Source organism: Rhodococcus sp. BH5 (assembly GCF_027583855.1).
GTDB classification, from domain to species: domain Bacteria; phylum Actinomycetota; class Actinomycetes; order Mycobacteriales; family Mycobacteriaceae; genus Rhodococcus_F; species Rhodococcus_F qingshengii.
The window spans coordinates 57672-115342 of the sequence record NZ_JAJHVW010000011.1 but is presented as its reverse complement, the minus strand read 5'-3'; the positions used below and the strand labels follow the sequence as shown (position 1 = coordinate 115342).

Genomic DNA, 57671 nt, shown 5'->3' with positions numbered 1-57671 from the left:
CGCAGGCCGGCCAGTTCCTCCGCGTCCGCGGTCACCTCACGTCGCACGCGACCTTCGACGCTCAGTTCGTACTCGCGTCGAGCAGAAATTTCACGTTCGAGCTGCAGTTCGTACACGGTCTGCAGATCGGCAACCTTGGCTTTGTCCAGTGCCGACTCACGCCGATACTTGGTCATGGCGATAGCGCCGAGGGTGGCTGCCCACAGAGCGACGACCAGACCCACCCGAAGAAGCTGAACGCTGTTGCTGAAAATCAGAAACAGCGAAGCAATGACAGCAAGTGCCAGAAGAGCAGCAATGATCATCTGGCTCGCGCTGCGCTTGCTTCGGCGCGCAGACTTCGATCGACCAGAATTTGTCATGGTTGCCAGGGTACTTGCCGAGACCGGGGTCGCCACGTACCTCGGTGGGTGATTTGCCGACCAGGCTGTCAGTGCGCAGGCTCGTCAGGTGTATCTTCCGGCGTCTTGCAACAATGTTCGAGCCACAGAGCTGCCGCTACCAGCGCAATTGCGGCGCCCAACCCCACCCACGCGCCCGGCGTGTCGGAGGCTGCAGCCTGCAGAACCGAGCGCTGTGGGATGAGATACACCAGCACTCCGACCCAGACACCGACGGTAGCTGAACCGACCAAAGCGGATGCTTTGGCCAATGCCAGCGCTCGGGCGGCGGTGATCGGATGAAGCTGTCTGAGCCCGTCGCCGACCTGCCGGTTTTTGACGCGTGAACGAATGACAAAAGCGAAGACGGCCTCGGCAACGGCCACGAAGTACAGCGACGCTCCCGCATAAACAGGGATGGGCGGCATCGAACCGTAGAACACGCGAATCAGAATCCAGGTGGCCACGGCCGCCACTGCGGCGAGTACCGCGAGTTCACTGATCCGGGTCGGCTTCAAACCCTTGTCGTTTTCGGTCACCGCGCAAGCACCACATCGGTAGTGCGGACACCTTCGCGCTCAGTGCTATCGAGGCCGTCGAGAATTTGTGCCACCGGCAACTTCTGGCCGTCGACGATCAGCGTCGCGTCAGGCTCGACGTCCAGCCAAGGAACGAGAACGAATGCCCGAAGATGCGCGCGCGGATGCGGAAGTGTGAGCACGGGATCGGAACTGACGACGCCTTCGCAGTCGACTACGTCCACGTCCAGGCTCCGTGGCCCCCACCGCTGTTCGCGCACCCGGTCTGCGGCTTCCTCGAGAGCTTGCGAGCGGCGAAGCCATTCAGCGGCATCGGCTTCGGGATCGTCGACCACCACCACCGCGTTGTAGAAATCCTGCTGCTCGACGCCACCCCACGGCGCGGTCGAGTAGACCGGTGAGACAGCAACGACGGCGCTGCCCAACCCGTCGACAACGGACTGCAGGTGAGCCACGCTGTCGCCGATGTTGGAACCGATCGACAGAACAGCGCGCGTCATGCCGATCGGGTCCGATGTGCGACGACGGCGACGTCCGCAAAAACCAGCGGAATCGGTGCCGACGGTTTGTGGACAACAACCTCGACGCTCTCGACTCGCGAATCTTTCATGACGTCGTCGGCGATCTCAGCGGCGACGGTCTCGATGAGATCGCGCGACGGGCCGGCGACTACCGCTGCGGCGGCTTCCGCCAACTCGCCGTAGTGCAGGGTCTGCGTCAGGTCGTCCGACGCCGCGGCGGGAGCCAAGTCCATCCATACGGTGATGTCGATGAAGAAGTCCTGACCGTCACGCTTCTCGTGGTCGAACACTCCGTGATTGCCGCGAACCTTCAGTCCGCGCAATTCGATTCGGTCCCCCATGTCAGGCCCTTTCTCGTCCACGGTTCCAGGCGTCGACCACGGCAATGGCGTCGAGCGAGGCTTGTGCGTCGTGCACCCGAACTCCCCAGGCGCCTTCGCGCGCTGCAAGGGCGGAGACCACGGCCGTCGCAGTCTCGCGGCCACCGGGTGGACGCGGATTGCCGTCGGGATCGCTGAGCAGAGACCCGAGGAACCGCTTTCGGGAAGCGCCGACCAGTACCGGGAATCCGGTCGCGTTGAACTCGGGTAGTGCACGCAACAGTGCCCAGTTGTGGTCGGCGTTCTTCGCGAACCCGAGGCCGGGGTCGAGGATGATCGACGACGAATCGACCCCTGCCTTCAACGCCAGATCGACCTGCGACAGCAGTTCGTCACGGACGTCGCGGACCACGTCGTCGTAGTGATCGGCGCTGCCACGATGGACGTAGTCGCCGGCCGAGCGCCAATGCATGAGGATCCAGGGCACTCCGGCGTCGGCCACAACGGACGCCATGTCGGGGTCTGCGCGACCGCCCGATACGTCGTTGACGATGCCTGCGCCCGCTTCGATCGCGGCGGCGGCGACGGAAGCACGCATCGTGTCGACGCTGACGCGAATTCCGGCTGCCACGAGTTCTTCGATCACCGGGGCAATTCGGTCCGCCTCGAGTTTCGGATCGACACGGGTGGCTCCGGGACGCGTCGACTCGCCGCCGACGTCGACGATGTCGACGCCGATGCGTTGCAGTTCGAGCCCGCGAGCGATCGCCGCGTCACGATCGAGAAATTGACCGCCGTCGGAAAACGAATCGGCGGTGACGTTCAGAATCCCCATCACGACCATCCGGGCCGGATCGCTGCCTGCAACGGGAGCCGCGGACATCTTGCTCACTTACGCAGGATGAGGTCCAGCGCTTCGGACCGCGAGGCCGCGCTGGATTGCAGGAGCCCACGAACCGCAGACGTGGTCGTGCTGGCTCCGGGCTTGCGGATACCGCGCATCGCCATGCACAGATGCTCGGCTTCGATGACGACGATGGCTCCGCGCGGGTCGAGCTTGCGCATCAAAGCATCCGCGATCTGACTGGTCAGGCGTTCTTGAACCTGCGGACGCTTGGCGTACAGGTCGACGACGCGCGCGAGCTTCGACAAACCGGTGACCTTGCCCGACTTTCCCGGGATGTAGCCAACGTGAGCAACACCGTGGAAGGACACCAGGTGGTGCTCGCACGTCGAGAACATCGGAATGTCTCGCACGAGCACCAACTCCTGGTGACCCTCGTCGAAAGTTGTGTTCAACGCGTCGTCAGGTTCGGAGTACAGACCCGCGAAGATCTCCTTGTACGAGCGCGCAACCCGGGCCGGCGTATCGAGCAGTCCTGGGCGCTCCGGATCTTCACCGACCGCGATCAACAATTCCCGTACGGCAGCCTCTGCCCGCGCCTGATCGAACGGGCGGCCCGTTCCGAGCGACACCAGTTCACTGGCCACATCATTCACCGACAACCGAACTCTCCTCGAGAATTGTTCACAGGTCCCCCGCCGCAGAGCCTAGTGGCGCAAGGTCAGCGAGATCCGTCCGGTCCGTCCCAGCGAACGGTGCTCGGTCCCTCGTCCTCAGCCGAATGGTGCGGCGGAGGAGTTTGCGGCTGTTCCGGTGCGGGGCTCTGCCACTGGTTTTCGCCGGTCGGGTTTCCCCGGTTCGGATCGGCGAAGGGTCCACTGTCCGGGTACTGCACCGGGTAATCGGGCTGCGCGGGGTAACGGCGGCCGGGATGCGGCTGCTCCGGGTACGCCTGCTGCCCCGGGTGCGGTTGACCGTACTGCCCCTGATCGGGCTGGGGCTGACCGTGTTGGGGCTGACCGTACTGGCCCTGCGACTGGTTCGGCGGGGTCGGATTCTGTCCACCGGTGTACCCACCCGACTGCTGTCCGGGGTACGTCGGCGACGGGTTCTCACGCGGAGGCCAACCCGGTGCCGACCATCCGGCGGGCGCTCCGTAGTCGGGCGTACCCGGTTGCGGAGTCTGCTGCGGAGCACTCGGCTGCGGGTACGAAGGCTGTGCGTAGCCGTTCGAGGGTCCCTGGTTGCCGTTGTTGGGGAGACCACCGTTGTTGGGGAGACCACCGTTGGGGACACCGCTGTTGGGTGCACCTGCCTTGACGAGAACAGGTGCGGCAGCGGGCTCCGGCCAGGTTTCGCCGCGCTCGATCGCGAGTTCGCGAGGAGTCTTCACCGGCGGACGATCCGAAGGCGTGCGCCCACCGAAATCGTTGAAAGCCGTGATGCGCGGACGCTTTTCGACGCCGGCAAGGATCTTCTCGAGGTCCTTGCGAGTCAACGTCTCACGCTCGAGCAGTTCGGTAGCGATGAGGTCGAGCGCATCGCGGTACTCGTTGAGGATTGCCCACGCTTCGGTGTGCGCTGCCTCGATGAGGTTGCGCACCTCTTCGTCGATTTCACGGGCGATCTCGTGTGAGTAGTCGGACTGAACGCCCATCGAACGGCCGAGGAACGGATCCCCGCCCTCCTGTCCGTAGCGAACCGCGCCGAGCTTGGCACTCATGCCGTATTCGGTGACCATCGCGCGGGCGATCTTGGTCGCCATGTCGATATCGGACGACGCTCCGGTGGTGGGCTCGTGGAACACCAACTCCTCGGCGGCGCGTCCACCCATTGCCATGACGAGACGAGCGATCATCTCCGAACGCGTCATCAAACCCTTGTCGTCCTCGGGCACGGTCATCGCGTGACCACCCGTGCGACCGCGAGCGAGGATCGTGACCTTGTAGACCGGCTCGATGTCAGGCATTGCCCAAGCAGCCAGCGTGTGACCGCCCTCGTGGTACGCCGTGATCTTCTTCTCGTGCTCGCTGATGATGCGACTCTTACGCCGCGGTCCACCGACAACACGATCCACCGATTCCTCGAGCGAGGCTTCGGTGATGACGGTTCCGTTTTCGCGTGCGGTGAGCAGCGCAGCCTCGTTGATGACGTTGGCGAGATCAGCACCCGACATTCCGACGGTCCGCTTGGCGAGACCTTCGAGGTCGGCGTTGGGATCGATCGGCTTGCCCTGCGAGTGCACGCGCAGGATCGCGCGGCGACCGGCGAGGTCGGGGGCGCCGACCGGAATCTGGCGATCGAAGCGTCCCGGACGCAGCAGTGCGGGGTCGAGGATGTCGGGGCGGTTGGTTGCGGCGATCAAGATGATGCCGGTGCGATCACCGAAGCCGTCCATCTCGACGAGCAACTGGTTGAGTGTCTGCTCGCGCTCGTCGTGTCCGCCGCCCAGTCCTGCGCCGCGCTGACGACCGACGGCGTCGATCTCGTCGACGAAGATGATGCAGGGGCTGTTCTGCTTGGCCTGCTCGAACATGTCGCGAACACGCGACGCACCGACACCGACGAACATCTCGACGAAGTCAGAACCGGAGATGGTGAAGAACGGGACGCCGGCTTCGCCTGCGACAGCGCGTGCGAGCAGCGTCTTACCGGTTCCGGGAGGGCCGTACAGCAGGACACCGCGCGGAATCTTGGCGCCGAGCGCCTGGTAGCGAGCCGGGTTCTGCAGGAAGTCCTTGATCTCGTACAGCTCTTCGACAGCCTCGTCCGCGCCGGCGACGTCGGCGAACGTGGTTTTCGGCATGTCCTTGGTGAGCTGCTTGGCCTTCGACTTACCGAATCCCATGACTCCGCCGCGACCACCGCCGCCCTGCATCCGGTTCATGACGAAGAAGAAGATGCCGAACAGAATGATCATCGGCAGCACGAACAGAAGGATCGACGTCAGCCAGCTCTCCTGAGTGACCGTCGTGTTGAACTTGTCCGCACCGGCGCCTTCGACCTTGTCGAAGATCTGCTCCGACGCACTCGCGGGGTACTTCGCCAGGATCTGCGTCTTACCGTCGGTGGCGTCGTTGCCGTTCTTGAGCCACAGACGAACCTGCTGCTCACGGTCGTCGATCTGCGCCGACTCAACATTCTTGGCGTCGAGTTGGGAGATCGCGACCGAGGTGTCGACGGTCTTGAAGTCGCGGGTGTCGTTGCTGAAGTAGCTGAAGGCATAGATCACCAACAGCACGACGGCTACGAGTAGCACGTTACGGAACACAGTCTTACGGTTCATACAGGTCGGCCGATGTGGCCGGTCCTTTCGAGAGTGCGGGTCTGCCAGGTCGCCTTCCGGCTGCCAACCGGACACCTGCAGGTTACCGCGATCGGCCCCATCGATGCCCGCCAGCAGCCGTGCCGCTTGGTTGGAACGGTCGTCACTGTGTTCAACGTGCGCATTGCCGATCAGGTTCCCGGGCTACGTCGCAGCACAGTTTCCTGTAAGCGAACATGCTCATAGTGGTTATCGTGCGCTTTTCCGACGCTCGTCCGTCGTTATTCGTCAGGCCGTTTCGGAGAGGATTCCCGCAACAGCGTCAGCGGCGCCCGATTGGTCACCGTCGATGATCCGGTGCGCGAGCTGATCGAGTCGCGCAGACAGTCGCGCCGAGGACTCGGGCACGTCCGCCTGCTTGGCGATGGTGTCGTCGAGATCAGCCAATAAGCCGCCACCGGCCAGGTGCCTGACGCAGCGCCATGTCTCGGCGAAGTTTCTCGCGGTCCCGTCGTCGGTCAACATCGCGACCCGAAGCGCAACGTTGGGATTCGACGCCGCCGCCCGAGCCAGGCCGGCCATGATCGCCTCCCCGGCGGCAGTCAGTTCGTCGACGGTTCGGTCCTGTAGCCGCACTCCCGAGTCCGCAGAGCGGCCCGCGTCGGGCGTCGGAGCTTCACGAATCACCGCTCCGTTACCGTGCTGAATTTCGACTCTGCCCCGAATCTCGAGGGCCACGAGCGCTTGAGCCAGCGACGCGCGACTCACGCCGAGTTCGGCAGCCAGGCTGCGTTCGGGAGGAAGCCGATCGCCGGGCGAAAGACCTTGAGCCTCGATGAAATTCGAAATGTGCTCGGCCAACTGCTCATACAGACGCGGACGCTTCAATCGTCCGGGCAGGCCCGAGCGCGAGCCGGGCGATGACGTCGAATTCATGCCTCGGAGTGTACTTGACAAATGGAGCAGTGGCAGAGAGGCTCGGCCAATTCCAAGTGATGCAGACCACAAGCTGGTCGCGAACGGATTGAGAGTTCGATGGCAAATGTCATAGCCCTGTCAGTACTTGTCCTGGTGTTCGTCATATCCACCGTGAGGTCGGTGAACATGGGTGCGCTCGCCCTGGTGGCTGCCTTCGTCGTCGGAACACTGGTCTTCACCGTCGATACCAGCGAGATCCTCGACGGCTTCCCGGCCAGCCTCTTCGTCATCCTGGTCGGCGTCACCTACCTGTTCGCGCTGGCCAGAAACAACGGCACGGTCGACTGGATCATTCACGCGGCAGTCCGCGCGGTCAGAGGACGAGTGGCCCTCGTGCCGTGGGCGATGTTCGCGGTGTGCGCAGCCGTGACCGCCATGGGCGCGGTCAGTCCCGCTGCCGTCGCCATCATCGCGCCGGTGGCAATGGGCTTCGCCACCCGCTACCGGATCCACCCCATGCTGATGGGCTTCATGGTCGTCCAGGGCGCAACGGCGGGCAGCTTCTCCCCTATCGGGATCTTCGGCGTGATCACCAACGACGTCATGCGTCAGAACGGCCTCCCGTCGAGCCCGGCCTTGCTGTTCGTCTCGACCTTCGCGGCCGCGGCCGTTGTTGCTGCCATCGCGTACGTCTCGTTCGGCGGACGCGCGTTGATTGCGCGCGGCGCCTCCGAACGCGTGCTCGTCAACGCAGTCGGCAATGCGTCTGGCGGGAGCGACACCATCACCGGTTCGGGTTCCGGCGACAGCTCGAAGGGTGGCGGCAAGTCCTCGGGTGGGACCGCTCCGCACGAGGGAGCACTCAACCTCGAGCGCCGACTCACCTTGCTCGGACTGGCGTCGCTTGCACTCGGCGCCTTGGTGTTCGACCTCGACGTCGGATTCACCGCACTGACCGTCGCGGTACTTCTCACCCTGATCTTCCCGGCCTCCGCCCGCGGCGCCGTCGACAAGATCAGCTGGGGCACCGTGCTCCTCATCGGCGGAATCGTCACGTACGTCGCTCTTCTGCAGAACCAGAACACCGTCCAGTGGCTCGGGGATTCGGTTGCACACGTGGGGATTCCACTTCTCGCGGCGTTCTTGATCTGTCTGATCGGCGCGATCGTGTCGGCGTTTGCATCCACCACGGGAATCCTCGGCGCACTCATCCCTTTGGCAATTCCATTCCTCATGACCGGTCAGGTCAATGCAACCGGTCTGGTCATCGCGCTGGCAATCTCCTCGTCTCTGGTCGATTGCAGTCCGTTCTCGACCAACGGCGCGCTGGTGGTCGCGAACGCCGCTCCGGAAGAACGCGACGTGGTGTTCGGGCTGACGATGCGGTGGGGCATGACCATCATGGTGGTGACGCCGATTCTCGCCTGGCTGCTGTTCGTTGTTCCCTGGTCCGTCTGAATCTTCGCTCAAAGAAAGGGAACTCGCGATGAACAGCGAATCCACACTTCTGCGCTCCCTCGACCCCCGCATCTTCGACGATCACGGAGCGGCGGTCAGTTTCGGCGAAGGCGCAACCCTCTCTCGCGCCGACTTGTTTGCCGCCGCCACCGCGGTCGCCGATCGAATCCATGGTGCACAGCGAGTGGCAGTACAAGCCGCCGCCGGCCTCGAGACAGTGGTCGCCGTCGCCGGCGCACTGATCGCCGGTGTTGCCGTGGTCCCGATCCCGCCCGACTCCGGCCCGCTCGAACGTCAGCACATCATCGCCGATTCCAAGGCCGAACTGATACTCGGAGAAGGGCCGACGGATTCGAGTATCCCGTTGATTCCCATCGATATTCACGCGCGATCCGCGACGTCCTATCCCGAACCGAGTGCGGCAGCTACTGCACTGATCATGTACACCTCGGGAACCACCGGAGCTCCGAAAGGCGTTGTCCTCTCGCGAGCATCGATCGCAGCGGATCTCGACGCGCTCGCTCATGTGTGGAATTGGACGCCAGAGGACACACTCGTCCACGGACTGCCCCTCTTCCACGTCCACGGGTTGATTCTCGGCGTGTTGGGCGCCTTGCGCGTGGGTTCGCCGCTGATTCATACCGTCAGACCAACTCCGGATTCGTATGCCGCAGCGGGTGGCTCGTTGTACTTCGGTGTTCCGACCGTCTGGTCACGCGTGTGCGGTGATCCCTCGGCGGCAGCAGCATTGCGATCCGCGCGCTTGCTCGTGTCCGGAAGTGCACCACTTCCGGTTCCATTGTTCGAGCGGATGAAATCGCTGACCGGGTTGGCTCCCGTCGAGCGCTACGGAATGAGTGAAACCCTCATCACCGTCAGCACGACGCACGACGGCGAACGTCGCCCGGGTTGGGTCGGGCACGCCGTTCCGGGAGTCAGGACGAGGTTGCGCGGCGAGAACGGCCAATTGTCGGCGCACGACGGAGAGCAGCTTGGGCAACTGGAAGTTGCGGGCGCCGTTCTCTTCGACGAGTACCTCGGGAACCCCTCGAAGACAGCGGAATCCATGACCGAAGACGGCTGGTTCCGCACCGGCGACATCGCGGTGATCGACGACAGCGGATTCCACCGCATCGTAGGTCGCGAGTCGGTCGACATGATCAAGTCCGGTGGATACCGCATCGGTGCCGGCGAGGTGGAACAGGCACTTCTGGCATACCCCGGCGTTCGCGAGGCCGCCGTCGTCGGTATGCCGGACGACGATCTCGGCCAGCGCATAGTCGCCTTCATCGTCGGCGACGTAGCCGACTGCGCTGTGGTTTCGGACTTCGTCGCCGAATCACTGTCGATCCACAAGCGCCCACGCCAGGTTTGTCTGGTGGACAGCTTGCCGCGCAACGCTATGGGCAAGGTCCAGAAGAAGCTGCTGACGCCCTGAAGGTGTGCTTGTTTCACTCGAAGCGTGCTCGCTCACTGCCTGGTGACCACGACGACGGCATCAGCCATCCGATCGTGGAAGCCGCGGACGTCCGGTGCGCTACTGATCGAAACGATGATCGCGATCGAAATAGCGACTGTTACCAGAGAACCGAGAATGCTCGCGACACTGCCCAACGACATCGAATTCAGCATGCCGACGAGCTCGTCACCACTACCGAGCATGGCCAACGCCGAAACAGCCGATCCGAGGTACATGGGGATCACGAATGCATTCCGTTTGAAGGACTGCGCCAGGGCCGGACGCGCACCTCCTACCGAGCGAACGCCTATTCCGAGAGCGAGTTTGCCCAGGGTTACCCCGAATGCCGACTCTCCCCATACGAAGTACACGATCGAACCGATCCCGATCATGAGGCCGATCAGACCCGAACTTGTCCGGTAGGAATCGAAGTCGAATCCGTTTCCGAGCGTCGCGGTGGAGATCATTCCGCCGACGACCGACACAACTGCGAGAATGGCAAAATCGATGAACCGGGCGGCAACTCGTATCCCGGCTCCGGCCGGCCGAAACCCACCAGGCCGGAGTGGAACGCCGGTCGGCCCATACCCCGGGTCCGGTTGCGGCACGGCAAATTGCGGCACGGCCGATCGCGGTGCGAACGGTTGCACAATTTCGCCGCTGGAGCTGGACTCCGGTCCGCTCGAAATGAACGTCTCGGTCGCAGGTTCGGGTTCGGGTCCGAGTAGACCGAATTGCCCGGCAGCCCTTCGGTCCAACGCTGCATCCACAGCAGGATCACCCAGCGCTTCGAGCCACGTCACAAGATCGTCGTACGTCGACGGATTCGCAGCGATCGCCGGCCGCAACTCCGGCGAACTCGACGCGATCTCGAACAGCACCGCCGCTGGAGTCCGCGGATCCGCAGCCTCGAGAGCACGTCTCGAAGACTGAACGGGCACCGGCGCAGGCACGGGCACACGGCCAGGTTCAGGTTCAGGTAGACCGAATTGCCCAGCAGCCCTTCGGTCCAACGATGCATCCACAGCAGGATCACCCAGCGCTTCGAGCCACGTCACAAGATCGTCGTACGTCGACGGATTCGCAGCAATCGCCGGCCGCAACTCCGGCGAACTCGACGCAATCTCGAACAGCACCGCCGCCGGAGTCCGCGGATCCGCAGCCTCGAGAGCACGCCCCGAAGGCCGAACGGGCTGTCCGAGATTCGGTATCGCAGCTGTAACCGTGGTGGCCGACGCGAACAGTTGCACCCCCGCATACAAATTCCGAACAGCCGGTGAGACTGTGAGAGCGAGAGCAACCAGAACCACCAGCATCGCCATGGCGAGATCGAATATCCATGCACTGTAATATATTTCGCCATACATGGCCGACTGCACCACGAGACGAGCGATCATCAGGACGAGCAAGCCGAGACAGACTCCGAGACCGACCTCGCGTGACGGGCGAGGGTCGAGCGAAGAATACCGAAGCGACAGTGATCTGACTCCGACAACGGCAAGAATCCCGAAGAGTATCGCGAGAACAGCGAGCACTAACGCATCTCCCCACGGCACGATGCCAAATTGCGTTGCTGCCATTGCGATCTGAGAGAATCCAACACCGAAGCTCCACACCGCGATCAACAGCATGCCGTTTCGTGCCGCTGCGAGCCAGACGTATCCGGGGTGCGTCCCGTCGCCGACGGACGCAACACCGAATGGAATGAATGTAATTGCGGCTGCGGCAATCAAGAACGTGATGCCGTAGTAGGGACTAGCCGTGACCGTGTGGAACAGCTCGACACTTGTGCCCTCGCTGATCGAGTGGAGTAATCCGGCTGCGAGGAGAGCGATGCCGAGCGCGGCGATGGTGAGGCGCCAGGACGCAAACCGTCTGGCGAGACCGACTGCCGCAACACCCACCACGACGATCGGAACGGCCGACGACACGAAGAGAACGATCAGGCTCTCGAATGTCTGCGGCCCGTCGTAATATCGGTAGCGACTGACGGAGACCAGGATGTAGATCAGCGCGAGTAGCGCCGAGGCCACTGACGACCCCCAAGCCACAAACACAAGCGGCTTCACCAACGCCAACCATCGCGGCGCGGTTCGAGGGTCGATGCGAATTTCGGCCCCGCGCGGTTGAGCTGCGAGCAGGGCGCCGGCAAGCCCGAACCACGCTCCAGCGCCAACCCCGTTGCCGGTGAAAATACTCGCACTCTCACTGAATCGGAACATTCCACGAATGACGTCGTAGACGACAAGACCCACAACAGTGGCAATGAGGGGTCCGTTGGCCACCAGACGCAGCACACGTATCTGCCCGACATTCCAATTCGGCCCGAGCATTCCGAGTCGCGCCACGTACGGCAGTAACAGCGACGCCAGCGACAGCAGTGTCGGCAGAACCAGAAGCAGCACAAGAGCACTCGAACCGACGCGGGCTATTCCGACGGTCGCACTCCACGGTAAGAAGAGCGACACGAACAGCAGTGCCGCGGCTGTCCCGTCGCGGGTGTAGTCACCGATCCGAATATCCACGAACGCAGATCGCGTCGGTGAATAGCTCTGTGGCGGTGGATACATGCCGTGCGACTGGGGCGAACTGCTTATTGATGGTTCACCGGGTTGACGCGAGTTGTCTTCGGTCATTCGCCAAGCTCCTCAGATGTGGGAAGTGCGCCGAACGGGTCAGGCACTATCGCCGATATTTGGTGGTCCCCGACGAATCGCGATCGTTGCTGACGATCTTGGCGAAGCATTGATCGTTGGCAATCCGCTTCGAATCGCACCACCCGTTGGCCGCATCCGCATCCGCAAACGTCAAGCCTGCGACGGTTATCCACCAACCCCGGAGATCGAAGGTCCGCCATTCGTCACTCCAGAGCAGACGCACCTCCGGATACATGAGACGAAGTTCGAGATGCTGTCGCAGGATCTGGGCAGCAGTCCAATGCACCTGAGCGCCATTGATATCCGCCGCATCGAGTCCGACCCGCTTGGAGGAGATCTGAGCCACCCACCTGTTCGCGAGGTCACCGATCACAAAGGGGCGATCGGCGTCGGCCTGAGCCCGGAGGGCGTCGAGACTCGCAGATTCGACGTCGCCCGTTGTCGGCTGCGCGCTACGTGTGGGTCGGATCGGCGTATTGGTGTCACTTCGCGATGCCGGCCCGGATGTCAGGCTGGTATCACTCGTCCCGTCGTCCTCGCATTCGACGAGTTGAGCACCTGACGCTCTCGAATTGGTCAGACTCGAAGACTCACCGAGAGTGTTCGGCAGCCTCCAGAAGCTACCGAGGTCGTACAGGAACTCGCGCTGGATCGAGTTCGTCGTGTTCGTCCCATCGGTTCGGGGAAGATAGATCGGCGCATCGGAGAAGTCGAACACCGCCGATGCAACGCTCTGGCCGGTGTCGGTGATCGATACACGAAGCGCGTCGGTGGAGACGATGTCTCCGCCGGGACATGATGCTTTCATTTCCATTAGAACGACGAGACCCTCTGCCTGCGTGCGGTATTCAACCGGCGTCAGGGTCGGTGTCCGGCCGCATTTCGTGACGTACTCGTTGCCTCCGTCGAATTCAGGGACAGCGGGCAGCCTGCCCGGTGCTCCTGACGGTCCGCCGGTCGGTGGGTAGTAGAGGAATCTGTCATTGGAGATCGAGGCGAGTCCGTCGTGGGCCTTCGACCAAGACCAGTGGTTGGTGTGGGAATCGAGGGACCAACTGACAGAGCCGTCGTCGAGTTCGACGGCGAGTACCCTGCCGTCGTTAGGATGGACGAGAATTCGCTCACCGTCCGAGACCGAGTAAGAGAAGTAGTCGCCGATCTTGGTCGACCACAACTGTTCCCCGGTGTCGATTCGGTAGGCCGAGAGCGTGTCCGAGTCGTTGCCCAACACGATGTCGCCGACGATCCGGCGTAGCGAGAAGTGGTCTCCGCCGATGACCGACCACAGCTCGGTGCCGTCGTTCATGTCGTAGGCACCGTGCGAGCCGATATACGGACGAGATTTCGATGCCGAGACAAGCCACGGTGATGCCGGTGCGTCTTCGTCAACTCTAAATCTCTCGGCACCGTCACGGTCGGACACGATGCTGGAGTATCCGTCCGACGCAAATGGCATCGCACAGAGGACGCCGGCAAAACCTTGTCCTGGAAGTGCCTCGTAGCCACCCAGATTCGGATTCGAAAGCAGTGCGCCATCGACCGCGTTGAGCGCCGTAGATCCGATGCTCGAGTAATAGACGATGCCGTCGACGATCTCGAACGAATGCGAATCGCCGGATCCGACGCAGTCGGTTTCCGGTGGAGTTGTCGTTGTCCACGCCGCATCGAGGTCGGTGGGGGTTCCGCGCGAAATCACCAGCCCGGACTGGCTACCGCCGACAGTGAAGACCGCTCCGTCGGAAACCTCGACCAAGGTGGCCGTATCGGTGTCGACACTCGAACGAATCGCCCCCGAGTCGAGCGAGAAGGAAACGACTCGAGCTGTTCCACCCGGGTTCCTGACGACACAAGGTAGGGCTGCATCGATCGCGGTGGTCGCACACGACACCGTGCCGGCGACCGGCGTTTGCCATCGAATGGATCCGCTCTCGGCGTCGACTGCAACAAGTTGGGACTGCTGGCCCTGCTGTGGACCGACCGTAGTGATCAGAGTCTGTCCCACGTCGATGAATCTCGCCGTTCCATAGCTCGCACCGAGCGAATCCGGCCACAGAAATCTTCCGCCCGGCAGAACCTCGTCAACGTCCAACGACCACCCTGGCGTCGGCTGCGTCGGGTAAGTGTTGACCAGCTGGCCTGCCACCGGTCCATCGGTGTCTCCCGACCGGAGAATCGTGACAACGGTGACGGCGCCTGCGGCGAGGGCCGCGACGGCGGTAAGGGCTGCAACGGCAACAATCCATCCTCGGCCACGAGATCGAGAGGGCGGAGGATGTCCGGCAACCAGAGCCTGCGGTGGTGAAGGCGGGGGTGGTGGGGGAGGTGGGGGCGGGGGCGGCAACGTCATCGGTTGTGTCTCCCTCTGTCGATCATTCGTCCGCTAGGCAAAGCACTACGACAGGACTCTCTTTGCGAACCCAATCGGCGGTGCACGAAGATGTGGACGTGCCGCGGCTGACTACCCGGTGAGTGGCGCTGCTCGAGCTGCATGAGACCGGACTGACGTATGTCTCGCTGGTCCCGTCGCCCTTGTCTGCCCCGAGCCTTCGTACGACGCAGTCACCTACCGAGGCATTGGCGATGACCGACGCCGTGTCGCTTCCGCTGTACGTCGGCGCCACCGTCCGGGATGTGGTGGTCGCATACGTCGGATAAGTCGTACTCGACGATTCAGATGTGTAGTAGAGAGAAGACGCGCTGTCGTAGTCGTCGAACGCGCGGGTGACTGCATTGGCAATGAGAAACATCCACACGATCGACAGCACCAGAAGCGCGGTGAAGATGTAGCCGATGACCAGACCGGCGATTGCAAGTCCTCGCCCCTGCTCACCGGTTCGTTTGATCTGCGCCAGCGAAATGTGGCCGAGCACAATGCCGACCGGCGCCAGCACGAGCGCCCCGACCAGGGCGGCAATTGCGAGGCCGTTCGTGGTCGGAGGTTGGTACAGAACGCCCTGCGGTTGGGCACTCCAGTACTGCTGCTCCCCATCAGGCGGGGGCGGTGGTGGCGGTGGCGGTGGCGGCGGAAGGGTCACCGAATAAGCCGTCGGTAGCGCATTCCGTGAATCTAGCGACGCCTCGGAGACCTGTCTGTAGTCCGTTTGGCGGATTGATGCAGAGGTGCCGAAATGTGAAGAGTTCTAACCGGCGAGCAGGCTCAGCCGCCGTAGACCTCGGGGTCCAGGGTGCCGATGTACGGCAGATCGCGGTACCGCTCGGCGTAGTCGAGGCCGTAACCTACGACGAACTCGTTGGGGATGTCGAAGCCCACGTCGCGGACGTCGACGTCGATCTTGACCGCATCCGGCTTGCGGAGCAGGGTGACGACCTCGAGCGAAGCGGGATTACGTGTCTTGAGGTTGCGCATCAGCCACGACAGCGTGAGACCGGAGTCGATGATGTCTTCGACGATCAGCACGTGGCGACCGGCAATGTCCTTGTCGAGGTCCTTGAGGATGCGGACGACACCCGAAGACGAGGTCGAGGATCCGTAGGAGCTCACGGCCATGAATTCCATCTGCGACGGGATCGGCAGGGCGCGGGCGAAGTCGGTCATGAAGAAGACCGCTCCCTTGAGGACGCCGATCAGCAGGAGATCCCCTTCGGGGGCGCCTGCCGGGTAACGCTTGGCGATGTCCTCAGCCAGTTCCGCCGTTCGTGCACGGATCTGTTCTTCGGAGATCAGTACCGATGCGATGTCGCCCTCGTACACGCGTCAAACCCTTCGTCGGTCTTCGAATCCGAGGATCAGCCTGCCACGTCGCCGGGCCGCCACCAACCTCGCCTCCGGTGTTCCGCCGCCGATCGCGACGCCGCCTTGCCCCCGCCAGTCGGTCACCAGGGCGTCGACTGCGCGTAACTGTTTGTCCGTCAATGCTTTTGCGCCGCCCTGCAGCAGCCAGGCCCGCAGAGCGCGTCGGCGGATTGCGGTGGGCGCTTCGGCAAGTGTGTCCACTTCCACTTCTCCGTCGACGACAACCCGTAGGAGTAGGGCTTCGGCGTACTCGTCGAGCGCCTCGCCGTCCTCACGCAACTGCGTCGCGGTTCGGGCCAACGCTTCGGGAACTCCCCCGCCGAGAATTTCTTCGAGCAGCGGCAACGCCTCGTGCCGCAGACGTACGCGAGTGAACTCGGGATTGTTGTTGTGCGGGTCCTCCCACGGCGTGATGCCCAGGTCGACGCAGGCCGCCCTGGTCACCGATCGCCGGATGCCGAGTAGCGGCCGTCCCCAGGGAGCGTCGAATGCAGCCATACCTTGAATCGATCGCCCACCGGACCCGCGGGAGAGTCCGAGAAGCACGGTCTCGGCCTGATCGTCGAGTGTGTGTCCGAGCAGAACCGGGAGGTCAGTTCTGGCGCCGCGCAGGGCGTTGTACCGAGCCTCACGCGCGGCGGCTTCGAGACTCCCACCATCGGCTACGTCGACGGTCAGGACCGTCGCGGTCCGGCAACCCAGCGCCAGCGCCTGGTCTGCGGCCGAGCGTGCGACGGCATCGGAACCGACTTGCAGGCGATGGTCCACGATCAATGCGTCGACCGATTCGGTTTCCGCCACGGCTGCTGCTGTCAGGGCCAACGAATCGGCTCCCCCGGACAGGGCGACGACCACACGGCGTCGTGGCTCGAATGCGACCGTCCATGCCCGCACGGCCTGTCGCAGCGCCAGTAGGGCAGGCGTCTCAGGCAGCAGCATCTAGCCGAGAACGCGCTTTACCCACGCGTCGGGATTGTCGATCTCGTCCAGCAACGGCAAGGTCTCGGGCCCGGTCCAGATGGTGTTGAACTGCTCCATGCCGACCTTGAGAACCACCGCGTCGACGAAGGCCTTGCCGCGTACGTACTGCGCCATCTTGGCGTCCATGCCGAGAAGCATCTTGATGATCCGCTGCACGGGGTTGGACTTGCGCTGCCGACGCTTGTCGAAGGCCGCGCGGATCGTTGCCACCGACGGCACCACAGCGGGACCGACGGCGTCCATCACGTGGTCTGCATGCCCTTCCAGGAGAGTGCCGAGTACGAGCATCCGATCCAGCGCGTCACGCTGGGGTTCCGCCTGCGAGGCGCGCAGCAGTCCGATGATGCCGCCCGCCGTCGCACCGTCACTGGAGTCGGGTTCCTTCCGCGAGCGCAGCTCTGCAGCAAGGCGCCCGACAACGTCGGTCATCGACTCGTCCACCGTCGCACCAAGCGTTTCGACGGATTCCTTCATGTACTCCGCGAGCCACGGCGAGGACGAGAACTGGACCCGGTGAGTGACCTCGTGCAGGCAGACCCACAACCGGAAGTCACTCGGGTTCAGCCGAAGGGACCGTTCGACGGAGACGATGTTCGGTGTGACCAGAAGCAGGGTGCCGTGCTCGCCGGTGAACGGGTCGTACTGCCCGAGGATCGCCGAAGACAGGTACGCCAGCATGGCGCCGGCCTGCAAGCCCGCCGGCTTTCCGACGATGAGATTGCCACTGCCGTCGGGATCCGCGCCGGTGAGATGTGCCATCGACCGCGAGGCTGCCGTGATCCACCCGGCCCGGTCAAGCACGTCAGCGGCCGGGACCGGTAGACCGTCGGCCAGCCCGGTCACTTCACGAACCGGCAGTTCTGCGCGCTCGGACGCTTCGGCGAGTTCTGCGGTTGCCGTCTCGGCCGTGTAGCGAGACATCGCGGGGCCGCCGCGCGCCAGTTTTATCCCGGCTTTGGCGGCAAGACTCCAGTCGACGGCACCACCGAGCGGAGCCGAGGCTTCATCATCTTGTGGAGTCTTTTCGGCCACTATTGGCACCCGCAATTCCTCAATGCTCCGGCAATCGCGTCCAGGGCAGGACGGCTCACTTCTGGCGGCCGGTCATTGGACATCAGTGCGAAGGTGAGCACTCGCCCGTTCTGATCGACCACGAACCCTGACAACGCGCTGGCCGTTGAGAGAGTTCCCGTCTTGGCCCGCACCCAACCCGCACCGGTTCGGTTTCCGGACGCGTAGCGGTCGGACAAACTTCCTGTTCCGCCGGCCACCGGAAGGTAGTCCAGCAGGGGGCGCAGTTTCGGATCACCGTCACCGGCCGCAGCCGTCATGACGCGATCGAGTACCTGAGCGGGAATGAGATCGTCGACGGACAGTCCGCTGGAATCGTGCAGCGAAACTCCGGTGTAGTCGAACCCGGCCGCCTGCAGGGTCTTGCCGGTCGCGTCGACTGCGCCGGTGAACGAGGCTTCTATTCCGGAGGCAATCGCGACCTCACGCCCGATGGTCTCTGCGAGCACGTTGTCGGAATGTTCCATCATCTGCAGCAGCCGGTCGCTCAGCGGCGCCGACTGCACGGTGGCGATCGGCTTGGCACCGGCAGGCGCCGCGCCGAGACTCACGTTGGCGGGATCGACACCGAGCGCCTGAGCGAGCACCTTGCCCGCGTCCAACGCGGGAGTTTCCGAACGCGGCGACTCGTCTTGAGTGCCGTCGTACCGACCACCTTCGATCATCACCGATTCGATCGGGGTGATGTAGCCGGCCGCGATGTCCGCGGGGAACCATCCGGTGGCCATGTTGTCGCCCTTGAACAAGCTCGAGTCCACCACGACGCTGGTCACCGGCGTACCGGCAGCCTTGATCTGGTCGACGAGATCCGCGATGTGAGCAGCATTGGCGTAATACCCGCTCTGCCCCTTCGGCGTCGCCGTCAGCGTCGGGTCACCACCGCCGACCAGAACGACCTGCCCGGGGCTCGCTCCGGGAACCACCGTCGTGGACAGCCGGTGGTCGAGCGGCAACTTCAGCAGTGCCGCCGATGCGGTCAGCACCTTCGTCGTGGACGCAGGCGTCATCGGCGTCGACGGGTCTGCGCTCCACAGAATGTTTCCGGTGAGCGCATCAGCGACAACTCCGGTGAACTTCCCCAGATCCGGGTTGGCCACAGCCGGGCCGATCGCCGCGGCGATTCCCGCCGCGCTCGGGATCGGTGCGTCCGTCGGGACGGGCACCACCTGAGGTGACGGCGTCACGAGCGCAGGCTGCGGCGACGTAGTCACGGTCGCGCTGCCCGCGGTGTCGTTCGACGTACCGAGTTTCACGACGACAACTCCGGCGACGGCCAGTACAACCACTGCACCGACCGCCAGAAGGATGCGGAAGTTACGCCGTCGACTCTCTTCCAACGAGCCGATCTTCTTCTTTCCTTGGCCCGCCAACGCCCCTCCGTCTGTGCTCTGCCTACTGGGTGGTCAGGCAACCTTATCCTTGACCCGATATCCTTCCGACGAATCATTACCGACACGACAGCGAGGAATCGGCGTGGAGTTCGACGTCACCATCGAGATCCCCAAGGGTCAGCGCAACAAGTACGAGGTCGACCACGTAACCGGTCGCGTCAAACTCGATCGCTACCTCTACACAGCTTTCGGCTACCCGGCCGACTACGGCTTCATCGAAAACACCCTGGGTGAGGACGGCGATCCGCTCGACGCCATGGTCCTGCTCCCCGAGTCGGTCTTCCCCGGCGTCATCGTCGAGGCTCGCGCAGTCGCGATGTTCAAGATGGTCGACGAGGCCGGCGGAGACGACAAGGTCCTCTGCGTTCCGGCCGGTGACCCCCGCTGGGATCACATCCAGGATCTGGGTGACATCTCACAGTTCGAACTCGATGCGATCAAGCACTTCTTCGTCCACTACAAGGACCTCGAGCCGAACAAGCACGTCGAGGCTGCCAACTGGGTCGGCCGCGCCGAGGCAGAGGCCGAGATCGAGGCTTCGATCAAGCGTCTCGCTGCCAACGGCGGTCACTGAGCTCGAGTTCTCAGGCCTTACGAAAATCCCCGCACATCGGAAGATGTGCGGGGATTTTTGTGCTGTTTTTACTCGCCCTTGCAGATTCTACTCACCCTGGAAGACCGGCGGGCGCTTCTGGAAGACGGCGGTGATGGCCTCGGTCAGATCCTGCGAAGGCAGGAACGCCGCGTTCCAGGCTGCGACGTAGCGAAGGCTGTCGTTCACGCTCGCGCTGCGGGTGTGATCGAGCACGTCCTTGATCCCGTGGACGACGAGCGGCGGGTTGAGCGCAATCTCCTTGGCGGTCGCGCGCGCCGCTGCCAGTACCGCGTCGGCATCTTCGAAAACGTCGTTGACGAGGCCGATCTTCTCGGCGCGCGCTGCGTCGATGTCCTTGCCGGTCAGAGCCAACTCACGCAGGTGTCCGTCGCCGATGATCGCGGGCAGACGCGCGAGGCTGCCCATGTCTGCGACGATCGCGACCTTGACCTCGCGGATGCTGAACTTGGCATCGGCACTTGCGTAGCGGATGTCCGCCGCCGTGATCAGGTCGACGCCGCCGCCGATGCACCAGCCCTGCACAGCTGCGACGACGGGCTTGCGGCAATCTGCGACGGCATTGATGCCCGACTGCATGCGCTTGATCATGTCGTGGAACTTGGTGCGCGGGCCTGCCTGAGCCTTGTCCGCGAGGACGGCACCGAATTCACCGCTCATCGCCGGCAGGTCCAGTCCGAACGAGAAGTGCTTGCCGGAACCGGCGATGACGATTGCACGCACCTCGGGGTCGGCGTCGAGGTCGGCGAAGATTTCGGGGAGTTCACTCCAGAAATCCGGCCCCATCGCGTTGCCCTTGCTCGGCCCGATCAGCGTCACCTGGGCGATGTTGTCTTCGCGCTCGACGGTGAACGCATTCCAGCTCTTCTGTTCAGTCATTACTCAAGAGTAACTAAAGGTCCGGCTCAGCCGAAGACCGCTGCCTTCATCCGAAAATTCCTGCCTCGTCAAGTACCAGTACGACGAGGGTGACGGCCATCAGGGCGAACATGATGAGCATCGCCATCCTCGCCGCCCGCTCACTGGTCGGTGGGAAAACGCGCTGCGCCGGATGCTCGGCCACGTACTCGGACAAGGACATGGTCCTGGCACGTGAGCGTGTCGGATTCTGTACCGCTGCTGTTGTAGCCATGTCGGTGATCCTTTCAACTACGCAATCTCAGTCAGGTACCCCAAAGGTGAAGTACCCGACTGAGTTCGACTTCTCCAATGTAGACCCGCAGATCGAAGAAGTCAGCGTGAGTTTGGTGCGAATTACCTGAGAGTTAGTCCACACAGGGGATGCCGCCATTCGCGTCGGCCCGGATGGGTGATCCCTGCGCTCCCGTATCGGGAACGGTGCCGGCGGATACCGACGAGTCCGACTGCGCCGGAGCGGCCGAGAACACGGTCTGCGCATTGTCCTCACCGATCAGTACAGACACTGATTCGGCCGCTGCCTGCTCGTTAGGCACTGCGGCCACGCCCAACTGCTCGGCCAGCGCCTCTGCGACGGCTTTGGCGCCGACTCCATAGCTGACCACCGACTTTGCCGTCGCAACTGCGGTGCTCACCTCTCCGACTTCGACTCCCGACGCTTTCGTCGCCGCTGCCAACGCGGCGCCCAACCCGTCCGTCGCGGTTCCGTTGCGGATGTCCACAACTTCGTTCCCGGTCGAGACAGCAGTGTCCATCGCAGGTGCAGATGCCGAGTCACCTCCCGCGAAGATCCGCGACACTTCACTACGCAGACGCGCCGGATCGACCATGTTGACGTCCTGGCCGTCGACGGTCTCGTATCCCTCGATGGGCAGGGTGTAGAAGTCGATGTTCCCACCTGCGAGAGCGCTTGCCTGAGAAGCGAATCGGACGGGATCCATGGCAGAATCGATCACCACATCCTTCTTCACCACGTCGGCCAGTGCCGTCATCTTCGGAATGTTTCCGATGACGCCGGAGCCCTTCAAGTTGGCGATCACCGCGCTGATGAAAGCCTGCTGCCGGTGGGTGCGATCCAAGTCCCCGTTGTCCAGGCCGTGGCGTTGACGGACAAACGAAAGTGCCTGTGACGCATCGAGAGTCTGAACTCCGGCCGGGAAGTTGGCGCCCGAGAAGTCATCCTGCACCGGATTGTTAAGGCACACCTGAACGGGGCCGATAGCCGAGACGACGTCGTAGAAGCCCATCAGGTTCACTTCGGCAAAGTGATCGATCGGAACCTTGAGCAGATTCTGCACGGTGGTCAGTGTCGACCGTCTTCCGACTTCACGCGCTTGTTGTTCTCGTGCAGCAGGATCCGTCACCCCGTCCGCTACGAGTTTGGCGTCCGCATCAGCCTTCGCCATTCCGTACGCTTCCTTGATCTTGGCCATTCCGTAGCCGGGTACCGCGACGTAATCGTCGCGTGGAATTGCCACCGCACTGGCCTTGCCACCATCGCCCGGAACATGGAGCAGGATAAGCGTGTTCGTGTTGTACCCACCCACATCACTGTCCCCCGCATGCAGCTTGTCGGTGACGAACTCAGCCGGCAGGTCGCTGCCGTCCATCGCTTTGCGACTGTCGAGCCCGATCAACAAGATGTTGGTATCCCCGTCGAGAGAACTTCCGGCGTCCTCACCGAGGGCGGAGAGCGCATCCGACCGGTACAGCCCCGACGTCAGATCCGACTGCACGTACCACCCGATTCCGACGCCCACCAGAATCGTCGTCGACAGGGACGCCGCCGCCAGCTTGCGCCCTACCGAGAGCGTCGACCGCTGCGGTTGACGCCTACGCCTGTGCCTGGTTGCCGAGTGTCGAGGTCGCGGTTCCACGGCCGACACGCTATCCACCGTTCCTGAGTAGAACCTGTCGATACCGGACACGGCTGGTCATTGGCTGAAAAAACGCTGAGAATGAAGTCCGAATAGGGCAAATCTGCTCTAGGCTCCGCCCTGTGGACCGCCGACGCTTCCTCAGTGCCCTCGCAGCAGCAACTCTGACCGGAACCGCCGCGGTGACCATGGGAACCGCTTGTTCGTCACGTTCGGTCGGGACGGCAATCGCTGCAGCCGACGAACCAACCGACCCCGTCCCTGTCCCGGATCTCCCGCCTGCCTTGTTGCCGCCTCCACCGCCGTCTGCCCGGGTGCCGCTGCCCGCCGGCGGATCGTTGACCGCGTTACCCGGCGGTGGGGATCTGTTTGCCCTGACGGTTGACGACGGAGCCAGCTCCGAAGTCGTGCGCCTCTACACACAGTTCGCAAAAGACACCGGCATCCGTTTGACGTACTTCGTCAACGGGCAATACAACTCGTGGACCGAAAACGCCGGACTTCTCAGACCGCTGGTCGAGAGCGGACAAATTCAGCTCGGCAATCACACCTACTCGCACCCGGATCTGACGTCCGTGTCGAAGCAGCAGATCGCAGACGAGCTGACGAAGAACGGCACGTTCCTGCGCAACACCTACGGCGTGGACGCGGCGCCGTACTTTCGGCCGCCGTACGGAAGGCACAACGCGACAGTCGATTCCGTGGCCGCGAGCGTCGACTACACCGTGCCCACCCTCTGGTACGGATCACTGTCGGATTCTTCGTTGATCACCGAGGAGTACATCCTCCAAATGGCGAACCAGTACTTCAATCCGGGGGCCATCGTGATCGGGCACCTCAACTATCTGCCCGTGACCCACGTGTATCCGCAACTGGTGGACATCATCCGGAGCCGAAACCTGCGGACTGTCACGCTCAACGATGTTTATCTGAAGCCGTGACGCCGTGGTGACCGCAGCCGACAACGAGGTCCCGGCCGAAAACACGGCTCCGTCCGTGAAACAACGCACCGAGGCCTGGCTGCTCGCGGACATCACCGAGGAACCCGCCGGACATCTGGGGCCCCACCGGATGGCGCCGAAGAAGGAGAAGCGCCACCCGTGGTGGAAGGTGATGTGCCTGACGGGTGTCGATTACTTCTCCACTCTCGGTTACCAACCCGGTATCGCGGCACTGGCGGCCGGCACGTTGGCTCCCATCGCGACAGTCGTATTGATCCTGCTGACACTCTTCGGCGCTCTACCGGTCTACCGGCGAGTGGCTCGCGAGAGTCCGCACGGCGAGGGTTCGATCGCCATGCTCGAGAAGCTGCTGCCCAAGTGGCGCGGCAAGATCTTCGTTCTCGTGCTTCTCGGCTTCGCGGCCACCGATTTCCTCATCACTATGACGCTCTCGGCTGCCGATGCCACGGCGCACCTCGTCGAGAACCCTTTTGCTCCAACCTTTCTCTCCGGACACACCGTCGCCGTCACCCTGGTTCTGCTCGCGCTCCTCGCTGCGGTCTTCCTCCGCGGATTCACCGAAGCGATCGGTATCGCGGTCGGATTGGTCGCCGTCTATCTCGCCTTGAACGTGGTGGTCATCTCCGTAGGTCTGTGGCACATCGCGACCGCGCCGTCGTTGGTCACCGACTGGACGCGCGCCATGACCACCGAGCACGGAAACCCGGCGATGATGATCCTGATCGCGCTGATCGTCTTCCCGAAGTTGGCGCTCGGCTTGTCCGGCTTCGAAACCGGGGTCGCGGTCATGCCGCAGATCAAGGGCGAGCCGCACGACACCGAACAGAATCCGCGCGGCCGCATCAAAGGCGCACGGCGCCTGCTCACCACGGCGGCGCTGATCATGAGCGGATTCCTGCTGACGTCGAGCCTGGTCACCACCATCCTGATCCCAGAAAACGAGTTCCAGCCCGGAGGCGCTGCCAACGGTCGCGCGCTTGCCTTCCTCGCGCACGACTATCTGGGTGAGATCTTCGGAACCGTCTACGATCTCAGCACGATCCTGATCCTTTGGTTTGCCGGTGCGTCGGCAATGGCAGGGTTGCTCAATCTTGTTCCGAGGTATCTCCCCCGCTACGGCATGGCGCCGTCGTGGGCCCGCGCCGTGCGTCCGCTGGTCCTCGTGTTCAGCGTCATCGCCATCACTGTCACGATCTACTTCGACGCCGGTGTCGACGCTCAGAGTTCCGCGTACGCAACCGGTGTCCTCGTGCTCATCTCGTCGGCGACCGTCGCCGTTGCACTGTCCGCTCGTAAGCACGGTCAGCGAAAACTGTTCGTGGGGTTCAGTTTTGTCGCAGTTTTGTTCGTCTACACAACGATCGCGAACATCTTCGAACGTCCAGACGGTGTGAAAGTGGCGTCGTTCTTCATCGCCGCGATCATGGTGGTGTCCTTCCTTTCCCGGATCTCGCGAGCCTTCGAACTACGGGCAACCTCCGTCGAATTCGACGAGACCGCGCTGCAATTCATCGCCGAGGCAGCCGAGAAGGGTTACCTCGCGATGGTGGCGCACGACGTCGACCGTCTCGACGAGGACGAGTATCGGCAGAAGGAATCGCAGCAGCGCGCCGAAAGCAACATCCCGGAGGCGGAGTCGATCATCTTCATCGAGGTAAACGTCACGGACTCCTCCGAATTCAGCACCGACCTCCTCGTCCACGGCCGACAGCGCGGTGAGCACCGGATTCTGTGGGTCGACAGCCCGGCCGTCCCCAACACCATTGCGGCGGTTCTCCTGCGGACGAGGGATATCACCGGCGTGATTCCCGACGTCTACTTCGAGTGGACCGAGGGAAACCCGATCATGTACCTGCTCCGCTTCCTGTTCATCGGTGAGGGCGAAACCGCTCCCGTGACCCGTGAGGTCCTCCGCCGCGCCGAACCCGACCAGTCCCGCCGGCCACACGTCCACGTCGGTTGACGCCCACTCCCACTAACCGCTCACAAGCCCGCTCGCGATTGCTGTCGAACATCGCTGCATCCAGGGCTGTGGTGGCCGAGGTGGCGGGCGACCAATGCGGGCGCGATGGTGAGGGGCGTCGTTCGTCATGGCGACCTTCCATTCGTGTCTGGGGGCCAATCTCGGTCCCCTTCATGGATTTCGCCTTCTGACAACGGAAATTGCACCGGCAAGAGGGACTGGCGTGCAACTGGTGAGCGAAAAGTCTGTCCGCACGCGCGAGTGCAGATTGAAAGGCCTTTCGACCCGCAGGTGGACGGGACGATGCGACGGAGATCGAGAATGACCGCGACATACAATCGCGATCAGAGCGAAGCTCCAGGCCGAGATTCCGGCGCCGCTGTGATGGAGGGGTCAGGATGTTCGGTTGGAAAAAGAAGCGCAACGATTCAAAGATGACGCTCGACGATGTGATGTCGAAGCTCAGGCCTGACCTGAGTCGGGAATCACTCGGCGTCGGACCCGACTTTCCGGGCGTCGCCCCGAACCCGCTCATGAGCAGTGATGCACGCAAGCGCAATGCGGAACTGCGGACGGGGGTGCTTGCGCTCGGCATTCTCGTCGACTGGCGGGAGGTCAACAGCAATCCACGCGTGGTCCTGATGTTCGACGTGGAGACCTCCGACGGCATCTTGTTCCGCGGTATCGCAGACGAAGACCTCACGATCACCGAGCTGACACGACTCGCCCCAGGACAGACGTTGCCCGTGCGCTACCGGCCGGCCGTCATGGACCACTACGTCGCCCTTGCCCGGGACGCGGACGCCGCCCACGTTCAGCAGCTCTCCGACGAGATCGCGACCCGCAAGCGGACCTGACCCGAAGCCTTGGCCGGATCCTAGGTCGCCGGCACTCCGATGATGGCGTCGGCGGTCACACGCATGTCGATCACGACGAGACTGGTTGGTAGACGCATTCTCTCGGTTGAAAATAATATGTAGACCGGTCTATTGTTGGCTCATGGCATCCAAAGGAGACCTGACAAGGGCACGGCTCGCAGAATCCATGCTCGAGCTCATCCAGACCAGCGGCTACAGCGGCACGGGCCTGAACGCCGTGATCGAACACGCCGCAGCGCCGAAAGGGTCGATCTACTTCCACTTCCCCGACGGGAAGGAAGGCCTGGGCGTCGCAGCGATTGAGCTCGCCACGAAGGCATTCGGGACGCTGATTGCAGAGGCCGCGATTTCCCGGGTCGATGCGGCCGAGGCAGCACGCGCCGCGATCGAGGCCCTGACGACCATCGTCAGCGAGAGCAACTTCCGGCGGGGTTGCCCGGTCTCTGTCGTCACCCTGGAGATGGGCGCGGAGAACGAGCGTCTGCGGCAGGCGTGCGCCGCTGCCTTTGAGTCGTGGATCGCCCTGACAACCGCGTTTCTCGAGGCCAGCGGCGTTGTCCCCGACGAGGCCCGATCCCTGGCGACCGTTGTTGTGTCGACGATCGAGGGGGCGGTCATCGTCTCTCGCGCTACGCAAAACACGCAACCCCTGATTTCGGCCGCTGACATCGTTGCGGAGCTCATCAACCAGCGCTGCCAGACCGTTGGCGGAACGCGATGACTCCACGCGACGTCTCCCGTCACGCCCTGGTCTTCGGGGCCTCAGGTCTGGTCGGTCGGCACCTCGTCCTGACCCTCGCCGAGGCTGGTACGAACGTCACGGCGGCAGTTCGGACCGCCGAGTCCGGGGCCCGTGTCGAGCGATGGGTCAGAGAGCATGGCCTGACGCGGAGCATCAGCACGACCATCGTCGACTTCGACGCTCCTGAAATCGTCGCGGGTGGCCCATCGGCGTTCCCTTTCATCACAGAGATCCACAACTGCGCCGGGTCCTACCGATTCGGAATGACCGCCCAGGAGGCACGCAGCGCGAACGTCGGCATCGTCGAGAAGCTGATCGACTTCGCCAAGGACCTCCCCAACCTGCAGCGCGTGATCCACGTGTCGGGCTACCGCGTCGGCGGACAAGACCCCACAACGGTTCCATGGCCCGACGATCACCGCACCGCGGTTTACAAGGACCTTGGCGCCTACGAAGCGTCAAAAGTGGAATCCGACGCAACCTTCCAGGCCCGAGCCCTCAAGCACGGAGTTCCCTGGACCATTGTCAATCCGTCCAGCGTGATCGGCGACAGCGCCACCGGGGAATCCGACCAGCACATCGGGCTGGCCAGCACAGTCGAGCAGATTTGGAACGGCACCGCAGCAGCGTTGCCTGGAAACGAATCGACGTTTCTCCCGATCGTCACGGTCGACTATCTGGCGGCCTTCATGACGGCAGCTGCGGTCGATCCCGCTGCTGAGGGCATGGCCTACTGGGTTCTCCACGACGACACCCCACCGCTAGCGGACCTGCTCACACACGTCGGTCGGCATCTCGGTGCGAAGGTCCCGCGGGTCAGGATTCCGATCGGCGTCATCAAGCGGCTCCCGCAGCAGATCACCAAGGCCGATCCCGAGACCCTCACCTTCATGTCCGCCGACCGCTATCCGACAGAGTCCGCCGTCGAGTTCGCCGACAGACACGGGATCCTGATGCCCGACGTGCTGGTGTCCCTCGAACGGTGGGCCGACTACCTGGCAGCGCATCGGTTTGGTGCCGTCATGTCCGCCGACCGTCGATTCGTCGACGTCGGCGGCCTGAGGACATTTGAGCTCGGCGTACGAGGATCGAGTCGGGTGATTCTTCCCGGCATGCCCGTGAACGCGGACACGTGGGCAGAGGTAGCTGCCGGCATCGAGGGGCGGGTCGTCGACTTGCCCGGCCTCGGCCTCAGTAGCGGGGCCGGCGTTCAGGACTGGGATGAGTGGCTGCCGGCGGTAGTAGCTGGTGAACCTGCTGACCTCGTCGGCCACTCCATCGGTGCGGCTGCTGCAGTAGTTGCGGCTGACCGGTTCCCGGCGCAGGTGAAGTCCCTCACGTTGATCGCACCGTTCTTCCTCCAGGCCCCGATGGGTTCCTCGGCCAGACTGAAGCCGCTCGTACGCGCCTACTTGCGACACGCAGACCCGGCACGGCTCTCACGCAAACTGACCGGATCAGAAGCGAGCGCGGATTCTCTCGTTTCCAGTCTCAGTGACCTCGAGCGAAGCAGTTCCAAGAGCGTGGCCGAGCATCTCGCCCGTGCGGGATCGAAGCGGTGGCGTGCTGAACTCCAAGAAGCGCTTAGGCGATTCAGTGGCCCGGTCCGCATCATCACAGGAAGCAAAGACCCAATCGACCCGGCCGCGGTTGCGCAGCTCGAGTCACTTCCGAACATCAAACTGATCTCGCTGCCGGGTGCCGGGCACCATCCGCAACTAACCCATACCGATGCTCTCGTCGATCTGCTCGAGGGATCGCTCGCGTGACATAGACGCCTGCGGTTTCAGCAGCTGACAGAGATACGGGCATCCAATCTGTAGCTGGCCAGTCTGTCGGTGACCATCACACTCAGCACAACTCCAGTCCTTTGAGCAGTCGACGTAAGAGCTTCATGGCTGCCGAAGTGTTCACCAGGGCGTCAGTAAAACTGCGTTCCGCTTGAGCTCGCATGGAGTCACCTAGGAGAGCGCTATCCGCCATTCCCACGGCAATGGAAGCCACCGAATCCCACCCCAGCGATCATCTGAAGCCTCCTCGAATGCGTTGTTGCTCCGGATCAGTGACAACCGGGGAGGTCGACGGGCCGTGCAGTATTCGAATCGCGCAGTGTTCCTTCACTTCAATTGCAACGGAGGGGAGGGTTGAGTGGCTCGAGGCCGCATCACCGGAACCCGATACGAGTAGCGAGGCAACATGATCGGCGGGGCCGGCGCTGCAGCTTCGAGGGTGCCCGCCGCGAGCCTGGTGAGCAACACCCCATCGCCGGCGGCATCAACCTCGTCGGCATCAGGCGGGTCCTCGAACTCGAGGACAGCACCGCAGCACTACGCCGCGACAACGCGCAAACAACACTGAAATCCGCACAGCCAGAAGGACACACCGCACAGTAAGGACCACCGCCATGGAAAACGACCGCGTACCCGCAGCCGTCGACGCGACGCCCGACGCCGACTACATCGAACAATCAATACCCGTCGTCCAGGACGAAAACCTCTGAGTGAGTCACGGCACCTCATGGAGAGTTCGCCGTTCACACACCAACGGCGCAGATAAACTGTGGAAGATCGTGACGTCTACGAGCTACTTCCGAGGCCGCGAGCGCTTGCGTCGCCCCACAAAAAGAATCGCCGAGCTACTTGCGTTCGAATGGCGTAGCCGCGAGGACGGTTACGTGAAATTCCGGTTCCCTGCCACCGCCATTCGGACTCACATGTTCAACGTCCCCACATCACTACTCCCCTTCCGTCGAGCCGGCCACGCCCGAACTGCCTTCCGCCCGGAGAAAACCGCCAACGCTCCCGTCACCAATGACAGCGAACTGCTCAAAGCCACGATCAGCGTCGGACTCGATCCGACCAAGTGACCACTCGAACCCCGCCACAACCTGACCGTCTGCCCCACAGCGTATTCGTGCGCGCTGGAGCACTCGACGAACGATTCGATGTGGTCCACCTCGTCCTGCGCCCATCCCACCGTATAGGTGCGCGGATGCACACAACGGCCCAGCGTGGCACCGTCCTCCACGTCCAGCACCCTCGCTTCGACAGCAGGACCCATACCACCGGAGATCGACTGCACAGCAATGCTGAACGTCACCACCGCGCAGATGAGTGCTGCCAGAGCAAGTATCGACAATGCGGCGACGATCCACATCCCCCTCCGCTCGCCCACCGTATCCACCCTCGACCTCATAGATTCTTGATATGACATCTACGGCCCGATACAAAATCGAGCCAACCGCGAACTCGCGCGGAGCCTCCACGACTGCCAGCGAACGAGACACACTCCCGGCCCATTGCAGGGGCCGACGCCGAGAGCCTCAAACGAGAGCCGACCCTGTCAAGCCGCTGGTCGCCTTTCGGAGACGGCGGGATCGCCAACCGATCTCCGTGAAGTTGCATCAGACGCAACGTTGATTGGCCTCTTTTCGGGACAGATTGCTCGCCATCTCCTGTGGTCATCGGCACCCGGTTGAGTCGGCTTCGTCAGCGAACCTTGTCGGGTGGAGACCGTGTCGGTCAGCTCGTTACGCCGCGTTAAGAACCTGAAAACTCGGGGAGCAAACCTTCCTTTCCCAGGTGAAGCGGCGGATTATCGAAGTGGCCGCGCATCTGGTTACCGCGCGGCATGTCGAGCGCGCCTGAAGGCACAACGGGCCGGGAGGTCACATGCTGCTACATCAATCGATCGGGTTGGAGCGCTTCAACGAACTACCGCGGCAGAAGGCAGTTCACGCATTGTTCGAGTGCTGCTGCTCGCTGACGTGGGCCGGGTGGGTCAGCGACGGACGTCCGTTCGCCGATCACGCGGAGATCCTCTCGCGCGCCGAGGACGCGATTCTCAACCTCTCGGACGTCGACGTCGAACGCGCCCTGCAATGCCATCCACCGGTCGGCGTCCGTAGGAACAGCGTGCCGTCCCACCTCGAGCAATGCTCGATCTGGGTTCCGGACGACGCCGTCATGGCAACCATCTATCGCGCCGGCGAGGAGTACGAGCGGAACTTCGGCTTCCGGTATCTGTGGTGTTCGCACGGCCACGACGCCGACGACCTGCTCGAGAACATCGGCCAGCGCATGTCCAACGAACGGTCCGTCGAGCGCAAGGTCTGCGTCGACGAGCTCGCCAAGATCACGCGGACGAGGATCGAGCGCATGCTGGGACCCGAGGACGGTTATCCCGAGTACTGAAAAGAAGAGCGGGTGCAGCGCTTTCGCGCCGCACCCGCTTTCATGCTCTGAATCGATCAGAGATCGAACTCGGCCGGAGAGATTCCGACTGCAAAACACATGTCGCGTACGACGCCGCGCTCGTGCTCGTCGAAGTTGCCGTCCGCGCCGCCGATGATGATGCCGATCTGGATGACTGCGCGGGCCTGATCCTGCTTCGACTTGAGCTTGGCGATGGTCGCGGTTGCCTCGACCTTGCCGAACTCGTAGTCCGAGGACAGCTTGCTGCAGTACCAGTCGAACTGCTCACGAAGCTCGTCCGGCGGGAAGACCGCGAGCGACTCGTTGCTCATGATCAGCGCGGCGGTCTTCTGACGCTCCGACGGATCGATCGAACCGTCTGCGGCGGCGATCAACGCGCACATTGCCATGCTCGCGTTCTTGAATTCCTTGTTCTGGAACTGGCTGGTCTTTGTCTTGAGCTGGCCGTTCATCTCCTGAGCCTTAGCCTTCAACTGATCCCAGAATGCCATGAGTCTCCTCGAGTATTGCCGCCACACACCGCGCGTGGTCGTACCACCACTCTGCCTGTGCGCTCGGCAATCCGCCATCGGCCGCTAGGTGCGGTCGAACACTGCCAGAATTCGCGACTCGGAGATCGGGTCGAGCACGTCCGGGGTGAAGTGCCATTGCGTGCGGGTCCACGGATCGTGAACCTCCGTCTGCCCTGCTGCCGAAAGATGTTGGCACCCCTCGGACAGCGCGGCGACGGATTCTTCCGCGAAGTTCGACTCATCCTCTCCGACAATCAGTATCGACAAACCGATTGCCGGTCCGCGTTCGGCGAGGAACATGATGGTCTGTGCGTCTTCGGCGGAATATCCGTGCGGGAAATCGCTGAGGATCAACAGGCGCAGGGAACTCGGGCCATCTGCGACACCACTCATTCGCGCGAGTTCGCCCATGTCGACGGCCTCGGCCAGTGCCCGCAAGCGCGCCGAGATCTCGGTGTGAGCGGTGATGACCGGCCCCGCGAGCATCGGTGCCAGTCGGTCGGTCAGTGGCGTGAGCGAGCCGGTCAGGTCGACGACGTCGAGTAGCGGCATCGGGCCGGCGGCCATGACGCGCACGGTGACGGCACTGATCAGACCGAGCGCTGCTTTGCTCGACGTACTGTCCACCCAGATCGGCCGGCGCAGTGGCAACGGGACGCAGTAGGGAACGGTGAGTGTGCCGCGGTCCGGAGCCGACAGCTCGCCAAGACGCATTCCGTCGCTGACGGCCGTGATCTGGGCCGGATCGGTTGTACCCGCCCAGGACACCGACTTCCACGACGCCATCGACCGTGGGAGCACGCCGTCGATCACGCCGAGTTCGTGCGCAAGCTGAGCGCTGTCGCGGGCGTGATTGTCCCGCGCGAGTGAGACGAGGTCGTCGTGACGCTTCTGTGCGGCATCGCGCGCCGCCACTCCCGCTGCCGAGTTCCGCAACGACGGATCTGCGACGGCAGCGGTCAGATCCTCGTCCAAACGGGCAAGCGCGTACTCGCTGCTGGAGACGAAGGAAGCGGCAGAACGCGAGGCGTCCTCGAAGATCATCCACGCACGCTCGAGGCCGCGGCCCACCTCCAACGGCTCCACGGCGGAGTCCCACTCGGGCGCAGCTGTCGGGCCTGGTTGTGCCGGCTCGTCGTCCACCTCGACGCCGTGCACCGAGATCAGTTCCGCCAGACCACCCGCATAGCCCTGCCCTACGGCCCGAATCTTCCAGGCACTGGACTTTCGGTACAGCTCCCAGCAGATGACCGCTGTCTCGGTACCTGCGGTGGGGATCGCGAATTCGGCCAGGACCGAACCGGATTGATCGCTCAGGGTGGCGGAGAGCCCGGCCGTGCGAAAGGCGCCCGCGGCCGTCGCTGCCGGATCCACGCTGACGATGCACAACACGGCCGCGGCATCGGGGTGAAGTCGATCGAGTTCCACCCGGATGCCGCTCTGGTCGAGTTGCACTCCAGCGGTGGATGGTTGGTTGTAGAACACGAAGTCCGCGGACGTCAATGCCCGCAGGTTCGCGTCCGCTACCAGCGCCGACACGTCGAACGGCGTCTGGCTCTCGGCTCGAAACGTCACCACGGGCGCCTGCAGCGGCGCGTTCTGTCCGGGAACAAAAGTCATACCCACAGCAGCGAACTATGCCATGACCGGGCTCTCTCGGTCAGCCTTGCACGTCCGCCACCACTAGATCGGCCACCGCGGTCATCCCAGCGTCCGTGAAGTGCAAGCGCTGCGCCGTCGACTCCGAGAACAGGCCTTCGAACCAACGCTGATCTGCACTCGCACATGCGTCGTGCCCGCCGGCGATGCTCGCCGCCGCAATGTCGACAGTGCGCACACCGTGGGCGTGGGCCACCTCGTCGAACTTCGTGTTGTAGCGAGCGAAGTAGTCCATGAACCAGGATGCGTCGGCGTCTGAGAACGGAATGTTCGGCCAGCATCCGCGAGAGGAGATCATGCCGCCCTCACCGATCAGGTAGATGCGAGCGTTAGGCGCGCGCTGCGTGACCGCAGTCAGGATGCGATCCAATTCTCCGGCAGCCCGGTCGATTCCGGATTGGGCGACGGAATTCGCGAGCGGGTCGTACCGGCATCCACGATCGGTTCCTGGCCCCGGAGCGACGCACAGGGGGCCGAGGAAGATGCTGTTGGAGTCGTTGCCGCCGATCGAGATGGTGATCAGGTCGGTGTCCGGGTGAACGGCATCGAGTTGGACAGGCCAGTAGTTCGGAATCAGCTGTGGAGTGTCGATGATGTTCTCGGCGCGTGCCGCGCTGCAAGAGACGTCGGTGAACTCCGCGACCTCGAGTGCCCGAGAGATCTTGCCCGCGAAGTTCTCGTACGAACGCGAACAGGCGTCGGGGTACATCGGTTCCAGCCTTGGACCGGAGGCACGGGAGTCACCGAGGGCGACGTACTTGATCCCGGTGCCGGATACTCCTGACCGAGTTTCCGACTGGGGCACCGAAGCCTGCGCGATTCCGGTGCTCACGAGCGCCAGCACAACGCCTGCGACGGCCGCCGCCCGACCGAGAAGTTTCCCTCGAATGATCATCTACTGTGCCAAGTCCTCTCGCGCACGGCCGCTCGACTGACGGCTCGACATGCCGCATGAGGTTAACGCACAGAGGGGGAAACGATGTCCGGTTCGACGGACGGCGATCGAAATCACCTACCGCCGAACCGGATTCATCTCGAGTATGCAGTCTCGACTCAAGCAGTGAGGAAACGGCCCAGCTGCGGCGCAGCTTCTCCTGCGTGCTTGGCCTGGATACCTTCACCGATGGCCTGCAGCTTCCATTCACCGTTCACGCGGTACACCTTTGCCATCACCATTCCGGTGAAAGCCATGCCGCCCTGGAGCGTGTATCGAGCGAGCTCGGAGTTGGTGGTGCTGTCCACGAGACGGCAGAAAGCGTTGGAGACCTGCTCGAACGTGTGTCCGCGGTACGAGGTCACGGTGAAGATCACGGTGGTCACGTGAGCCGGGACCCGCTGAAGATCGACGAGCATGACCTCGTCGTCGCCGTCTCCGTCGCCGGTCAGGTTGTCACCCATGTGACGGACCGAGCCGTCCTTGGACGTCAACTGACCGTAGTAGCAGACGTCGACGAGGTTGCCGTCGGCGTACAGGAGTGCCGAAGCGTCGAGGTCGACATCGGCGGTACGGCTTCCGAACAGGCCGCTCTTCTTGATCGGATCCCAACCCAGACCCATCTGGATCATGGTGAGCGCGACGCCGCCCTCCTTGCGGAGTGTGACCTTCTGTCCCTTGGTCAGGCTGACGGGGCGTCCCTTGACCAGGCTCACCTCGGGCTGCTGGGCCGGCGGCTGGTTCTGCACGGGAGGCGCCGGGGGCGCCTGGTTGTACGTCGGCTGCTGGTTGTACGCAGGCTGTTGGTTGTAGGCAGGCTGCTGCGCCGGCGGGTAGGCCGGCGGCGTCGGTCCCTGGTTGTAGGCCGGCGGCTGGTTGTACGCGGGCGGGGCCGGCGGAACCGGCGGCGCGTTGTACGAAGGCTGCTGCTGCGGCGGCTGGTTGTACGCCGGCGGTGTAGGAGCGACGGACGAGGGCGGGGTGATCGGCGCCGGAGCCGCGACCGGAGTGGGAGGCGGCGGTGGTGCATCGTCGACGGACACACCATGATCGGTGACCAGCGCGGCAAATCCACCCGCGTACCCCTGGCCGACGGCGCGCACCTTCCATGCACCCTGGCGTCGGTACACCTCGAGCGCGATGACGATGGACTCGGTGGTGAGGCCGTCGATCACGTACTCGTACAACACGTTCCCGGCCGCATCGGAGACCCGAGCGGTCGGTGCAGCAGTGCGCCCGAAGTTCGACGAAGCGTCGTCGAGCGTGATGACGGCGCGAACCTGCTCGATATCGGCGGGTACGCCGGCGAGTGAGACTCGGAGTGAGGCAATGCCACCCGGGTTGGGTACCAATTGCACGCCGGGTCCGGTCGGCTGGTTGAAGAAGACGAAGTCGGCGTCGGAACGAACTTTTCCGTTGCTCGTCACGAGGAGTGCAGACAGGTCAGCGGCCGCAGCCAGCTGAACCGAGACAACTACATCCGAGACGTCCAGCGGGCCGTTCTGCCCTTTGGCAAGCGATACAGACAACTAAATCCCCTTCATAGAGAGCGTGTATTACCCGAGCGCGGAAGAGAACCACCGCAAGATCTCCGCGCTCGCTGCGATACCGGACCTTTCTGTCACAGTAACGGTCGGCCGTTGCCAATTCAGTTCTTCCAGCTCACCGTGCCTGGGCCTGATCGCGAAATCGGAGTATTCGAGCATGTCCGCATCCAATGCGCCGTCACCAGCCGAGATCACGACGGCGGACTGATCCAGATCACCCGACTCGACCAGTCTGCGGCGCACCTCTGCCAGCGCGCGTGACTTCGAGACAGCGTCGGGCATCGTGTAGATCTTGCGGCCTTGACGAGAGACGTTCCAGCCCCGCGCCACACACCAGTGATTCCATTCGGTCTCGAATTCACTCGGCATCACGGCCAGATCGACGACCAGGTACGGAAACAGATCGTCGGCAACACGAATGGAGCTGACCCAACTCGAGTCGATGCGCGATTCCAGTTCCGCCTGAACCTGCGGCAACTCGGCGCCGGCCTTGCGGGTCGAACGGTCGATCTCGTTTCGCCACTCGCGATCGGCTTCGCCGTCCACCAGGATGTTTCCGCCGTTGCTCGTGATCGCGTACTTCCACGGTCCGCCGGGGAGATCGATCCGCTGAAACTGTGCGATGGTCCGGGTCGTTGTCGGAATCACCGGAACCCGCGAGCTGAGCGCAGTCAGCAGTTCGATCGATTCGACGCTCATGTGCGAGAGCGGACCGCCGTTGTAGTACTCGACGCACAGCGGGCTCGGTGCCGAATCCAGGTCGGAGCCACTGGGATCGCCGCCGATCGCGGCCTGCGAATAGATCATCGTGCGGTCCAGATCCGTGGCGATCAGGACCTGGGACGCAGCGGTGTCCACACGGCTCACGTGATGTCCTTGATCAGGCCGACACACGAGTAGGCGAGATCCGGGACGACCTCGACCGGGACCCCACGGGCCTGTGCCAACAACCGGATGTGTGCGTGCTCCGGGGCTTCGAGTTCGCGCACCAGAACCTTCCAGGGAAGCCGGCGCAGCAGCACCCTGGTTGTTTCTCCGACACCGGGTTTGACGAAGTTGACCGTCGAGATCCCGTACTCGGCCTGCACCTTCTCCACCGACTCCCAACCGGCCCAGGTCGGCGTCCGATCGGAATCGAGCACTGCAGCAAGAGAATCCGCTGCGTCGCCGCGAACCGAATCGAACTCGGCCGAGACCACGTCGAGCAACCTGTTGGAAACGTCGACGTCGGCGAGGTCGGCGTAGAACTTGGCGCCGTGGAAATCGCCGGGCCCGATGAGGGTGTCGTTGAGGACAGTTCGTGAGACCAAGCCGGACACCGTCGAATTGAGGCACGCCGACGCGATCAGGAAGTCGTCACGGGTCCCGTACGTTCGCACGCAGTGTCCGGGGTCGGCGAGAACAGCCAGATCGGAGTCGAACTTCGCTCCGCCTGCCTCGTGGTACTCCGTCAACGCTGCGTCGAGTTCGCGGGCGATGGCGCCCTTGCCCGTCCAGCCGTCGACGAAGACGACGTTCTCCGAGTCGTGATGGTGCGCAAGATAATCGAGTGCGACGGAATCGATTCCTTTGCCACGGACGATGGACACCGCATAGTGCGGCAACGTCAACCCGCGGGTCTGCTGGGCCCAGCGCCGCATCAGAATCCCGATCGGTGTTCCGGCCCGGGCGAGTGAGACCAGCGTGATGTCACTCCCCCGCTCGGCCAAGACCAGGTCCATCACGGTCCCGACAGCGCGCGCCAACCGTGGAGCGCTCTCGGCGAGCACCGTCTCGAAAAGATCCCGGTATGCCTGATCGGGTTGGTACTCGATGGGGAGAGACTCGGCATAGTGCGCCTCACCCGACTGAATACGCTTCTCGCGCACGGATACATCCGCTTCGAGATCCACGTGCGAGAGATCCTTGAGCAGCCACTTCACTTCGCCCGGCGCGTACGAACCGAATTCGGGCCCGACCAATGGTTCGTTCATGACGAGCTCCCTGCTCTGGAATCTCGCAGCGCCGACGGATCGGCCCCGCGAACGGTGGCGACCAGGACGTCGGTGCCGGAGTTCCGCAACACCTCGACCACTCCGTCCATCGCCGTCAACCGATCGGTGTCGGCGGGCTCGTCGATGACCAGCAACGCAAGGGCGTCGACCGCCGCATCAGGCCACTGCGCGTTGTAGACGTATCGAGGGTCGTTCTCACCCAGTTCGGGCGCCGGAAAGGTGAACCCGCGACGCAGCGGGTATCCCGGCACGTCGACGACGTACGCGGGTGAGCGAGTTGTGGTCTGGTAACGAACTGCTCGCCCAGAGCTTTCCAAGCCCGCAGCGATGCGCAGTGGCAGGTACATCAACTCCTCGTGACCGATCACGATCACAGCACGCGACGCGTCGATCGACGATTTGAGAATGGACACCGCTGCCTCGACGGCTGACTCGAATGCCGCGGTGTCGCCATCGAGAAAGCCGTGCCTGCCACCGTCGGGGACATGTGCCGGCCACGGCAGATCGATCCGTGCCAGCGTGCCACGGCGGTCACCGATCGGATTGAGATCCGGAGCATCCAGCGCCGTGACGCGCTCGGTCAGGCCGTCGGGCAGGACCGTCGAACCCGAAGCGAGAGAGACGTAGTCGATTCGTACATTCAACTCTGCCGCCGCGGCTTCGCCGGCGACTCGGTGTTCCTCGGTTCTCATGTCCACCAGCGAGGCCACGACGTAGCGGCTTCGCGGGCATTGCCCGTGCAGCGCCCGGATGGCATCGATCGCGGTGGCGCCGGTGGAGATCTCGTCGTCGACGAGGACCAGAGGCAGGTCGTTCTCGAACAGTTCGGCGGACGTCGGCTGCATCAGATGGCTCGTGGCGTGCGAGTGCCCCTCCTCGAATCCGGCGAGCGTCGTAGCCCCTGGTACGTCTCGGCGCGTGGAGTGCAGGTAGCAGTGAGCGTGCAGGCGAGCTGCGACGCAGTGGCCCAAACCTGTTGCGGTTTCGGCAAACCCGAGAACGACGACGTCGACACCCTCACCGAGGGTTGTCCGCACCAGATCGCCGAGGTCGTCGGCAGCGCCGATGACCACGGACGGCTCGGTGGGCACGTGCTTTCCCAGCACGGTGGACACCAGCAGATGAGCGCGACGCGGATTCCGCCGAAGTCCCGGGATCACCAGATCGGGCACCGAATGCCCGAGTGACGAATCACCGTGAACGAGGTCCAAGCCGAATTCTGCTGTAGCCCAGGGAACGTCCTTGGACTGGACAAGCTCTGTCATCGATCGACCAACGCCGTCAGCAACTCGACGAACGTGATTCCCTTGTTGGTCACACCGAACACGTGAGCTCGGAGCGCAGTCTGATGGGCCCAATTGCGGTGCGGCTTCATCTCGTTCATCTTGTTCCGGTAGCCGGACGCCTGAACTCCCCCGGCGTCGGCACCGAGAATGTCGAGGGCATCGTGATATTCCTCGTGCGTGACAGCGGACAGTGCATTGACCGCTGCGACGTGCGACGGGTGGATGACCGTCTTGCCCTGGATTCCGTTGGCTCGGTCCAGCGCGATCTCACGGAGCAGACCGTCGAGGTCGCGGCTGACGAGATGCTGACGGAACCGGACGGCGTCGTGTTCCTCGAACGGGGTGGCGCGCAGCATCGGCCGGAACATGCGTTCGTGATCGGCGAAGTACTCCCACACGGGCCCGGTGATGACAAAACCCGAACCGTCCGCGCGCCCGAGATAGTTGACGATGTCGGCGATGACGTCGACCACCACGCGCACGTCGTAGATGGTCAGATCGCGGTCACGACGGATGCCGAAGGTGCTGCACATGTCGGTGGCGCCGATGCGGACGGCAAGGATGCGATCGCGGTGCTGCCCGAGAATCCCACTGATGGTGCGCAATTCGAGATCACGCGTATCGCGGTGCACCAGCGCGGGTGATTCGAGTACCGGCATCGCGTAGAGATGCTTACCCAGCAGTTCGGATGCGTCCGCGACGGCGTCGAGAAACACGGGGCCGGACTCGCTGCCGAACTTCGGGATGACGAACCCGGTGAGCGCGGCGCGCCCCTCGGTCAACGACGCGGCGACCTTGTGGATGTCCGCGACTTCACGGACCCGTACGAACAGCAGCATGCCGACGGCGTCGGTGGACGCGATCTTGTCGAGAGCGTCAACCGCGTTCGCTCGCGCCGACTCCACCTCGTGATCCGCGACGGCGTCCTCGAGATCAAGCACCATCGAGCTGACGCCCTCGGACGCACGCTTGACCACGATGTCGGCCAACCCGGCTCGGGTGGCAGGAACGTAGAGAGTTGCACCCAGAGCAATCGCGAGCAGATCCCTCTCGTCGGAATCCGCGAACGATCGAGGCGCATGCAGGAACAGTTGCTCCCGCACGTCATCCTCGAGATGTTGAAAGTGCTGCATTTCTCTTCTCTCTGTAACCGCAATCAAGTCCATGAAACGACCCCCTGTGACAACGCGTCGAGCAACTCCGATCCCCCGATCGGCCCGACCATTCAGTTTTTGCCGGCTCGCGCCCGCATCTTCTCGACAACTTCGGTGATGAACGTCGATACCGAGTCCAGCTGTAATACATACGACCAGTAGTCCGGATGAGTTCCCGACAGTGACGCACTCGCTCGCTCGATCCTTGCTAGTTGAGCATCGAGTACGGAGCCCCACTCCGCCACCAACCCTTGGTTAACAGCGAACATCTGGGCGTCTTTCAGCCGGAAACGAACCTCACGTTCCTTTTGGCTCGGATCTGCCCGGACTGCACGCAGAGTGGCGAGACGGTCCGTCACGGCGTCGGCACACGCTTCGGCGTCGGCGAGGTGCACGCGGGCTTCGGCCATCAAAGCCAGTGCATGTTCGGGGTTTCCCGCAGCCAGCGACTGCTTCGCTTCCTTGAGATCGATGTCGGCCTGATCGATATGCGCTCGGCTGCGACTGCTGTTGTCGACGAGGTCAGCAGAACTCGCGGCGTTGAACTCGCGCAGCAATGCGGAGTACGCCGGATCCAGGCGGTCCACTCGAGTGCGCACTGCCGACAACCTGGTCGAGACCGAGGAAATCGTCATCTCGGCACGGTGCTGGGTCGACGGGGCTTCTGCCAATGCTTCCTCGAGCGCCGATACCGCTTCGCGGACACTCTCGGCCCGCGTGCGGACTGCGTCGGCGCGACCGGATGAGCGCGCATTGTCGAGCGCTGCAACCGCGTCGTCGAGGTGTTCGGAGGCCGTCACCACCGACGGGTACTCGCGATAGCGCTGATCGGTGGCAGCCAGTTTTTCCCGGACGGCGTTCGCCAGGGTTCGGGCCTGCTGGCCGAGGACGGGAATGGCGGACATCGTGACCGTCGCCTGCTCGAGGTGCGCACGATGCCCGTTGTAGAAGGCGTCGACGCCCTTCGCCGCCTCGACGAGTTCGGCTACCGACTTTTCGAACGCCGCCCGAGCACCGTTCGGGTTCTGGTGAAGTACCTGATCGTTGCCATAGCGCTCGGATGTGTCGAGGTAGTCCGACGCAGCCTGGAAGCACCGATCCCGAACGGGTTCCCACGCAGCGCGCAGCCCTCGCTCGGGGTACAGCTCGGCGGAAGCGTCGACTGCTGCCGACGCGATGGTCTGCCGCTTGTCCATGTCGAGGAACGCCGAAACCATGGCCGTCTGCGCCTCCCGCGCACGACTGACCGACTCCCCCACTCTTGCCCCCCGATTGAAGCGCTCCGACCATCTTCCCACCACGATTGAATCCTACGGGTCCAGCACTTCGCTTCTCGGTTCGTAATTCTGCTGTTACGGCGAACACACCGGAACTGCGGTTAGGGTGGTGGAGGTAAACACACTCCCAAGACGACTTCGCGTCGTAGTGGGCCTTGTCTCTCCTCTTGAAAGGACCCCTGAATGGGCGTCAGCTTGACCAAAGGCGGCAATGTCTCTCTCACGAAGGAGGCCCCGAACCTGACTGCAGTGGTCGTCGGCCTGGGCTGGGACGCGCGTTCCACCACCGGAGCTGCTTTCGACCTCGACGCCAGCGCAATCGGCGCAGGCTCGAACAAGAAGGTCCTCTCCGACCAGCACTTCATCTTCTTCAACAACCTCCGTTCGCCCGACGGCTCGATCGAGCACAAGGGTGACAACACGGACGGCGAAGGCGAAGGCGACGACGAGCAGATCGACGTGAACCTCGCAGCGGTTCCCGCCGAGGTCGAGAGCGTTGTCTTCCCCGTCTCGATCTACGACGCAGAAGCTCGCTCGCAGTCCTTCGGCCAGGTCCGCAACGCGTACATCCGCGTCGTCGACAAGTCGAACGGCAACGAGCTCGCTCGTTACGACCTCTCCGAGGACGCTTCCACCGAGACCGCCATGGTCTTCGGTGAGCTGTACCGCAACGGTGCAGAGTGGAAGTTCCGCGCAATCGGCCAGGGCTACGCGTCCGGCCTCGCGGGCATCGCGCGCGATTACGGCGTCAACGTCTGATCTTCGCTCTCGACGAGCTGACTCGGGGAAGGTTCCGCAGTAGTCTGTGGAACCCTCCCCGTTTTCACGTTCGGATGCGGTGAGAGACCGCTTGCAGTAACCACTCTGCATTGACCAACTAGAAAGGGCCACGCTCCGTGGTACTGCGAATATTCGGTTTATCCATCGCAATTTCGATCCTCGCGATGATCGTTGCGTTCATCTACGGCGGACCCGAGGCACTGTTCCTCGTCATCATCCTGTCGATTCTGGAAATCTCGCTTTCCTTCGACAACGCCGTCATCAACGCCACTGTTCTGCAAAGAATGAGTGAATTCTGGCAGAAGATCTTCCTCACCATCGGCGTCATCATCGCCGTCTTCGGTATGCGTCTGGTGTTCCCACTCGTGATCGTCTGGGCTGCATCCGGTCTCGGTCCCGTAGCTGCACTCGACCTCGCGCTCAACCCGCCGCCGGACGGTGCAGCGTACTTCCCCGGCACGAACGAGCCGAGCTACGAAACCATCCTCACGGACGCTCACCCGCAGATCGCTGCCTTCGGTGGCATGTTCCTGCTGATGCTCTTCCTCGGTTTCATCTTCGAAGAGCGTGAGATCACCTGGCTGTCTTGGCTCGAGAAGCCCCTCGCTCGCATCGGCAAGCTCGATCAGCTCTCCGTCGTCGTGGCCGGCATCGTCCTGGTACTGAGTGGTTCGTTCCTCGCCGCTGACGACAAGGTCTCCACCGTCATGATCTCGGGCGTTCTGGGCATGATCACCTACATCGCGGTCAACGGCTTGGGTGAACTGTTCAATCTGCCGGAAGAAGGCGAAGAGGAAGAAACCGCCAAGTCCGGCGGCCCCACGCAGCTCGCGAAGGCGACCGGTAAGGCCGGCTTCTTCCTGTTCCTCTACCTCGAGGTCCTCGACGCGTCCTTCTCCTTCGACGGCGTCATCGGCGCATTCGCCATCACGGCAGACCCGATCATCATCGCCCTCGGCCTCGGCTTCGTCGGCGCGATGTTCGTCCGTTCCATCACGGTCTTCCTGGTCCGCAAGGGCACGCTCTCCGATTACGTCTACCTCGAGCACGGTGCGCACTGGGCCATCGGCGCTCTGGCCGTCATCTTGATGGTGTCCATCGGCGTTCACATCAACGAGATCATCACCGGCCTGGTCGGTGTCTTCTTGATCGGCGCTGCTTTCATCAGCAGCCTCATTCGCAACAAGCGAATCGCGAACGAAGATCCGAAGTTGGACGAGAACACTCCGGCAACTGTCTGACGTTCTTTTCACGAAACGCCCGCGACCAATTGGTTGCGGGCGTTTTGTTTGTTATGCCGGAATTGAAACTCTCTGCATTCACAGCCGCGCGCCAATTGCTCAGCCGCGCGCCAAATTCAGCCTGCGGGTGAACAATTGCCCTGCGGGTGCGAAGAACCTATTTGTAAGGGAAACCATGAACGAGATAGTCATAGAGCGCGCAACGGACGAGGACGCCGCGGAAATCCTTGTTCTACAACGCTGTTGCTGGGTCTCGGAAGCAATCTCCAACAACAGCATGGACATACCCCCGCTCCACGAGGACCTACCCACGGTCCGAGCCTGGGTTCAGCAGTCGACGGTCTGGGCCGCACGACGCGGCGGCCGGCTCGTCGGGGCCGTGCGAGGAACCGCGGACGGAACCGCATGGCAGATCGGTCGCCTCATGGTGGCACCGGACTTGGCGGGCAACGGCCTCGGCCGACGCCTCTTGCAGCACGTGGAACAGAACGCTCCGGAGCACATCACACGTTTCGAGCTGTTCACCGGAAGCAGGAGCCTGCGGAACATTCGCCTGTACACCCGAGCGGGCTACTCCCAATTGCCGCCGGACCCCAGCCACATCCCCGGAGTCGTCTACCTGTCCAAGCCGAACGCCATCAACTCCGACTGAACGGCGATACTGACTTCTGTGGTGAACATTCGCGTCGCAGCGCAGACAGACTTGCCGTTCTTACGTGAGCACGACTCACACATCGCAGCCGAGGAACTCGCGTCAGTGATCCAACGCGGCCGGATACTCGTCGCCGAGGACAACGGTAATCCAATCGGCTGGCTGCGCTGGGGCTTGTTCTGGGACGAGATTCCGTTCATGAACATGCTGACCGTCCTGTCTTCGAACCGCGGCCAAAGCATCGGGCGCGCTTTGGTCACAGATTGGGAAAAACGCATGAGCCGCGCGGGACACTCGCAGGTCCTCACCTCCACACTCGCCGACGAATCAGCCCAGAACTTCTATCGCGCAATGGGATACACCGACGCGGGAGTTCTGTTACTCCCAGGCGAGTCCTCCGAAATCTTCCTACGTCGAGACCTCGATACGACGACCGATCTGACCGATCCCCACATTACCCACGAGTAATATATGGTGGTCGTCACACCACGATCTCAGGGTGGGGCGTGGCACACCAATGTGGAGGACGAGTATGTCGTCAAGGGTCTTATCTCGCGCAGTTGTCGGAGTACTCGCGCTTGCACTGACAGGCGTCGGCGCACCGGTAGCGCTCGCGCAGCCAGTCCTTGCCAAGTCCCCCGATGACGGTTTCTACAGCTACGAGGGCGCGGCACCCCTCTCGTCGTACGCCCCGGGTGCGGTACTCGAGACTCGCACCGTGCCGTACACCGTGCTCAACATCCCGACCCCGATACAGGCAGTCCAGGTTCTCTACCGATCAACCGACGCCCTGGGACAGCCGTCCGCCAACGTCACCTCGATCCTGCGCCCGGCCAACGCCCAACCGAACAAAGTTGTTTCGTACCAGTCCTTTTACGATTCGCTGAACCCCGACGACAGCCCGTCGCGGGCCATCGCGGGTAACACCCCGATCGGCGACTGGACTCCCAGCGGACGCAACTTCAACATCGGCGGTACCTTCACGTCCATCGAGGCAGCCTTGTTCGGGCCGCTCTTCGCATTGGGCTACACGATCGTCGTCCCGGACACCGAGGGCCCGGATGCAAACTTCGCTGCCGGACCCGAATACGGGATGATGACGCTCGACGCTCTGCGTGCCGCCCGCGATGTCCCGGAAACCGGAATCACCGACGACGCAGAGATCGCGCTGATGGGTTACTCCGGCGGAGCGATCGCCACCAACTGGGCTTCGATACTCGCTCCCGCATATGCACCGGAGATCAACGACAACTTGATCGGTGCCGCGCAGGGAGGCGTGCTGGTCAATCCGGCCAACAACCTTCGCTACGCGAGCGGAAGCATCGGGTGGGGCGGCGTTGTCGGCATGGCAGTCGTCGGCGTTGCGCGTTCGTACGACATCGATTTCGGGAAGTATCTCAGCGACCGTGGACGCGACGTCATGGCTCGACTCGAAGACGCGTCCATCGGCAATGTGCTGGCACAGTATCCCGGACTGACCTGGCAGGATCTGGTCAAACCCGAGTACGCCGATCCCAATACGGTTCCCGAGTACGTCGATGTCGTGAACAAGATCAACATGGGCACCGCGGCGACACCGACCATTCCGATGTTCATCGCGCAGGCGGCCAACGGCACCATCGAGGGCACCCAACCCGGCGGCCCCGGTGTCGGAGCGGGAGACGGCGTGATGATCACGGGCGACGTCCGCACCCTCGCACGCAAGTACTGCGACGCCGGCCTGGCGATTCAGTACGACCAGTACGACACCATCAGCCACTTCCTCGGCGCCATGCTCTGGCTCCCCGGTGCGCTCGCCTGGGTCGACGACCGCTTGAACGGCAAGCCTGCACCGTCCAACTGCGCGAACATTGCACCGGGGAACTCACTTGCGCCGCAAGAACATGCGCGCTGACTGACAGCGAGCCTGAATCTACTTCGACGGTTCCACCTCCCACCGAACGTGAGTCACCAACGGTTCAAGGCTAAGTCGGCTGACGGCGGATTCCAGGAGTCCGTCGTCTCGCTCCGCGGCAGCCAGTTCGGCCACCACCCGCACGCGGTCGCTGTCCGGGATGTCGAAGGACTGCACTGACCGGAGCTGAAACTCGGGCCTCGAAATGGACTGCACGGTAAGACCTCTGATGTGAGCTTCGGCGTCGCCGTGACAGGTCACCTCGAAGGTGTAGTCCGCGGGTGGTTCTTCGCGTCCGGTTCGGGCAGGCTGGTGATCCATCATCCGGCCCAACGGCCTCAACAGCGTGTTCGCCAACATGATTGCGCCGGCACCGAACACCGCGACCCAGTACATTCCGCCGCCGGCCAGTGCGCCGACGGCGGCAGTGGCCCACAGAGTGGCGGCAGTGTTCAGGCCGGTGACCGACGCACCCTGCTTCATGATCACTCCAGCACCGAGGAAACCGATCCCCGAGACGATCTGCGCTGCGACGCGCGTCGGATCGGCGTCCGGGCCCTGAAACCCGTACGCGCCCATGATGACGAAGAGCGTCGCACCCAAGCTCACCAACGCGTTGGTTCGCAGACCCGCCATCCTTGCGCGCCATTGCCTTTCGATCCCGACGGCAGCGCCGAGGACGAGCCCGAGCGCTATCCGCACAAGGATGACGTGGATTTCCACGGTGAACTCCTAGAGCCAGGTCGCGAATCGACGGATGAACATTCCCTTGGCCACCTGCGTGACGACGCAGTATGCCGCGAGAGTGAGGACCAGCCACGGGAAGTAGTTCCACGGCAGTGAAACCAACCCGAGGGAATGACCCCAGGACGTGAACGGGAACACCAGCGCGAAGACGCAGGCGGCGCCTGTGCTGAGCAGTACCGGCAGCGATGCACGCGACTGGATGAACGGGATCTTGCGGGTGCGGATCATGTGAACGATCAGCGTCTGCGAGATCAATGACTCGATGAACCAACCCGATTGGAACAGCGCTGCATGCTCGGGAGAGTTGGCGGCGAACACGAACCACATCAGCGCGAACGTCGAGATATCGAAGATCGAACTGATCGGGCCGATGAACACCATGAACCGGCGAAGGCTCTTGGTCTCCCACTTGCGGGGCTTCGCGAGGAAGTCGTCGTCGACACGGTCCCACGGGATCGTGAGCATCGAGAGATCGTAGATCAGGTTCTGCAACAACAGAACTACGGGAATCATGGGGATGAACGGCAGCAGGGCACTGGCGACGAGCACCGAGAAGACGTTCCCGAAGTTCGACGACGCAGTCATCTTGATGTACTTCTGGATGTTTCCGAAGGTACGACGCCCTTCGATGACTCCTTGTTCGAGTACACCGAGGTCCTTCTCCAGCAAGATGATGTCCGCGGATTCGCGGGCGATGTCCGCCGCTGTGTCAACGGAGATGCCGACGTCCGCAGCCCGCAGTGCGGGTGCGTCGTTGACACCGTCACCGAGGAAACCAACCGTGTGGCCGACCCGGCGCAGCGATTCGACAATGCGTGCCTTCTGCATCGGATCCGTCTTCGCGAATACGGTTGTCCGCTGCACCAACTCGTCGAGGGCGTCGTCGCTCAACGCTTCGATCTCGGCGCCGGATACAACAGCTCCCACGTCGATACCGACTTTGCCGCAGACGGTTTCGGCGACCAGTTCGTTGTCACCCGTCACTACCTTGACCGCGACTCCGTGGCTCGCGAGGGCTTCGATCGCCCCGGCCGCAGATTCCTTCGGCGGGTCGAGGAAGGCCAGCAGTCCAACCAGGGTCATGCCCTCTTCGTCGGCCGTCGAGTACTCGCGGCGCTGCTCTTCGACGACTGTCTTGGTTGCCACCGCAAGCACTCGCTTACCTTGACCGTTCAGCTCCGCGACCAGACGGTCGACTCGGGCCAGCCATCCCGGTGTCAATTGGTGGGTCACCCCGTCCAGTTCCACCGATTCACAGACCGAAAGGAGCTCTTCCACTGCACCTTTGGTTACGATCAGATCGGCGTCTCCGTGGTCGACCACCACGGAGAGTCGACGGCGCTTGAAGTCGAAGGGAATCTCGTCCACCAACCCGTGGCGACGCGAGATCTCCTCGACCACTTCGGGACCGGCGGCCTCGATCACCGCGTCGTCGAGAAGACTGCGCAATCCGGTCTGATTCACGGAATTGACCGCCGCTAGCCGCAATACGTCCTCGGACTTACGTCCGGCAGTATCGAGATGCTCACCGAGAACGATGCGGTCCTCGGTGAGAGTTCCGGTCTTGTCCGTGCACAGAACGTCCATGGCACCGAAGTTCTGAATCGCGTTGATCTGCTTGACGATCACCTTCTTGCGCGACATGTGGAGCGCACCCTTGGCCAGGTTCGCCGTCACGATGAGCGGCAACATTTCCGGAGTCAACCCCACCGCGGTGGCGACGCCGAAGAGTAGTGCTTGGCTCCAGTCCTTGGTCAGTCCGTTGATGATGAACACCGCGGGAACCATGATCAGCATGAACTTGATCAGCAGGTAGCTGACACTGCGCACCCCGACGTCGAAGCTGGTTTCGGGTCGCTTGGACGCCAATTGTGCTGTCATGGCACCGAAGTAGGTCCGCTTGCCGGTGTGTACCGCAACGGCGGTGCCGCTGCCCGACACGACGGAAGTACCCATGAACCCGATGTTCTCGGCTTCGAGCAGGCGATCGACGTCGATCCCCGACGACGGGTCCGCCGACTTCTCGGCCGGCATCGATTCACCGCTGAGCATGGACTGATTGACCTGTAGATCCTTGGCCCGGATGATGCGGACATCGGCCGGGATCATGTCGCCGGCGGCAAGCTGGACTACATCACCTGGCAGTAACTGCTCGATCGGAATCTCAGCCGTGACCACGGTGTTGTTGATCTTGCGGGTGGCCGCGACGGTCGTCGTAACCATCGCCTTGAGCGCCTCGGCGGCGCGGCTCGAACGGTATTCCTGCCAGAACCTCAGTGAGACACTGACAAAGATCATCAACCCGAGAGTGATGATGCCCTCGTAGGAAGGACCGTCCTCGGGGTCCGCCCAGACCACGTCGGCCCCGACCATGATCAGGGCGAGGAATACCAGGATCAGGATGAACGGGTTCTTGAAGGCCCCCGCGAACTGCACGATTGCCGGCGCCGGGCGGTCGTGGCGGACATCGTTGCGCCCGTATTGCCGACGAAGATCGTCGATCTGATCGTCGCGAAGGCCGTTGGCCGTCGTGGTCAGATCGGCGAGGACGGTGCGCGTGTCCGAGGCCGAGTAGTCGACCAATTCCTGTGCGCTTTCCTTTGCCAGGACTGTTGAATGTGTTTGTTGTGCACTGTTTCTCGTGGGCCGTGGCCGCAATGCGAGAACGGAAAATGACATGACGAATCTCCTCGGCTGCCCGAACACGCCGGACCATGCCAGTGCATGAGGGCAGCAGAATGCGCTGAGCGACAATGGAAGTCGTCAGCGGACGCGGCAAAGCCGCGCAGATGAAGCCGAGGATGCAAAGAGTCAGTGACTGAAGAGCAAAAGACCGGGGTGAGCATCGTCGGCAAGAACAGAAGGATGGGTCGAATATCGACTCGGCGGGTCGTCCACGATGGTCACCTCCTGAAAGTTCGGGGCGTCCGATGACGCCACACAAAGTACATGCGCACAGCACACGCCAGGAGAACCGAATATCGACGTACTCTCGCCTTCGCCGGAAGAAACCGGCATCAAGCTGCGAAAACACCTCCACGTCCGAGTTTTGGCACTGCACGACGTGTCCCGATCAAGACCGGGAAGCCACTTTGGATCACCCCTTAAGCCGGGGAGATCTGTCCTAACCTTGGGCGTCTCTCGACGTCGTGAGATCAGTGGCCTGTGTTCGTGCAGAAGCCTCACCTAACGAGGTACTGCACCCAGAGGGTAGTTCTCAAATCTGTTGCCTGTCAACCGAGCAACTCAGACGGCGGGCAATCCTGCCCGTGCGACGGCGCCGGCGAAGAGTGCCGTCACGGCGGCACCCATCACGCTCTGATCAACTTCTTCCGGATCCACCGAGTGCTCGAGAACGAGCCCGGATATCAAGGCCATCAACGAGATTGCAGTGGTCCGCACATCGAAGGAATCGTCCACTCCCCATTCGCGGGCACGTTCACCGATCAACTCCACGAGTTGACTGCGCAAGTGGCGACGCTCACGTAAGTACGCCTGAGCGATCTGCGGATCACGTCCGGCGAGCACTCCGAATTCGAGGACGAGCAGTGACCACCCCGGGTCGTCGACCATCCACGTTGCAATGGCCTCGCCACCTTTGCCCGCCGCGTCGGCCGGGTTCATCCCGGCGATCTCGGCAAGCACACGGCCGGCCAGTTCGAGAGACCGTTGCGCGAACAGTTCGGCGAACAGATCCTGTTTCGACTCGAAGTTGGAGTAGACAGCCCCCTTGGTGAAGCCCGCTCGGCGAGCAACTTCAGTGAGACGTGCAGCACTGAATCCGCGCTCCGCAAACTCTTCCGCCGCAGCGTCGAGCAGTCTTTGCCGCACCACGTCACGTCCGGGGCGGGTTACCGGCGTCCAGTCCGGTTGACGAGATTCAGTCACGATACCTAGAGTATTCAATACCTCGGGTATTGACAAGCTCTTTACTTTCGACAAGATCAGGATTCTTTCGTGACCACTACGCATCCGGCACACGCCGCACCAGACAACAGCTCCACCCACGACGAACACCATCACGACAATCTGCTGGTGAAATACGGCGCACCCAAGGTGATGGCCGCGCTGTTCGTCGGCGTGCTCCTGCTGCAGATGGGCTTCATCCTCAGCTACGTCGCCGCCTTCCATCAGCCGACTCCGCGAGACATCGAAATCGCGGTCATCGCCGATCAGGGCACACCGGACGGCATGGATCAGCAGATCGCCGACAAACTCAATGCCATCGACGGCAGCCCGCTCGACGCTCAGGTGGTCGACAACACGGCGACCGCTCGCCGCATGATCAACGACCGCGAGATCCAGGGCGCGTTTGTCATCAATCCGGCCGGACCGGACACCCTGATCACCGCGAGCGCGGGCGGCAGCTCCATCGCGACATCACTCGAAGCGGTGTTCACGAAGGTCGAGGCGACACAGGACCGACAGTTCGTCGTCCGCGACGAGATCCCCGTCGGAGCCCACGACAACCGCGGCCTCTCGGGCTTCTACCTCTCGGTCGGCTGGGTCGTCGGCGGCTATCTCCTCGCGGCAGCCATCGGACTGTTCATCGGTGCGCCGAAGACTCTCCGCCAGGCAAGCGCACACACGGGCGTGATCGCGATCTACTCGATCATCTCGGGAGCTCTCGGCGCCCTCATTACCTCACACGTACTCGGAACTTTCGCGGGCCACTGGTTCCCGCTGTGGATCCTGGGAACAGCCGTGGTGTTCGGCACCGCCATGTTCACACTCGGATTGCGCGCTGCCATCGGCGTTCTGGCAGTCCCGCTGGCTATCGCCGTCTTCGTGATTCTCGGCAATCCCAGTGCGGGAGGCGCATTCGGCTCCAACGTGATTCCCTCGTTCTATGCCGCCATCGGCCGATGGATCACACCTGGCGCCGGCACCGAAGGCGTGCGGAGCATCGTCTACTTCAACAACGTCGGCGTCGGCCAGCCTGCTCTGACGCTTTTCCTGTACGCACTGATCGGTGCGGTCATGCTGTTCGGCTTTACGATCCGTCGCAACCGAAAGTCCACCGACACGACGCCGACTCCAGCTGTGGCGAACGCCGACTAGTCCTAGTCTGAACTCATGACGAGCCTCCTCCACCCCAACGCCTCGCACGTCGCCGAAACACTGATCTCGCGGGGTCACCACGGCGTCATCGTCACGCAGCCCGACGCCACGCACACCGCGGCCGAGGCAGCGGCGGCCGTCGGGGTGGAGGTAGGCGCGATCACCAAGTCACTGGTGTTCCTTCTCGACGACGATCCGGTCCTGCTGCTGGTCTCCGGCGCGCATCAGGTGAATCTGAAGGCCACCGGCGAACGCCTCGAAGGCAAGCTCACGCGGGCGCCGCTGGAGATGGCGAAGTCCGCGACGGGCCAGCCGATCGGTGGGGTCGCTCCGCTCGGGCATCCCACCAACCTGCCGACGTACGTCGATACCGCCCTCGAGCAGTACCCCGAGTTGTGGGCAGCCGCCGGGCACCCCAACACGGTCTTTCGCACGACGTACTCCGAACTCCTCCGAATCACCGCCGGCCTCGCCGTCGACATGGACTGAAGCACTTCAGCCAACCCGGTCCGAAACCACTCAGACGTGCGTCCACCTATAGTTGGACGCACCATGTGCACTGCAACCAGGACCCCGGCCGGCAACCACTGGCGTCGACGGCACGTAGATCTGTGCCGCACCGACGCCTGTCTGTGTATGCCGAGCGCAGTCACCTCGACCACACCGCACACCTCGAGTTCCAGCCGGAGAGTTCCCGTTGTCTGACAAGCCGAATGCCGTTTCCAGCCACACCACCCCCGACGTCCCCGAAGTAGCAGCGACGCCCGAGTTGTCCACCGGCATCTGCGCCGGTGACTACCGCGCTGCGCTTCGTCGCCACCCCGCCGGTGTCACCGTCGTGACCCTCGATTCGGGTACCGGCCCGGTGGGTTTCACCGCCACCTCGTTCTCGTCCGTCTCCCTCGAGCCGCCGCTCGTCTCGTTCAACATCGCGGAGACGTCGTCGAGCATCAATGCACTCAAGGCAGCCGAGTCCTTGGTGATCCACCTTCTCGGCGAACATCAGCAGCATCTGGCCCAGCGCTTTGCGCGTAGTGCCGATCAGCGTTTTGCAGACGAGTCACTGTGGGCAGTGCTCGACACCGGGGAACCGGTGCTGCACGGCACCCCCAGCTGGATGCGCGTCAAGGTCGACCAGTTGATCCCTGTCGGCGACCACACGCTGGTCATCGGACTCGTCACGCGGGTTCACGCCGAAGAAGACGACGAATCCGCTGCCGCACCGCTGCTCTACCACGAGGGCAAGTACTACCGCCCCACTCCGTTAGGTCAATAGACAACTGTGCGCCTTTATTAACCGCCCGCGGTTAATAAAGGCGCACAGCAAGTTAGAGCGCTACGTACTTTGTATCGAGATACTCGTCGATACCCTCGGTTCCGCCTTCACGGCCGAAGCCCGATTCCTTCACCCCACCGAACGGCGCGGCAGCATCGGAGATCGCGCCGCGGTTGACGCCCACCATGCCGGTGTCCAGCTTGGCCGAGACGCGCATCGCACGGTCGATGTCGCGAGTGTAGAAGTACGCCACGAGACCGTACTCGGTGTTGTTCGCAGCCGCGATCGCTTCGTCTTCGGTGTCGAAACCGACCACTGCCGCAACGGGTCCGAAGATCTCTTCCTTCAGCAGGCGCGCGTCGGCGGGCACCTGGTCGAGGACCGTCGGGGTGAAGAAGAACCCGGGGCCTTCGGGTGCCGATCCACCGGTGCGAACGCGAGCACCCTTGGACACGGCGTCGTCGACGAGTCCGGTGACGGTTGCGAGCTGCTTGGTGTTGATCAGCGGTCCGATGTTGGTGCCCTCGGCGTCACCGGCGCCCACCTTCAAGGCCGCAACCTTGGCGGTGAACTTGTCGGTGAACTCCTCGCGCACCGAGTTGGCGACGTAGATGCGGTTGGCCGCGGTGCAGGCCTCGCCGCCGTTACGCATCTTCGCGAGCATTGCGCCGTCGACAGCTGCGTCGATGTCGGCGTCGTCGAAGACGATGAACGGCGCATTACCACCGAGTTCCATCGACGTGCGGAGCAGCTTGTCAGCAGCATTGCGCACCAACAACTTTCCGACGCCAGTGGAGCCGGTGAAGGTGACCTTGCGCAGACGCGCATCTTCCATCAGCGGCCCACTGATGGAGGCCGCGTCGGACGTCGGGAGGATCGAGAGCACACCGTCGGGCAGACCGGCATCGGCGAACACCTGACCGAGGAGCTGCATGGTCAGCGGCGTGTCCTCGGCGGGCTTGACGATGATGGTGCAACCGGCAGCCAGCGCCGGTCCGATCTTGCGTGTGCCCATGGCGAGCGGGAAGTTCCACGGGGTGATCGCGAGGACCGGTCCGACGGCTTCCTTGGTGACCAGGATGCGACCGTTACCGGCCGGAGCCTGCGTGAAACGTCCGCCGATGCGTACTGCTTCCTCGCTGAACCAGCGCAGGAATTCGCCGCCGTAGTTGACCTCACCGCGGCTCTCTGCCAACGACTTACCCATTTCCAGGGTCATCATCAGCGCGAAGTCCTCGGCGCGGGCGTGCAGCAATTCGAAGGCGGTGCGCAGAATCTCGCCGCGTACACGTGCCGGCGTGGCCGCCCAGTCTTCCTGCGCCGCAGCGGCGAGGTCGAGCGCACGGATACCGTCGGCAGCGGTGGCGTCGGCTACCTGGGCGAGTTCCTCACCCGTTGCCGGGTTGTAGACCGCAAAGGTCTTCCCGGCCGGGACGAGCTTGCCGCCGAGCCAGAGACCCTTGGGTACCGAGTCGAGAAGATCCGAGACGTTGGACATGTCAGTTCCCCTGTGCTGCAGTGCGAATAGCGGTCTCGAGGACGGTCAACGCGTCGTCGAGCAGCTCTTCGGAGATGACCAGCGGCGGGAGCAGACGGATGACGTTGCCGTAGGTACCGCAGGTGAGGATCACGACGCCGGCAGCGAGGCATTCGGCGGCGATCTTCTTGGTGATGTCGGCGTCCGGCTCCTGCCCACCGGGCTTGACCAACTCGATGGCGAGCATCGCGCCGCGACCGCGAACGTCACCGATGACGTCGAGTTCCTTTGCCAGTGCGTTCATTCGGCCGACGACGGTCGACTCGATGGTGCGTGCGCGGCCACAGAGGTCGAGCTCACGCATCTGGTCGATGGACGCCAATGCAGCGGCGCAGGCGACGGGGTTACCGCCGTAGGTGCCACCGAGGCCGCCGGGGTGGACAGCGTCGATGAGCTCGGCGCGGCCCGTGACAGCGGCGAGCGGCATGCCGCCTGCGATGCCCTTGGCGAGCGTGACCAGGTCGGGGACGATGCCCTCGTGATCGCTGGCGAACCAGGCGCCGGTACGAGCGAAGCCTGCCTGAACCTCGTCGGCGATGAAGACGACGCCGTTCTCCTTGGCCCACGCGACGAGCGTCGGGAGGAAGCCTTCTGCGGGAACGATGAATCCACCCTCACCCTGAATGGGCTCGATGAGGATGGCGGCGGTGTTGGCAGCGCCGACCTGCTTCTCGATCATCGTGATGGCGCGCTGTGCGGCCTGCTCACCGGTGATCTTGGAGCCGTCGACATTGAGGCCCTCGCGGTACGGGTAGGACATCGGGACGCGGTAAACCTCGGGGGCGAACGGACCGAAGCCGCTCTTGTACGGCATGGACTTCGAGGTCAGTGCCATCGTGAGGTTGGTGCGGCCGTGGTACGCGTGGTCGAAGACGACGACTGCGTCGCGACCGGTTGCGTGACGGGCGATCTTGACGGCGTTCTCGACGGCTTCTGCGCCGGAGTTGAACAGCACGGAACGCTTCTCGTGGTCACCGGGGGTGAGCTCGGCGAGACGCTCGGCGACCTCGACGTAGCCCTCGTACGGAGCGACCATGAAACAGGTGTGGGTGAAGTGCGCGACCTGATCCTGAACTGCGGACACGACGGCCGGGTTGGAGGCGCCGACGCTGGTCACCGCGATACCGGCACCGAGGTCGATCAGCGAGTTGCCGTCGACGTCGACGATGACTCCGCCGTCTGCGTCGGCGACGTAGACCGGGAGGGTGGATGCGACGCCGGCGCCGACGACCTTCTTACGGCGTTCGGCGAGCGCAGCCGAGCGCGGGCCCGGGAACTCCGTGACGATGCGACGCTCCTGCGGAAGCCGGTATTCGATTGCACTCATGTGACCACCCTCTCGGTTGTGTATTGCATTCGAGTATGCGACGCGCGAAGCGTCGCAAGCACTGCCGAAATGGATACCCGGAGCTCCAGGGCTACTCCATATCGGCAACGACAGCTAGCCTTGATCAGGTGACGGTTCCGATCTCGTGGCTCTTGCGCCAGAAACACCTCTCGCTGGCTCTGCTCACCGACCGAGCAGCTGCCACCCACCCCGTCACGTTTGCGCAGGCCACAGAGCTGACGGACCCCACCCCGTGGCTTTCCGGCGGCGAATTGGTGCTCACCACCGGGTTGGCACTGGTGGGCGCGGACGCCACCGACTACAGCGAGTACATCGACCGTCTGGCCGCCGCAGAAGTATCGGCTCTGGGTTTCGGGACCGGCCTTTCCCACGAGAGTGTGCCCACAGACCTGATTGCCGCCGCCCGCAGCCGCGGACTCCCCCTGCTGGAAGTGCCGTTCACGACCCCGTTCGCGGCAGTCACGCGCGCGGTGATGACCCGTCTGAGCCAGCAGGAATACGAATCGGTACTCCGCGCGGCAGAAGTACAGACGCGCATCACCCGCGTTGCACTGCGCGGTGGCGTGTCGGCGATCGTGCGTGAACTAGCCACGGCCACAAAAACTTCGGTGGCGTTTGTCGGTGATCGGATCACCGCGGTGCATCCGGCAAACCAGAAGTCGTTGATCACCGAGGTTCGCGCGGTCGCGGCCACCACCCGCGATCCCAACGCTCCGGCGTCGATCTCGCAGAGCACACCCGAACGGACGCTGACACTGTCCCCCGTCGGCGTCACCGACAGTTGGCACGGCTACCTCGCCATGGCGGGCGCCGGGCCCCTGAGCAATATCGACAGAGTGTTGCTCGGGCATGCGGTCTCGCTGCTCACTCTCGAACTCGAGAAACCGGTTCGACTACGGGCCGAGCGAACTCGACTCAACGCCATGGCTTTCGGGCTCTTACTCGACGGCCGAATCCCCGAGGACGGTGTGCCGTCGTACTTGGACGAAGCGAGCGACACGCACGGCAACGTCCGTGTCGTCCACGTTCGCGGATCCGGACTCGGCC

51 protein-coding genes and 1 riboswitch (2 of these 52 cut by a window edge) are annotated in these 57671 nt (G+C 63.2%); of the genes, 18 read left to right on the top strand and 33 right to left on the bottom strand.

Features of this window, described 5'->3' with window-relative positions; translation table 11 throughout:
* The 8 genes from RhoBH5_RS24930 to RhoBH5_RS24895 form a co-directional block, all read right to left on the bottom strand.
* On the bottom strand, nt 1-362 hold the start of the coding sequence (locus RhoBH5_RS24930) for a DUF6779 domain-containing protein (protein ID WP_197486205.1). 760 nt of this gene lie to the left of the window's left edge; only the first 362 of its 1122 coding nucleotides appear in the window; its start codon is at nt 360-362; its stop codon lies off the left edge, out of view.
* A gap of 68 nt (nt 363-430) precedes the next feature.
* Nucleotides 431-898, bottom strand: coding sequence for a DUF3180 domain-containing protein (locus RhoBH5_RS24925; RefSeq protein WP_153213529.1), 468 nt, complete (start codon nt 896-898; stop codon nt 431-433).
* A gap of 17 nt (nt 899-915) precedes the next feature.
* Nucleotides 916-1419 carry a 2-amino-4-hydroxy-6-hydroxymethyldihydropteridine diphosphokinase gene (gene folK / locus RhoBH5_RS24920; protein WP_042923562.1) on the bottom strand — a complete coding sequence of 168 codons (504 nt, stop codon included), beginning with the start codon at nt 1417-1419 and terminating at the stop codon, nt 916-918.
* Nucleotides 1416-1781, bottom strand: coding sequence for a dihydroneopterin aldolase (folB, locus tag RhoBH5_RS24915; RefSeq protein ID WP_042923559.1), 366 nt, complete (start codon nt 1779-1781; stop codon nt 1416-1418). Before folB ends, folK begins: the two co-directional genes overlap by 4 nt.
* A 1-nt stretch (nt 1782) precedes the next feature.
* Nucleotides 1783-2643, bottom strand: coding sequence for a dihydropteroate synthase (gene folP, locus RhoBH5_RS24910; protein ID WP_020968349.1), 861 nt, complete (start codon nt 2641-2643; stop codon nt 1783-1785).
* 5 nt (nt 2644-2648) lie between these two features.
* Nucleotides 2649-3266 (bottom strand): GTP cyclohydrolase I FolE, encoded by a 618-nt coding sequence (gene folE, locus RhoBH5_RS24905; RefSeq protein ID WP_019746783.1) that lies wholly within the window; start codon nt 3264-3266, stop codon nt 2649-2651.
* A gap of 59 nt (nt 3267-3325) precedes the next feature.
* A complete protein-coding gene (gene ftsH, locus RhoBH5_RS24900; protein WP_116057302.1) occupies nt 3326-5890 on the bottom strand; it encodes an ATP-dependent zinc metalloprotease FtsH in 2565 nt (854 codons plus the stop codon).
* A 267-nt stretch (nt 5891-6157) separates the two neighbouring features.
* Entirely contained in the window at nt 6158-6805 is a 648-nt protein-coding gene (locus tag RhoBH5_RS24895; protein ID WP_270008907.1) for a FadR/GntR family transcriptional regulator, read from the bottom strand.
* 99 nt (nt 6806-6904) lie between these two features.
* Between RhoBH5_RS24895 and RhoBH5_RS24890 the strand changes: the two genes are divergently transcribed.
* Together RhoBH5_RS24890 and RhoBH5_RS24885 are read left to right on the top strand one after the other, a co-directional pair.
* Nucleotides 6905-8245: an SLC13 family permease gene (locus RhoBH5_RS24890; protein WP_064688651.1), complete on the top strand. Its 1341-nt coding sequence runs from the start codon at nt 6905-6907 to the stop codon at nt 8243-8245.
* 28 nt (nt 8246-8273) lie between these two features.
* On the top strand, nt 8274-9683 hold the full coding sequence (locus RhoBH5_RS24885; RefSeq protein WP_270008906.1) for an acyl-CoA synthetase: 1410 nt from the start codon (nt 8274-8276) through the stop codon (nt 9681-9683).
* 32 nt (nt 9684-9715) lie between these two features.
* On the opposite strand, the gene RhoBH5_RS24880 is transcribed toward RhoBH5_RS24885, so the two are convergent.
* The 7 genes from RhoBH5_RS24880 to dacB form a co-directional block, all read right to left on the bottom strand.
* Nucleotides 9716-12340, bottom strand: coding sequence for an RDD family protein (locus RhoBH5_RS24880; protein WP_270008905.1), 2625 nt, complete (start codon nt 12338-12340; stop codon nt 9716-9718).
* Between the two features lie 46 nt (nt 12341-12386).
* Nucleotides 12387-14708 carry an outer membrane protein assembly factor BamB family protein gene (locus RhoBH5_RS24875; RefSeq protein WP_270008904.1) on the bottom strand — a complete coding sequence of 774 codons (2322 nt, stop codon included), beginning with the start codon at nt 14706-14708 and terminating at the stop codon, nt 12387-12389.
* A gap of 22 nt (nt 14709-14730) precedes the next feature.
* Complete coding sequence (locus tag RhoBH5_RS24870) at nt 14731-15396, bottom strand: DUF4190 domain-containing protein (protein WP_007727011.1); 666 nt, start codon at nt 15394-15396, stop codon at nt 14731-14733.
* Between the two features lie 122 nt (nt 15397-15518).
* Complete coding sequence (hpt, locus tag RhoBH5_RS24865) at nt 15519-16073, bottom strand: hypoxanthine phosphoribosyltransferase (protein ID WP_003941159.1); 555 nt, start codon at nt 16071-16073, stop codon at nt 15519-15521.
* Nucleotides 16074-16076: 3 nt separating this feature from the next.
* On the bottom strand, nt 16077-17054 hold the full coding sequence (tilS, locus tag RhoBH5_RS24860) for a tRNA lysidine(34) synthetase TilS (RefSeq protein ID WP_270008903.1): 978 nt from the start codon (nt 17052-17054) through the stop codon (nt 16077-16079).
* Nucleotides 17055-18128 carry a zinc-dependent metalloprotease gene (locus RhoBH5_RS24855; protein ID WP_047269664.1) on the bottom strand — a complete coding sequence of 358 codons (1074 nt, stop codon included), beginning with the start codon at nt 18126-18128 and terminating at the stop codon, nt 17055-17057. It lies immediately after the preceding gene.
* A complete protein-coding gene (gene dacB / locus RhoBH5_RS24850; RefSeq protein ID WP_058227233.1) occupies nt 18128-19537 on the bottom strand; it encodes a D-alanyl-D-alanine carboxypeptidase/D-alanyl-D-alanine endopeptidase in 1410 nt (469 codons plus the stop codon). The genes RhoBH5_RS24855 and dacB overlap by 1 nt, the downstream gene beginning before the upstream one ends.
* Nucleotides 19538-19640: 103 nt before the next feature.
* On the opposite strand from dacB, the gene RhoBH5_RS24845 reads away from it, so the two are divergent.
* Nucleotides 19641-20132, top strand: coding sequence for an inorganic diphosphatase (locus tag RhoBH5_RS24845; protein ID WP_003941181.1), 492 nt, complete (start codon nt 19641-19643; stop codon nt 20130-20132).
* A gap of 87 nt (nt 20133-20219) precedes the next feature.
* Here RhoBH5_RS24845 and RhoBH5_RS24840 read toward each other — a convergent pair whose 3' ends face one another.
* The 3 genes from RhoBH5_RS24840 to RhoBH5_RS24830 all read right to left on the bottom strand — a co-directional run bounded on the left by RhoBH5_RS24840 (nt 20220) and on the right by RhoBH5_RS24830 (nt 22966).
* The gene (locus RhoBH5_RS24840; protein WP_007727023.1) at nt 20220-21050 is read right to left on the bottom strand and encodes a crotonase/enoyl-CoA hydratase family protein; all 831 of its coding nucleotides are present in this window, start codon (nt 21048-21050) and stop codon (nt 20220-20222) included.
* A 46-nt stretch (nt 21051-21096) separates the two neighbouring features.
* The gene (locus RhoBH5_RS24835) at nt 21097-21303 is read right to left on the bottom strand and encodes a hypothetical protein (RefSeq protein ID WP_124568973.1); all 207 of its coding nucleotides are present in this window, start codon (nt 21301-21303) and stop codon (nt 21097-21099) included.
* A gap of 133 nt (nt 21304-21436) precedes the next feature.
* Nucleotides 21437-22966 carry an LCP family protein gene (locus RhoBH5_RS24830; protein WP_235808448.1) on the bottom strand — a complete coding sequence of 510 codons (1530 nt, stop codon included), beginning with the start codon at nt 22964-22966 and terminating at the stop codon, nt 21437-21439.
* A 122-nt stretch (nt 22967-23088) separates the two neighbouring features.
* Here RhoBH5_RS24830 and RhoBH5_RS24825 point away from each other — a divergent pair, with 122 nt between their 5' ends.
* The 5 genes from RhoBH5_RS24825 to RhoBH5_RS24805 all read left to right on the top strand — a co-directional run bounded on the left by RhoBH5_RS24825 (nt 23089) and on the right by RhoBH5_RS24805 (nt 29280).
* A complete protein-coding gene (locus RhoBH5_RS24825; protein ID WP_058227231.1) occupies nt 23089-23907 on the top strand; it encodes a polysaccharide deacetylase family protein in 819 nt (272 codons plus the stop codon).
* Between the two features lie 4 nt (nt 23908-23911).
* Nucleotides 23912-25891 carry an amino acid permease gene (locus RhoBH5_RS24820; protein ID WP_082654868.1) on the top strand — a complete coding sequence of 660 codons (1980 nt, stop codon included), beginning with the start codon at nt 23912-23914 and terminating at the stop codon, nt 25889-25891.
* A gap of 434 nt (nt 25892-26325) precedes the next feature.
* A complete protein-coding gene (locus RhoBH5_RS24815) occupies nt 26326-26748 on the top strand; it encodes a hypothetical protein (protein ID WP_231915382.1) in 423 nt (140 codons plus the stop codon).
* Between the two features lie 142 nt (nt 26749-26890).
* Nucleotides 26891-27490, top strand: a complete 600-nt coding sequence (locus RhoBH5_RS24810; RefSeq protein ID WP_039972767.1) for a TetR/AcrR family transcriptional regulator — start codon at nt 26891-26893, stop codon at nt 27488-27490.
* Nucleotides 27487-29280 carry an alpha/beta fold hydrolase gene (locus RhoBH5_RS24805; RefSeq protein WP_270008902.1) on the top strand — a complete coding sequence of 598 codons (1794 nt, stop codon included), beginning with the start codon at nt 27487-27489 and terminating at the stop codon, nt 29278-29280. The genes RhoBH5_RS24810 and RhoBH5_RS24805 overlap by 4 nt, the downstream gene beginning before the upstream one ends.
* A 940-nt stretch (nt 29281-30220) precedes the next feature.
* Here the strand turns inward: RhoBH5_RS24805 and RhoBH5_RS24800 are convergent.
* Complete coding sequence (locus RhoBH5_RS24800) at nt 30221-30685, bottom strand: hypothetical protein (protein ID WP_193595668.1); 465 nt, start codon at nt 30683-30685, stop codon at nt 30221-30223.
* A gap of 497 nt (nt 30686-31182) precedes the next feature.
* Here RhoBH5_RS24800 and RhoBH5_RS24795 point away from each other — a divergent pair, with 497 nt between their 5' ends.
* Nucleotides 31183-31704, top strand: coding sequence for a 2-oxo-4-hydroxy-4-carboxy-5-ureidoimidazoline decarboxylase (locus tag RhoBH5_RS24795; protein ID WP_003941084.1), 522 nt, complete (start codon nt 31183-31185; stop codon nt 31702-31704).
* Nucleotides 31705-31760: 56 nt separating this feature from the next.
* Here the strand turns inward: RhoBH5_RS24795 and RhoBH5_RS24790 are convergent, their stop codons facing one another.
* From RhoBH5_RS24790 to RhoBH5_RS24750, 9 genes are all read right to left on the bottom strand, one after another.
* The gene (locus RhoBH5_RS24790; RefSeq protein ID WP_003941110.1) at nt 31761-32216 is read right to left on the bottom strand and encodes a tellurite resistance TerB family protein; all 456 of its coding nucleotides are present in this window, start codon (nt 32214-32216) and stop codon (nt 31761-31763) included.
* A gap of 84 nt (nt 32217-32300) precedes the next feature.
* On the bottom strand, nt 32301-33857 hold the full coding sequence (locus RhoBH5_RS24785) for a TerD family protein (RefSeq protein ID WP_052417026.1): 1557 nt from the start codon (nt 33855-33857) through the stop codon (nt 32301-32303).
* Nucleotides 33858-33897: 40 nt separating this feature from the next.
* Complete coding sequence (locus tag RhoBH5_RS24780; RefSeq protein ID WP_042922710.1) at nt 33898-34791, bottom strand: SGNH/GDSL hydrolase family protein; 894 nt, start codon at nt 34789-34791, stop codon at nt 33898-33900.
* Nucleotides 34792-34949: 158 nt separating this feature from the next.
* On the bottom strand, nt 34950-36359 hold the full coding sequence (locus RhoBH5_RS24775; protein ID WP_054187881.1) for a TerD family protein: 1410 nt from the start codon (nt 36357-36359) through the stop codon (nt 34950-34952).
* Between the two features lie 27 nt (nt 36360-36386).
* Entirely contained in the window at nt 36387-37244 is an 858-nt protein-coding gene (locus RhoBH5_RS24770; protein WP_082661496.1) for an HAD family hydrolase, read from the bottom strand.
* Nucleotides 37241-38350: a cysteine protease StiP family protein gene (locus RhoBH5_RS24765; protein WP_003941082.1), complete on the bottom strand. Its 1110-nt coding sequence runs from the start codon at nt 38348-38350 to the stop codon at nt 37241-37243. The genes RhoBH5_RS24770 and RhoBH5_RS24765 overlap by 4 nt, the downstream gene beginning before the upstream one ends.
* Nucleotides 38347-39636, bottom strand: coding sequence for a phosphoribosyltransferase family protein (locus tag RhoBH5_RS24760; protein ID WP_007727042.1), 1290 nt, complete (start codon nt 39634-39636; stop codon nt 38347-38349). Before RhoBH5_RS24760 ends, RhoBH5_RS24765 begins: the two co-directional genes overlap by 4 nt.
* Nucleotides 39633-40790, bottom strand: coding sequence for an HpcH/HpaI aldolase/citrate lyase family protein (locus RhoBH5_RS24755; protein WP_007727044.1), 1158 nt, complete (start codon nt 40788-40790; stop codon nt 39633-39635). Before RhoBH5_RS24755 ends, RhoBH5_RS24760 begins: the two co-directional genes overlap by 4 nt.
* A 92-nt stretch (nt 40791-40882) precedes the next feature.
* Nucleotides 40883-42028, bottom strand: a complete 1146-nt coding sequence (locus RhoBH5_RS24750) for a hypothetical protein (protein WP_007727045.1) — start codon at nt 42026-42028, stop codon at nt 40883-40885.
* Between the two features lie 243 nt (nt 42029-42271).
* Between RhoBH5_RS24750 and RhoBH5_RS24745 the strand changes: the two genes are divergently transcribed.
* From RhoBH5_RS24745 to RhoBH5_RS24725, 5 genes are all read left to right on the top strand, one after another.
* On the top strand, nt 42272-42847 hold the full coding sequence (locus RhoBH5_RS24745; RefSeq protein WP_003941199.1) for a TerD family protein: 576 nt from the start codon (nt 42272-42274) through the stop codon (nt 42845-42847).
* A gap of 137 nt (nt 42848-42984) precedes the next feature.
* The gene (locus RhoBH5_RS24740) at nt 42985-44109 is read left to right on the top strand and encodes a DUF475 domain-containing protein (RefSeq protein WP_029254390.1); all 1125 of its coding nucleotides are present in this window, start codon (nt 42985-42987) and stop codon (nt 44107-44109) included.
* Between the two features lie 175 nt (nt 44110-44284).
* A complete protein-coding gene (locus RhoBH5_RS24735) occupies nt 44285-44761 on the top strand; it encodes a GNAT family N-acetyltransferase (RefSeq protein ID WP_050655991.1) in 477 nt (158 codons plus the stop codon).
* A gap of 18 nt (nt 44762-44779) precedes the next feature.
* Entirely contained in the window at nt 44780-45229 is a 450-nt protein-coding gene (locus RhoBH5_RS24730) for a GNAT family N-acetyltransferase (RefSeq protein ID WP_270008901.1), read from the top strand.
* Between the two features lie 64 nt (nt 45230-45293).
* Nucleotides 45294-46655 (top strand): lipase family protein, encoded by a 1362-nt coding sequence (locus RhoBH5_RS24725; protein WP_050656002.1) that lies wholly within the window; start codon nt 45294-45296, stop codon nt 46653-46655.
* An 18-nt stretch (nt 46656-46673) separates the two neighbouring features.
* Here the strand turns inward: RhoBH5_RS24725 and RhoBH5_RS24720 are convergent, their stop codons facing one another.
* From RhoBH5_RS24720 to RhoBH5_RS24710, 3 genes are all read right to left on the bottom strand, one after another.
* Nucleotides 46674-47378 carry an MgtC/SapB family protein gene (locus RhoBH5_RS24720; RefSeq protein ID WP_003941187.1) on the bottom strand — a complete coding sequence of 235 codons (705 nt, stop codon included), beginning with the start codon at nt 47376-47378 and terminating at the stop codon, nt 46674-46676.
* 9 nt (nt 47379-47387) lie between these two features.
* Nucleotides 47388-50081, bottom strand: coding sequence for a magnesium-translocating P-type ATPase (mgtA, locus tag RhoBH5_RS24715; protein WP_270008900.1), 2694 nt, complete (start codon nt 50079-50081; stop codon nt 47388-47390).
* Between the two features lie 348 nt (nt 50082-50429).
* A riboswitch (M-box (ykoK) riboswitch) is annotated at nt 50430-50603 on the bottom strand.
* Nucleotides 50604-50648: 45 nt separating this feature from the next.
* Nucleotides 50649-51233 (bottom strand): TetR/AcrR family transcriptional regulator, encoded by a 585-nt coding sequence (locus tag RhoBH5_RS24710; RefSeq protein ID WP_029254386.1) that lies wholly within the window; start codon nt 51231-51233, stop codon nt 50649-50651.
* A gap of 126 nt (nt 51234-51359) precedes the next feature.
* Here RhoBH5_RS24710 and RhoBH5_RS24705 point away from each other — a divergent pair, with 126 nt between their 5' ends.
* The 3 genes from RhoBH5_RS24705 (at nt 51360) to dszD (ending at nt 53739) form a co-directional block, all read left to right on the top strand.
* Complete coding sequence (locus RhoBH5_RS24705) at nt 51360-52463, top strand: hypothetical protein (protein WP_058227968.1); 1104 nt, start codon at nt 51360-51362, stop codon at nt 52461-52463.
* Nucleotides 52464-52478: 15 nt separating this feature from the next.
* Nucleotides 52479-52952 (top strand): YbaK/EbsC family protein, encoded by a 474-nt coding sequence (locus RhoBH5_RS24700; RefSeq protein ID WP_047269684.1) that lies wholly within the window; start codon nt 52479-52481, stop codon nt 52950-52952.
* 208 nt (nt 52953-53160) lie between these two features.
* A complete protein-coding gene (dszD, locus tag RhoBH5_RS24695) occupies nt 53161-53739 on the top strand; it encodes an NADH:FMN oxidoreductase DszD (RefSeq protein ID WP_003941189.1) in 579 nt (192 codons plus the stop codon).
* 52 nt (nt 53740-53791) lie between these two features.
* On the opposite strand, the gene RhoBH5_RS24690 is transcribed toward dszD, so the two are convergent.
* Together RhoBH5_RS24690 and gabT are read right to left on the bottom strand one after the other, a co-directional pair.
* Entirely contained in the window at nt 53792-55237 is a 1446-nt protein-coding gene (locus tag RhoBH5_RS24690) for an NAD-dependent succinate-semialdehyde dehydrogenase (RefSeq protein ID WP_065351874.1), read from the bottom strand.
* Nucleotide 55238: 1 nt separating this feature from the next.
* On the bottom strand, nt 55239-56603 hold the full coding sequence (gene gabT, locus RhoBH5_RS24685) for a 4-aminobutyrate--2-oxoglutarate transaminase (protein ID WP_007727077.1): 1365 nt from the start codon (nt 56601-56603) through the stop codon (nt 55239-55241).
* A gap of 128 nt (nt 56604-56731) precedes the next feature.
* Between gabT and RhoBH5_RS24680 the strand changes: the two genes are divergently transcribed.
* Nucleotides 56732-57671, top strand: partial view of a PucR family transcriptional regulator gene (locus RhoBH5_RS24680; RefSeq protein ID WP_270008899.1) — the 5' portion only. It continues 578 nt past the right edge of the window; the window shows 940 of its 1518 coding nt (coding positions 1-940); its start codon is at nt 56732-56734; its stop codon lies beyond the right edge, outside the window.

What these genes read in the sequence shown, in the direction of transcription:
- folK (WP_042923562.1), bottom strand. Translation starts at nt 1,419, where the DNA reads ATGACGCGCGCTGTTCTGTCGATCGGTTCCAACATCGGCGACAGCGTG.
- folB (WP_042923559.1), bottom strand. Translation starts at nt 1,781, where the DNA reads ATGGGGGACCGAATCGAATTGCGCGGACTGAAGGTTCGCGGCAATCAC.
- folP (WP_020968349.1), bottom strand. Translation starts at nt 2,643, where the DNA reads ATGTCCGCGGCTCCCGTTGCAGGCAGCGATCCGGCCCGGATGGTCGTG.
- ftsH (WP_116057302.1), bottom strand. Translation starts at nt 5,890, where the DNA reads ATGAACCGTAAGACTGTGTTCCGTAACGTGCTACTCGTAGCCGTCGTG.
- RhoBH5_RS24895 (WP_270008907.1), bottom strand. Translation starts at nt 6,805, where the DNA reads ATGAATTCGACGTCATCGCCCGGCTCGCGCTCGGGCCTGCCCGGACGA.
- RhoBH5_RS24890 (WP_064688651.1), top strand. Translation starts at nt 6,905, where the DNA reads ATGGCAAATGTCATAGCCCTGTCAGTACTTGTCCTGGTGTTCGTCATA.
- RhoBH5_RS24885 (WP_270008906.1), top strand. Translation starts at nt 8,274, where the DNA reads ATGAACAGCGAATCCACACTTCTGCGCTCCCTCGACCCCCGCATCTTC.
- RhoBH5_RS24880 (WP_270008905.1), bottom strand. Translation starts at nt 12,340, where the DNA reads ATGACCGAAGACAACTCGCGTCAACCCGGTGAACCATCAATAAGCAGT.
- RhoBH5_RS24875 (WP_270008904.1), bottom strand. Translation starts at nt 14,708, where the DNA reads ATGACGTTGCCGCCCCCGCCCCCACCTCCCCCACCACCCCCGCCTTCA.
- tilS (WP_270008903.1), bottom strand. Translation starts at nt 17,054, where the DNA reads ATGCTGCTGCCTGAGACGCCTGCCCTACTGGCGCTGCGACAGGCCGTG.
- RhoBH5_RS24840 (WP_007727023.1), bottom strand. Translation starts at nt 21,050, where the DNA reads ATGACTGAACAGAAGAGCTGGAATGCGTTCACCGTCGAGCGCGAAGAC.
- RhoBH5_RS24835 (WP_124568973.1), bottom strand. Translation starts at nt 21,303, where the DNA reads ATGGCTACAACAGCAGCGGTACAGAATCCGACACGCTCACGTGCCAGG.
- RhoBH5_RS24815 (WP_231915382.1), top strand. Translation starts at nt 26,326, where the DNA reads ATGACGCTCGACGATGTGATGTCGAAGCTCAGGCCTGACCTGAGTCGG.
- RhoBH5_RS24810 (WP_039972767.1), top strand. Translation starts at nt 26,891, where the DNA reads ATGGCATCCAAAGGAGACCTGACAAGGGCACGGCTCGCAGAATCCATG.
- RhoBH5_RS24805 (WP_270008902.1), top strand. Translation starts at nt 27,487, where the DNA reads ATGACTCCACGCGACGTCTCCCGTCACGCCCTGGTCTTCGGGGCCTCA.
- RhoBH5_RS24795 (WP_003941084.1), top strand. Translation starts at nt 31,183, where the DNA reads ATGCTGCTACATCAATCGATCGGGTTGGAGCGCTTCAACGAACTACCG.
- RhoBH5_RS24790 (WP_003941110.1), bottom strand. Translation starts at nt 32,216, where the DNA reads ATGGCATTCTGGGATCAGTTGAAGGCTAAGGCTCAGGAGATGAACGGC.
- RhoBH5_RS24785 (WP_052417026.1), bottom strand. Translation starts at nt 33,857, where the DNA reads ATGACTTTTGTTCCCGGACAGAACGCGCCGCTGCAGGCGCCCGTGGTG.
- RhoBH5_RS24780 (WP_042922710.1), bottom strand. Translation starts at nt 34,791, where the DNA reads ATGATCATTCGAGGGAAACTTCTCGGTCGGGCGGCGGCCGTCGCAGGC.
- RhoBH5_RS24765 (WP_003941082.1), bottom strand. Translation starts at nt 38,350, where the DNA reads ATGAACGAACCATTGGTCGGGCCCGAATTCGGTTCGTACGCGCCGGGC.
- RhoBH5_RS24760 (WP_007727042.1), bottom strand. Translation starts at nt 39,636, where the DNA reads ATGACAGAGCTTGTCCAGTCCAAGGACGTTCCCTGGGCTACAGCAGAA.
- RhoBH5_RS24755 (WP_007727044.1), bottom strand. Translation starts at nt 40,790, where the DNA reads ATGCAGCACTTTCAACATCTCGAGGATGACGTGCGGGAGCAACTGTTC.
- RhoBH5_RS24750 (WP_007727045.1), bottom strand. Translation starts at nt 42,028, where the DNA reads ATGGTTTCGGCGTTCCTCGACATGGACAAGCGGCAGACCATCGCGTCG.
- RhoBH5_RS24745 (WP_003941199.1), top strand. Translation starts at nt 42,272, where the DNA reads ATGGGCGTCAGCTTGACCAAAGGCGGCAATGTCTCTCTCACGAAGGAG.
- RhoBH5_RS24735 (WP_050655991.1), top strand. Translation starts at nt 44,285, where the DNA reads ATGAACGAGATAGTCATAGAGCGCGCAACGGACGAGGACGCCGCGGAA.
- RhoBH5_RS24725 (WP_050656002.1), top strand. Translation starts at nt 45,294, where the DNA reads ATGTCGTCAAGGGTCTTATCTCGCGCAGTTGTCGGAGTACTCGCGCTT.
- mgtA (WP_270008900.1), bottom strand. Translation starts at nt 50,081, where the DNA reads ATGTCATTTTCCGTTCTCGCATTGCGGCCACGGCCCACGAGAAACAGT.
- RhoBH5_RS24700 (WP_047269684.1), top strand. Translation starts at nt 52,479, where the DNA reads ATGACGAGCCTCCTCCACCCCAACGCCTCGCACGTCGCCGAAACACTG.
- RhoBH5_RS24690 (WP_065351874.1), bottom strand. Translation starts at nt 55,237, where the DNA reads ATGTCCAACGTCTCGGATCTTCTCGACTCGGTACCCAAGGGTCTCTGG.
- gabT (WP_007727077.1), bottom strand. Translation starts at nt 56,603, where the DNA reads ATGAGTGCAATCGAATACCGGCTTCCGCAGGAGCGTCGCATCGTCACG.